Annotated in this window: 53 protein-coding genes and 3 pseudogenes; 30 read left to right on the top strand and 26 right to left on the bottom strand. The window is 70.5% G+C overall.

Annotated elements, in window-relative coordinates; translation table 11 throughout:
• Positions 1-67: 67 nt before the first annotated feature.
• Positions 68-985: an AraC family transcriptional regulator gene (locus FB157_RS44490; RefSeq protein WP_145887164.1), complete on the bottom strand. Its 918-nt coding sequence runs from the start codon at positions 983-985 to the stop codon at positions 68-70.
• Positions 986-1,129: 144 nt separating this feature from the next.
• On the opposite strand from FB157_RS44490, the gene FB157_RS44485 reads away from it, so the two are divergent.
• From FB157_RS44485 to FB157_RS44475, 3 genes are all read left to right on the top strand, one after another.
• Positions 1,130-1,447, top strand: a complete 318-nt coding sequence (locus FB157_RS44485) for a putative quinol monooxygenase (RefSeq protein ID WP_145887162.1) — start codon at positions 1,130-1,132, stop codon at positions 1,445-1,447.
• A gap of 129 nt (positions 1,448-1,576) precedes the next feature.
• Positions 1,577-2,545, top strand: a complete 969-nt coding sequence (locus FB157_RS44480) for an alpha/beta hydrolase (protein WP_145887160.1) — start codon at positions 1,577-1,579, stop codon at positions 2,543-2,545.
• A gap of 51 nt (positions 2,546-2,596) precedes the next feature.
• Entirely contained in the window at positions 2,597-3,355 is a 759-nt protein-coding gene (locus FB157_RS44475) for an SDR family NAD(P)-dependent oxidoreductase (RefSeq protein WP_145887158.1), read from the top strand.
• 134 nt (positions 3,356-3,489) lie between these two features.
• Here FB157_RS44475 and FB157_RS44470 read toward each other — a convergent pair whose 3' ends face one another.
• The 6 genes from FB157_RS44470 to FB157_RS44445 all read right to left on the bottom strand — a co-directional run bounded on the left by FB157_RS44470 (position 3,490) and on the right by FB157_RS44445 (position 8,714).
• The gene (locus FB157_RS44470; RefSeq protein ID WP_145887156.1) at positions 3,490-5,052 is read right to left on the bottom strand and encodes a carboxylesterase/lipase family protein; all 1,563 of its coding nucleotides are present in this window, start codon (positions 5,050-5,052) and stop codon (positions 3,490-3,492) included.
• A 15-nt stretch (positions 5,053-5,067) separates the two neighbouring features.
• Entirely contained in the window at positions 5,068-5,706 is a 639-nt protein-coding gene (locus FB157_RS44465; RefSeq protein ID WP_145887154.1) for a GPP34 family phosphoprotein, read from the bottom strand.
• 124 nt (positions 5,707-5,830) lie between these two features.
• Positions 5,831-6,490, bottom strand: coding sequence for a response regulator transcription factor (locus FB157_RS44460; RefSeq protein WP_145887152.1), 660 nt, complete (start codon positions 6,488-6,490; stop codon positions 5,831-5,833).
• Entirely contained in the window at positions 6,487-7,656 is a 1,170-nt protein-coding gene (locus tag FB157_RS44455) for a sensor histidine kinase (protein WP_186581957.1), read from the bottom strand. Before FB157_RS44455 ends, FB157_RS44460 begins: the two co-directional genes overlap by 4 nt.
• 134 nt (positions 7,657-7,790) lie before the next feature.
• A complete protein-coding gene (locus FB157_RS44450; RefSeq protein ID WP_145887150.1) occupies positions 7,791-7,994 on the bottom strand; it encodes a hypothetical protein in 204 nt (67 codons plus the stop codon).
• 48 nt (positions 7,995-8,042) lie between these two features.
• Positions 8,043-8,714, bottom strand: coding sequence for a hypothetical protein (locus tag FB157_RS44445; protein WP_261386968.1), 672 nt, complete (start codon positions 8,712-8,714; stop codon positions 8,043-8,045).
• Positions 8,715-9,192: 478 nt separating this feature from the next.
• Here FB157_RS44445 and FB157_RS44440 point away from each other — a divergent pair, with 478 nt between their 5' ends.
• Both FB157_RS44440 and FB157_RS44435 read left to right on the top strand, forming a co-directional pair.
• Positions 9,193-10,464 carry a cytochrome P450 gene (locus tag FB157_RS44440; RefSeq protein ID WP_145887148.1) on the top strand — a complete coding sequence of 424 codons (1,272 nt, stop codon included), beginning with the start codon at positions 9,193-9,195 and terminating at the stop codon, positions 10,462-10,464.
• Between the two features lie 457 nt (positions 10,465-10,921).
• The gene (locus FB157_RS44435; RefSeq protein WP_145887146.1) at positions 10,922-12,193 is read left to right on the top strand and encodes a hypothetical protein; all 1,272 of its coding nucleotides are present in this window, start codon (positions 10,922-10,924) and stop codon (positions 12,191-12,193) included.
• Between the two features lie 89 nt (positions 12,194-12,282).
• On the opposite strand, the gene FB157_RS44430 is transcribed toward FB157_RS44435, so the two are convergent.
• The 7 genes from FB157_RS44430 to FB157_RS44400 all read right to left on the bottom strand — a co-directional run bounded on the left by FB157_RS44430 (position 12,283) and on the right by FB157_RS44400 (position 19,063).
• Positions 12,283-12,819, bottom strand: a complete 537-nt coding sequence (locus FB157_RS44430) for a GNAT family N-acetyltransferase (protein WP_145887144.1) — start codon at positions 12,817-12,819, stop codon at positions 12,283-12,285.
• Between the two features lie 83 nt (positions 12,820-12,902).
• A complete protein-coding gene (locus tag FB157_RS44425; protein ID WP_145887142.1) occupies positions 12,903-13,265 on the bottom strand; it encodes a DUF952 domain-containing protein in 363 nt (120 codons plus the stop codon).
• Between the two features lie 387 nt (positions 13,266-13,652).
• The gene (locus FB157_RS44420) at positions 13,653-14,189 is read right to left on the bottom strand and encodes a GNAT family N-acetyltransferase (RefSeq protein ID WP_145887141.1); all 537 of its coding nucleotides are present in this window, start codon (positions 14,187-14,189) and stop codon (positions 13,653-13,655) included.
• Between the two features lie 140 nt (positions 14,190-14,329).
• Positions 14,330-15,706 (bottom strand): RodZ domain-containing protein, encoded by a 1,377-nt coding sequence (locus tag FB157_RS44415; protein ID WP_145887139.1) that lies wholly within the window; start codon positions 15,704-15,706, stop codon positions 14,330-14,332.
• Positions 15,707-15,839: 133 nt separating this feature from the next.
• The gene (locus FB157_RS44410) at positions 15,840-17,261 is read right to left on the bottom strand and encodes a DEAD/DEAH box helicase (RefSeq protein ID WP_145887137.1); all 1,422 of its coding nucleotides are present in this window, start codon (positions 17,259-17,261) and stop codon (positions 15,840-15,842) included.
• Between the two features lie 321 nt (positions 17,262-17,582).
• Positions 17,583-18,242 carry a histidine phosphatase family protein gene (locus FB157_RS44405; RefSeq protein WP_145887135.1) on the bottom strand — a complete coding sequence of 220 codons (660 nt, stop codon included), beginning with the start codon at positions 18,240-18,242 and terminating at the stop codon, positions 17,583-17,585.
• Between the two features lie 221 nt (positions 18,243-18,463).
• Positions 18,464-19,063, bottom strand: a complete 600-nt coding sequence (locus FB157_RS44400; protein ID WP_145887133.1) for a TetR/AcrR family transcriptional regulator — start codon at positions 19,061-19,063, stop codon at positions 18,464-18,466.
• 96 nt (positions 19,064-19,159) lie between these two features.
• On the opposite strand from FB157_RS44400, the gene FB157_RS44395 reads away from it, so the two are divergent.
• Positions 19,160-20,404, top strand: a complete 1,245-nt coding sequence (locus FB157_RS44395) for an NADH:flavin oxidoreductase/NADH oxidase family protein (RefSeq protein ID WP_145887131.1) — start codon at positions 19,160-19,162, stop codon at positions 20,402-20,404.
• Between the two features lie 339 nt (positions 20,405-20,743).
• Positions 20,744-21,354: pseudogene (locus FB157_RS44390) on the top strand (type 1 glutamine amidotransferase domain-containing protein); the annotation flags it as partial.
• Positions 21,355-21,520: 166 nt separating this feature from the next.
• Here the strand turns inward: FB157_RS44390 and FB157_RS44385 are convergent.
• Both FB157_RS44385 and FB157_RS44380 read right to left on the bottom strand, forming a co-directional pair.
• Positions 21,521-22,456: an NADP-dependent oxidoreductase gene (locus tag FB157_RS44385; RefSeq protein WP_145887129.1), complete on the bottom strand. Its 936-nt coding sequence runs from the start codon at positions 22,454-22,456 to the stop codon at positions 21,521-21,523.
• Positions 22,457-22,939: 483 nt separating this feature from the next.
• Positions 22,940-24,265, bottom strand: a complete 1,326-nt coding sequence (locus tag FB157_RS44380; protein WP_145887127.1) for a HAMP domain-containing sensor histidine kinase — start codon at positions 24,263-24,265, stop codon at positions 22,940-22,942.
• Positions 24,266-24,418: 153 nt separating this feature from the next.
• On the opposite strand from FB157_RS44380, the gene FB157_RS44375 reads away from it, so the two are divergent.
• The 5 genes from FB157_RS44375 to FB157_RS44355 are packed head-to-tail and all read left to right on the top strand — an operon-like array spanning position 24,419 to position 29,897.
• On the top strand, positions 24,419-25,072 hold the full coding sequence (locus tag FB157_RS44375; protein WP_145887126.1) for a hypothetical protein: 654 nt from the start codon (positions 24,419-24,421) through the stop codon (positions 25,070-25,072).
• Positions 25,073-25,077: 5 nt separating this feature from the next.
• Complete coding sequence (locus tag FB157_RS44370; RefSeq protein WP_145887124.1) at positions 25,078-25,800, top strand: ABC transporter ATP-binding protein; 723 nt, start codon at positions 25,078-25,080, stop codon at positions 25,798-25,800.
• On the top strand, positions 25,787-26,449 hold the full coding sequence (locus tag FB157_RS44365) for an ABC transporter ATP-binding protein (RefSeq protein WP_145887122.1): 663 nt from the start codon (positions 25,787-25,789) through the stop codon (positions 26,447-26,449). The genes FB157_RS44370 and FB157_RS44365 overlap by 14 nt, the downstream gene beginning before the upstream one ends.
• The gene (locus FB157_RS44360; RefSeq protein WP_145887120.1) at positions 26,446-29,097 is read left to right on the top strand and encodes an ABC transporter permease; all 2,652 of its coding nucleotides are present in this window, start codon (positions 26,446-26,448) and stop codon (positions 29,095-29,097) included. The genes FB157_RS44365 and FB157_RS44360 overlap by 4 nt, the downstream gene beginning before the upstream one ends.
• Positions 29,098-29,135: 38 nt before the next feature.
• The gene (locus FB157_RS44355; protein ID WP_145887118.1) at positions 29,136-29,897 is read left to right on the top strand and encodes a response regulator transcription factor; all 762 of its coding nucleotides are present in this window, start codon (positions 29,136-29,138) and stop codon (positions 29,895-29,897) included.
• Positions 29,898-30,123: 226 nt separating this feature from the next.
• Here FB157_RS44355 and FB157_RS44350 read toward each other — a convergent pair whose 3' ends face one another.
• The 4 genes from FB157_RS44350 to FB157_RS49155 form a co-directional block, all read right to left on the bottom strand.
• Positions 30,124-31,395 carry a hypothetical protein gene (locus FB157_RS44350; protein WP_145887116.1) on the bottom strand — a complete coding sequence of 424 codons (1,272 nt, stop codon included), beginning with the start codon at positions 31,393-31,395 and terminating at the stop codon, positions 30,124-30,126.
• Positions 31,396-31,433: 38 nt separating this feature from the next.
• Positions 31,434-32,702, bottom strand: a complete 1,269-nt coding sequence (locus tag FB157_RS44345) for a sensor histidine kinase KdpD (protein WP_145887115.1) — start codon at positions 32,700-32,702, stop codon at positions 31,434-31,436.
• The gene (locus tag FB157_RS44340; RefSeq protein ID WP_145887113.1) at positions 32,693-33,346 is read right to left on the bottom strand and encodes a response regulator transcription factor; all 654 of its coding nucleotides are present in this window, start codon (positions 33,344-33,346) and stop codon (positions 32,693-32,695) included. Before FB157_RS44340 ends, FB157_RS44345 begins: the two co-directional genes overlap by 10 nt.
• Before the next feature lie 221 nt (positions 33,347-33,567).
• Positions 33,568-34,119 (bottom strand): hypothetical protein, encoded by a 552-nt coding sequence (locus FB157_RS49155; protein ID WP_385174153.1) that lies wholly within the window; start codon positions 34,117-34,119, stop codon positions 33,568-33,570.
• On the opposite strand from FB157_RS49155, the gene FB157_RS49150 reads away from it, so the two are divergent.
• From FB157_RS49150 to FB157_RS44320, 4 genes are all read left to right on the top strand, one after another.
• Positions 34,054-34,986 carry a tyrosine-type recombinase/integrase gene (locus FB157_RS49150; RefSeq protein ID WP_315903900.1) on the top strand — a complete coding sequence of 311 codons (933 nt, stop codon included), beginning with the start codon at positions 34,054-34,056 and terminating at the stop codon, positions 34,984-34,986. The genes FB157_RS49155 and FB157_RS49150 overlap by 66 nt on opposite strands.
• A 227-nt stretch (positions 34,987-35,213) precedes the next feature.
• Positions 35,214-35,846, top strand: coding sequence for a BlaI/MecI/CopY family transcriptional regulator (locus tag FB157_RS44330; protein WP_145887109.1), 633 nt, complete (start codon positions 35,214-35,216; stop codon positions 35,844-35,846).
• Between the two features lie 20 nt (positions 35,847-35,866).
• On the top strand, positions 35,867-36,610 hold the full coding sequence (gene pyrF, locus FB157_RS44325) for an orotidine-5'-phosphate decarboxylase (RefSeq protein WP_261386966.1): 744 nt from the start codon (positions 35,867-35,869) through the stop codon (positions 36,608-36,610).
• Positions 36,611-36,748: 138 nt separating this feature from the next.
• A complete protein-coding gene (locus tag FB157_RS44320; protein WP_145887107.1) occupies positions 36,749-37,570 on the top strand; it encodes a thioesterase family protein in 822 nt (273 codons plus the stop codon).
• Positions 37,571-37,667: 97 nt separating this feature from the next.
• On the opposite strand, the pseudogene FB157_RS49145 reads toward FB157_RS44320, so the two are convergent.
• Positions 37,668-38,029: pseudogene (locus FB157_RS49145) on the bottom strand (hypothetical protein); the annotation flags it as partial.
• 308 nt (positions 38,030-38,337) lie between these two features.
• Between FB157_RS49145 and FB157_RS44310 the strand changes: the two are divergent.
• From FB157_RS44310 to FB157_RS44285, 5 genes are all read left to right on the top strand, one after another.
• Entirely contained in the window at positions 38,338-39,228 is an 891-nt protein-coding gene (locus FB157_RS44310; RefSeq protein WP_145887105.1) for an alkaline phosphatase family protein, read from the top strand.
• Between the two features lie 5 nt (positions 39,229-39,233).
• Entirely contained in the window at positions 39,234-40,508 is a 1,275-nt protein-coding gene (locus FB157_RS44305; protein ID WP_145887103.1) for an MFS transporter, read from the top strand.
• Positions 40,505-41,527, top strand: coding sequence for a TolB-like translocation protein (locus tag FB157_RS44300; RefSeq protein WP_145887101.1), 1,023 nt, complete (start codon positions 40,505-40,507; stop codon positions 41,525-41,527). The genes FB157_RS44305 and FB157_RS44300 overlap by 4 nt, the downstream gene beginning before the upstream one ends.
• Before the next feature lie 124 nt (positions 41,528-41,651).
• Positions 41,652-41,981: a class I SAM-dependent methyltransferase gene (locus FB157_RS49555; protein WP_315903897.1), complete on the top strand. Its 330-nt coding sequence runs from the start codon at positions 41,652-41,654 to the stop codon at positions 41,979-41,981.
• A 932-nt stretch (positions 41,982-42,913) separates the two neighbouring features.
• On the top strand, positions 42,914-44,026 hold the full coding sequence (locus FB157_RS44285) for a hypothetical protein (RefSeq protein WP_145887097.1): 1,113 nt from the start codon (positions 42,914-42,916) through the stop codon (positions 44,024-44,026).
• A 154-nt stretch (positions 44,027-44,180) separates the two neighbouring features.
• Here the strand turns inward: FB157_RS44285 and FB157_RS44280 are convergent, their stop codons facing one another.
• Positions 44,181-44,735 carry a hypothetical protein gene (locus FB157_RS44280; RefSeq protein ID WP_186581958.1) on the bottom strand — a complete coding sequence of 185 codons (555 nt, stop codon included), beginning with the start codon at positions 44,733-44,735 and terminating at the stop codon, positions 44,181-44,183.
• On the opposite strand from FB157_RS44280, the gene FB157_RS44275 reads away from it, so the two are divergent.
• Entirely contained in the window at positions 44,734-44,943 is a 210-nt protein-coding gene (locus tag FB157_RS44275; protein WP_222441032.1) for an Lrp/AsnC ligand binding domain-containing protein, read from the top strand. The two genes, FB157_RS44280 and FB157_RS44275, sit on opposite strands and share 2 nt — an antisense overlap.
• Before the next feature lie 297 nt (positions 44,944-45,240).
• On the opposite strand, the gene FB157_RS44270 is transcribed toward FB157_RS44275, so the two are convergent.
• Positions 45,241-45,669 carry a hypothetical protein gene (locus FB157_RS44270; protein WP_145887091.1) on the bottom strand — a complete coding sequence of 143 codons (429 nt, stop codon included), beginning with the start codon at positions 45,667-45,669 and terminating at the stop codon, positions 45,241-45,243.
• Between the two features lie 195 nt (positions 45,670-45,864).
• On the opposite strand from FB157_RS44270, the pseudogene FB157_RS49550 reads away from it, so the two are divergent.
• Positions 45,865-46,012, top strand: a pseudogene (locus tag FB157_RS49550) (IS630 family transposase); the annotation flags it as partial.
• Positions 46,013-46,181: 169 nt separating this feature from the next.
• Positions 46,182-46,754: a dihydrofolate reductase family protein gene (locus FB157_RS44260; protein WP_145887089.1), complete on the top strand. Its 573-nt coding sequence runs from the start codon at positions 46,182-46,184 to the stop codon at positions 46,752-46,754.
• Positions 46,755-46,864: 110 nt separating this feature from the next.
• Here the strand turns inward: FB157_RS44260 and FB157_RS44255 are convergent, their stop codons facing one another.
• Positions 46,865-47,659, bottom strand: coding sequence for an SDR family NAD(P)-dependent oxidoreductase (locus tag FB157_RS44255; RefSeq protein ID WP_145887087.1), 795 nt, complete (start codon positions 47,657-47,659; stop codon positions 46,865-46,867).
• A gap of 237 nt (positions 47,660-47,896) precedes the next feature.
• Positions 47,897-48,409 (bottom strand): hypothetical protein, encoded by a 513-nt coding sequence (locus tag FB157_RS44250; protein ID WP_145887085.1) that lies wholly within the window; start codon positions 48,407-48,409, stop codon positions 47,897-47,899.
• A gap of 659 nt (positions 48,410-49,068) precedes the next feature.
• Between FB157_RS44250 and FB157_RS44245 the strand changes: the two genes are divergently transcribed.
• Positions 49,069-50,295 (top strand): acyl-CoA dehydrogenase family protein, encoded by a 1,227-nt coding sequence (locus tag FB157_RS44245; protein ID WP_145887082.1) that lies wholly within the window; start codon positions 49,069-49,071, stop codon positions 50,293-50,295.
• A 5-nt stretch (positions 50,296-50,300) separates the two neighbouring features.
• A complete protein-coding gene (locus tag FB157_RS44240; protein WP_145887081.1) occupies positions 50,301-51,545 on the top strand; it encodes a CaiB/BaiF CoA-transferase family protein in 1,245 nt (414 codons plus the stop codon).
• A gap of 50 nt (positions 51,546-51,595) precedes the next feature.
• Here the strand turns inward: FB157_RS44240 and FB157_RS44235 are convergent, their stop codons facing one another.
• A complete protein-coding gene (locus tag FB157_RS44235; RefSeq protein WP_145887079.1) occupies positions 51,596-52,234 on the bottom strand; it encodes a TetR/AcrR family transcriptional regulator in 639 nt (212 codons plus the stop codon).
• Between the two features lie 68 nt (positions 52,235-52,302).
• On the opposite strand from FB157_RS44235, the gene FB157_RS44230 reads away from it, so the two are divergent.
• From FB157_RS44230 to FB157_RS49795, 4 genes are all read left to right on the top strand, one after another.
• Positions 52,303-53,907: an FAD-binding oxidoreductase gene (locus tag FB157_RS44230; RefSeq protein WP_145887077.1), complete on the top strand. Its 1,605-nt coding sequence runs from the start codon at positions 52,303-52,305 to the stop codon at positions 53,905-53,907.
• A 228-nt stretch (positions 53,908-54,135) separates the two neighbouring features.
• Positions 54,136-54,513 carry a nuclear transport factor 2 family protein gene (locus FB157_RS44225; RefSeq protein WP_145887074.1) on the top strand — a complete coding sequence of 126 codons (378 nt, stop codon included), beginning with the start codon at positions 54,136-54,138 and terminating at the stop codon, positions 54,511-54,513.
• 267 nt (positions 54,514-54,780) lie between these two features.
• Positions 54,781-55,857, top strand: coding sequence for a hypothetical protein (locus FB157_RS44220; RefSeq protein WP_145887072.1), 1,077 nt, complete (start codon positions 54,781-54,783; stop codon positions 55,855-55,857).
• 172 nt (positions 55,858-56,029) lie between these two features.
• Positions 56,030-56,326, top strand: a complete 297-nt coding sequence (locus FB157_RS49795) for a hypothetical protein (RefSeq protein WP_222441031.1) — start codon at positions 56,030-56,032, stop codon at positions 56,324-56,326.
• Positions 56,327-56,386 lie beyond the last annotated feature (60 nt).

Raw genomic sequence — 56,386 nt, 5'->3', positions numbered from 1 at the left:
GACCTGCGGACATCGTAGGGCGATCCTCGCTACCGCATGCCAGATTCTCCACCGCGGTCCAACCGGCTCAGGGAAGCACACCTGCCGGGGTACCCGCTGGCGCGCGCACGGTGCGACGCAGGCGGGCGGCGTCCTGACTGGGGGGCGCGCCGAACTGGCGGCGGTATTCACGGCTGAACTGTGACGGGTTGTCGTAGCCGACGCGCTGGCCGACTCCGGTGACGTCGCCGGGGTGGGTGGCGAGCAGCAGCCGGGCCTCCTGCAACCGGATCTGCTTCTGGAACTGGATGGGGCTCATCGCCGTCACCGCCTGGAAGTTGCGGTAGAAGGCGGAGACGCTCATGCCGGAAAGGCGCGCGACGTCCTCGACGCGGAAGGCCTGCGCGTAGTGCTCGCGGATCCAGCGCACGGCCCTGGAGATGTGGCTGAGGCTGCTGTCGGCCAGACCGAGCTCACGCACCGTCGCACCCTGCTCGCCGGTGATCAGGCGCCACAGGATCTCGCGCTTGACCAGTGGGGCCAGCACGGCCCGGTCCCGGGGCTCGTCGAGCAGGCGCAGTAGCCGGACCACCGCGTCGAGCAGCGCGGCCGAAGCGTCGCTGACAGCGATGCCTGACGGCGCGCCCCCGCCGGCCCGGGGGATGTCTGCGGGCCCGGCTTCGAGCAGCAGCTCGGCAACGGCGGACGGTTCCAGCACGAGACCGAATCCGAGCGCCGGGTGGTCGGGGTCGGCCCGGGTGAACTGACCGGTGACGGGCAGATCGACGGATGCGACCAGGTACTGCCCGGGCCCGTACTCGTAGACCCGCTCACCCAGGGCGAGCCGTTTGGCGCCCTGGGCGATGACCGCCAGCACCGTGCCGGACATCGAGGGCGTCGGCGGATCCGACCGGTCGACCTTCGAGATGAGGACACCGTCGACGGCGGTGGTCCAGTCGGGCCTGGCATGCCGGGCCAGCAGGGTGCGGAGCTCTTCCAGGTGCATGCGTCCAGTGCAGCACCATTTTGCCCCGGGACTCCCGTGACCGCGAGGATCGTGCAAGTACGAGCGAGCATCGTTCTAACGTTTTCGCAGGTCACGTCGGTTGAATGGAATCACCTCACTCCACCACCGACTAAGAGGGCTTCCATGATCGCCACATACGGCTTCAACGCCACGCTGACCGCCAGGCCCGGCATGGGCGACCGTCTGATCGACCTGCTGCTGACCGGCCTGAACGAGGGCAGCCCCGGCGCGAGCGAACACTGCGTCGTCTACCTGGTCTCCCGTTCCGCGTCCGACCCCGACGTCGTCCACGTCACCGAGGGCTGGACCAGCGAGGAGGACCACCACCGGATCTTCGCCGGTGAAGCCGCCCAGGCCATCGTGGCCCAGATCGACGGACTGCTCGCCAAGGAATCCGTGTACAGCGACTACGTGCCGGTTTGCGGCAGGGCCGCCTTCTGATCCGGCGCCGGGGCATTCCGGCGCCCAGCCACTCCAGCTCCGTGCCGTCCCGGCCCCGCCGGCTCGGCTCCCGCCGAGCGCCCCTCTACTCGCCCGGCCTCCGGCACCACCGCACGAAAGGCAGCAAACATGACCACGGCACGCCCCGGCCTGGACCCCGAACTGCGTTACCTGCTGGCCGACATGCCGCTGATGCCGCAGCTCAGCCCGGAAGTTCTCGCGCAACTGCGCCGGCTTCCGTCGACGCCCGTCGAGTCCCTCCTCGCCCATCGTCAGGTCGAGCGGCGCGAGGTCACCGTGCCCGTCGAGGACGGTACCCCGATCCTCTTGTCGGTGTTCAGCGCCATGAACACCGATCGCACCACCGCGGCACCCTGCGTCTACTGGATGCACGGGGGCGGGATGGTCATGGGCGACCGCTTCTCGCAGATCGACATCCCACTGGAGTGGCTCGACCGGTTCGGCGCGGTCGTGGTCTCCGTGGAGTACCGGCTCGCGCCGGAGGCCACCGGTACTGCCCTGGTCGACGACTGTTACCAGGGGCTGCTCTGGGTCGCCGAACACTCCGGCGAACTCGGCATCGATCCCGCCCGGATCGTCGTCGCGGGCGCCAGCGCGGGTGGCGGTCTCGCCGCCGGCGTCACCCTGCTCGCCCGCGACCTCGGCACCCCGGCGATCTCCGCGCAGATGCTGATCTGCCCCATGCTCGACCACCGCAACACCAGCGCCTCCAGCCGCCAGTTCTCGGGTGGACCCGGTGTCTGGACACGCGAGATGAACGAGTTCGGATGGCGCTGTGTCCTCGGCGATCTCACCGACGACGAGGTATCCCCGTACATCTCGCCCGCGTTGGCCGACGACCTCTCGAACCTGCCGACCACCTACGTCGACACCGGCTCCGCCGAAGTATTCCGTGACGAGGACACCGACTACGCCGGCCGCATCTGGGCGGCCGGCGGCCAGGCCGAACTCCACGTCTGGGCGGGCGGCTTCCACGGGTTCGACGCGCTGTACCCGCAGGCGCGCATCTCGGCCACGGCCCGCCGGACCCGCACCGACTGGCTCGCCCGAATCCTGCTCCCGGACTCCGCCGCGTAGCGCCGCCCACCACTCACGTACACACACATGACTGCACCCAGGAGGAACACCATGAAGGTCGCCATCGTCACGGGAGCCAGCTCCGGCATCGGGCGAAGCGCCGCGATCGAGATCGCCAAGCGTGGAACCGGCGTCATCCTGACCTACGGCAACAACCCGCAAGGAGGGCTGGAGACGGCTGCCGCCATCGAGGAGGAGGGCGGCACCGCTGTCGCGCTGCCGCTGGACGTGGGTGAGAGCGGCACCTTCGGGGCGTTCCGCGACACGGTGACCGCCGTGCTGCGCGACATCTGGCAGCGCGACACATTCGACTACCTGGTCAACAACGCCGGTTTCGCGCAGACGTCGTTGATCGAGGACACGACCGAGGAGACATTCGACAGGCTCATGCGGGTCCTGCTCAAGGGCCCGTACTTCCTGACGCAGCGGCTGCTGCCCCTGATGGCGGACGGCGGGGCCATCGTCAACACCAGCAGCAACTCGGCGGCGACGGCCGGCCTGGAGCCCGGCTACTCGGCCTACGCGTCGATGAAGGGCGGCCTGAACGTGCTGACCCGGTACATGGCCAAGGAATTCAGTACGCGAGGCATCCGCGTCAACGCTGTGTCGCCGGGGTCGACCCGCACCCGGATCGCCGACGACGCCTTCACCCGTTTCCCCGAGGTGGTTCCGGCCCTCGCCGCGAAGACCGCGCTCGGCCGTGTCGGTGAACCCGGCGACATCGGCGCGATGATCGCGGCACTGGTCTCCGACGAGAGCCGCTGGGTCACCGCCCAGATCATCGAAGTATCGGGCGGCTACAACCTGTAGGGCCCACCGGCGGACCATGCGCGGTCCTGCTCGTTCTTCTGCCCCGCCGGTCGACATCGAGCCCGGCTCACCCCACAGGTCCGTGCCGTGAGGTCCGCCATCCGGGCGGGACCTCACGGCGGTCGTCTCCACGGTCACTGGAGGGCGTTCCAGAACGCGCAGTGGTGGGTCTGCGCCGTGCGGGTGGGGATGATGTGGTCCGGCGCCAGGGACAGCGCCGTCTGCCGGGGCCAGTGCGGCAAGGACGGGCCGTTCGGGTCGGCGGTGCGGGCGAAACGGGTCCAGTAGTCGATCATGGTGTCGGCCAGCCGGTGCTGAGCCGCGGTCAGGTCGCGGGGGCGGCCGCCCAGGTCGAACAGGTAGGGCAGTTCGCTCGCGTGCGGTGCGCCGAGCGGGAACGGCGGCGTGCCCGGGGTGAGCGGCGGGGCATGCTCGTCGGCGAACTCGTAGCGCCGGACGGGTACATGGGCGGCGAGCAGGCTGCCGGTACGCGCCGTCGGGCAGGCGAAGTTCGCGTCGCCGATGACGGCGCCGAACACCGGGCCGCCGTCGGTACGGTGCACCGGGTACTCGCGGACGATCGCCTTCGCCTGCCCTGGGGAGGGGAAGAAGGTGGCTGCGACGTCGGGCCAGGTGGCGGGAGTGACGGGATGGCCGGCCTGGACGATCCCGGCGGCCCAGCCGTTGCCCTCGTCGTGGTTGTTGCCGATGAGTACGGGGACGCGGTGGAAGTGGCCGGCGGCGATCGCCGCCGCGGGGTCGCTGGGCAGCAACGGGGTGGCGTATGAGGGCTGTTGGTCGGTCTCCTGGGTCGCAAGGAGACGGGATACGTCCACGCGCCGCAGACAGGCCATCGTGTCGCGGGCGGAGCCGCAGCCCACCTTTGCCGCGAGGTCGGTTCCCGCGGTGCGCGCCGTGGACAGGGGGACGGAGGACGGAGCGAACGGACGGTCGGGGCGGCCGGTGCACGGGCCGCTCTCGATGATCGCGCGGTCGAAGAGTCCCGCGGCGGCGGGTGCGGCGAGCTGGGCGCAGACGCTGTAGCCGCCCGCCGACTCACCGGCCAGCGTCACGTTGTGCGCGTCGCCTCCGAAGGCGCCGATCTCGGCGCGGACCCAGCGCAGCGCTGCCTGCTGGTCGGCCAGGCCGAAGGTGCCGGAGCCGGGCAGCCCGCTGTGCGCGAGGAAGCCGAGAGCCCCGAGGCGGTAGTTGACTGTGACGACCACGACATCGCCGCGGACGGCCATGCGGTGGGCGTCGTACGAGCTGCCCGCGCCGGTGGTGAAGCCGCCGCCGTGCAGCCACACGATCACCGGACGGGAGCGTGCCGGTCCCGCGCCGTCGGGCGTCGTGACGTTCAGGTGGAGACAGTCCTCGTCAGAGCTTCCGCCGGGAATCTCGCCGGGCGGCTGCGGGCACGCGCCGGCGGGCCGGGTCGCGTCCCGGACCCCGGACCAGGAGTCCGCTGGGCGGGGCGGCGCCCAGCGCAGCCTGCCGACCGGGGGTGCCGCGTAGGGGATGCCCTCGAAGGTGCGGTAGCCGTCGTGGGCGACGCCCCGCACCAGGCCGTTGTGGGTGCGTACCGTCGTGGCGGCGGCCGGCGGAGCGGGCTGTGTCGGTGGCGCTGCGGACCCGGCTGTCGCGAGCACGACGGTCAGGGCGCAGCCGAGGGTGGTCAGGGCGCGGTGCGTGTTCATCGATTCCCCGTTCGGTCAGCTGCCGCCCATGCCGCCCTGCGCGGCGATCATGGTGGTCGGCAGCGCGCGTACAGCTTTCTCCAGGCCCGGCCCGAAGGCGGCGAGAGTCCCCGTGCAGGCGTCCACGCGGGCCCGGAAGCTCTTGTGGTCCTGCCAGGAGACGACCGACAGGACGCGGCCCGCGTCAGCCAGCGCGAGCAGCGCGGCGTCGGCGGCGGGGATCTCCTGCACCGGACCGTCCCCGTGCAGCGTCGCGGACACACGGGCGTGCACGGCGGCGGGAACGCCGCGGTCCGTCACGGTGAGCCGTCGTGTGCCGTAGCGGGTACGGGGTGCCTTCACGGTCAGCAGTCCCGCCGCGGCGAGCCGGTCCTCCACCTCCCTCAGGGTCCGCTTGCGGTGGCGGCGCACGAGGCGCTTCCAGCCGTGCCCGGCGGCGGCATCGCGCAGAACGCCGTCCAGGACGGGGTCGCCGGTCGGGTGGGTGCCGGACACGGTGACCGTGCCGCCGTCCTCGACCAGCCGGCCGCGCAACGCGAGGTCGACCAGGGCGGCGGCACGGACCAGCAGCTCAGTGCGGGGACGGTCGTAGGGGCCTTCGGCCGCGTCGTCGTGGGCGAGCAGATACATGAGGCAGGCGAGGTCGTCGTTCACACCTCGACGCTATGGCCGGCCGCCCCGGCCGCGGATCGGCCATGGGTGTGGTCCGGCACTGGGAACGCAGGAGGATCGCGGCCCGGCCTCCTCCTTGAGGAGGAGGCGGAGGAGGAGGCGGCCGTCAGGGGCGGCGCGGTTGTACGAGGCCGTGGTCGTAGGCGGCGACGACGGCCTGGACGCGGTCACGCAGGCCGAGTTTGCGCAGCACCGCGGTGACGTGGTTCTTGACGGTGGCCTCCGACAGGCGCAGCCGCTCGGCGATCTCCGCGTTCGACAGCGCCTGCCCGATCAAGGTGAGCACCTCCCGCTCGCGGCCGGAGAGGCTCTGCAGGGAGGGCGGCGGTGCCGGGTCGGGTGTGGTGCGAAGGAACCGGTCGAGGACGCGGCTCAGCACCGTCGGCGCCAGCAGCGCGTCGCCGCGCGCGGTGAGGCGAATCGCGTCGACGAGTTCGGCGGGCCGGATGTCCTTCAGCAGGAAGCCGCTCGCCCCGGCCCGCAGGGCGGCGACGACGTGCGTGTCCACGTCCCAGGTGGTCAGCACGAGCACCCGGGCCGGGCTGCCGCACTCCGCGATCCGCCGGGTCGCCTCGATACCGTCCACGACAGGCATGCGTACGTCCATCAGCACTACGTCGGGCGCCAGTTCCCGCGTCAGCCGCACCGCCTCCTGGCCGTCGGACGCCTCACCGACGACCTCGAGGTCGTCCCGGGCGTCGATGATCATTCGGAATCCGGTACGGACCAGGGTCTGGTCGTCGGCCACCACCACCCGCAGTGTCATGACGTGCGCTCCACCGGCAGGTGCGCAGCCACCTCGAACCCGCCTCCGGGCAGCGGACCGGCATGCAGACTGCCACCCACGAGCCGTGCACGTTCCTTCATCCCCACCAGCCCGCGTCCCGCTCCCGCCGCGGCCGAACGGTTCTGCGACGTACGCCCGTTGTCGACCACCGTGACCTTCACGCACTCCTCCTCGACCGTCACGCGCACCCCCACCTCGTCGGCGCCGGCAGCGTGGCGCAGCGTGTTGGTGAGGGCCTCCTGGACGATCCGGTACGCCGCCAGGTCCACCCCGGCCGCCAGCCCGTCGACGGCGCCCTCGCGGTGCACGTGCACGGTCATCCCGGTCGCACGCACCGTGTCGGCCAGCTCGTCCAGACGAGAGAGCGACGGCCCCGGCGCCCGCCGCTCCCCGGCCCCGCCCTCCCCCGCGTCGAGCTGGAACGCACGTAGCAGCAGGCGCAGTTCACCGAGCGCCGAACGGGCGCCCGACTCAATGGCCCGCAGCGCCTCACGGGCCTGCTCGGGCCGTTCGGTGAACACGTCGTCAGCGGCACCCGCCTGAATGACCATCACCGACAAGGTGTGCGCCACGACGTCGTGCACCTCGCGCGCGATCCGCGCGCGCTCCTCAACCACAGCCCGGCGCATCTCCGCCCTCGTCCGTGCCTGATGCGCCCTGCGCCACTGCCCCGCGGTCCACGCCAGGACCACCGTCAGCAGATAGACCGCCAGACCCGTGGGGCCACCCGCCCCGAACGCGAGCGGTGCCGGCAGGCACATAGCCGCGAGCGCCCACGCCGACACCCGCCGCGGCCTGGTGGCCGACAGCACACACAAGGTGACCTGCGCCGCGAGCAACGCCCCCGTCAAGGTCACCGCGGGCAGCAGCGCCCACACCACGAGCCCCGTCGCCGCATTCGCGGCCAGCACGGGGACCGGAGCGCGCACCTGCCATCTCAGGGCACAGGCCTGCGCGAGCACCAGGGTCATGGACACGGGCAGCCGCCGGCCGTGCTCCGCTCCGGCGACAAGTACCGAGGTGCCGAGGACGGCGAGCACCAGACAGGCCGACCCCCACCACAGCGCCCGGGCCACCCGCGGCGACAGCTCGCCCCGCGCTTCCCCGGCGAATGCGTCGTCCGGCTGACTGCTGCTGCGGTCCACGCCCCGACCCTACCCAGCGGCGCGGGCCGGGCCGCTCAGGACACCACCACGTACACGACGGCCGTGCGTGTCCGAGGCCGCCCCGCCAACACCTGCCGGGCGGCCTCAGGACGGCAACTGCCGAAGGCGCGGCGTCACGCGGGCGCCGGGGCCTCCTTGGGGTTCGGGTCGTACATGTTCGCGCCCTCTTCGGTCTTCGTGCAGCAGAAGACCGAAGAGGCCGGCGAGGGCGGCCGACGAGCGGGCCGCGCGTCCGATGGCGCCCAGCACGCCGTGGACGAGTACTCGAACAGCATGAGGAGTCTCGACGCGGTCGGGTCCTGGAACGTTCCCCGCATCAATGGCACCCCCACTTCGCCGGGCAGGGTGCGGGCATGTTTCCCGCGTCACGCTGACGCGGGCGTACCGCGGGTTCGTGCCTGTACGACGGCGTCGTGGAGGGCCTCGGGGTCGTCCGCGTGGAGCCTGATCACGTTGACGAGGCGGGGCGTGCCGAAGAACTTCGGTGCGTTGACCGGTGTGGTCAGTTCAAGGGTGATGGAAGTCTGCGAGGCGATGGGGAGGTTCAGTTGGCCGTCCGTCTTCTCGTGGGTGAAGAGCGCCTCGCGGCGGACGGCGGCGATGTGTTCGATGGGGACGTGGATGTCGACGTTGGCTGCCTGCCGAACACGCAGGGTTCCCTCGGCGAGGACGTGCGGTCGGGTGACGGTTGCGGCCTGCATGCCGAAGACGAACAGGACGGTGTAGACGTCCACGACCAGGAGGATGGAGTGGATGACGGGCCGGTCGGAGAGGAGGCAGGACACGGCGACGGTCTCGACGATGCACGCGAAGGCGCAGCCGTACATCGTGAGGGCCTGGTCACGGCCGTGGGTGAAGACCGCGTCGGCGCCGTCGACGCCGTGCGGCCGGCGGGCGACCCATCGGATCAGGCTTTCCATGACGCGCCCCTCGTGCGCCAGGATCCGCAGGAGTGGTCCGGGTACGACCCTCGCGAGCACTTCCCGTGCGGGGGCGTTGAAGGAGGGCCGGGTCGTCGGGGGCTTGGAAGTGGTCATGCCGTTCCCGCCTGTCGTTGCTTCACGAGTTCGAGCGCGCCTTTGACAGCCGCAGCCTGAGCCGGTGCCGGATCCGCGAGGAAGGCGTCCGTGACAGCCGGCGTGGTCGTCAGCGACGTACGCCGCCCCGTCGTCGGACAGCCGGACCGCCGGCTCCGCGGTGGCTCGGGTCGCCTGCGGGTCGTCCGGGTGCACGCCGGCGAGGGCGGCGAGTTCGCCGATTCGCATGACCTCAGTGAAAACCGTGACGCTACGACAAGGTCAAGGACGGCCTGAGCGGCAGTCGGCACACCCGACCCGCCCGCAGTGGGAAGGTCCCAGGCAGGTCGAGGCTGGAGCCGTCCGTCCCCGGCTTCGGAAGTCAGCGGGCTGGACGGACCAGGCCCTCGGCCGGGGCGTCGGCGGAACGGACTTGTACAACCGGCCTTCGACACCGCACTGTTGCCCGGTATTCGTCCATACCGTCAGGAGTCCCGGCTTGTCCTCCCACACCCCCGCTCCCGTGCCCGCCCACGTCGTCGACCCCGCCGGCGGCTGCCCGCACGCCCTGAACGCCGACCTGCGGGCCCGGGGGCCCGTTGCGGACATCGTCCTGCCCGGCGGGGTGCCCGCGGCCGTCGTCCTGGGGCACGACGCGCTCAAGGAGTTCCTCGCCCACCCCGACGTGGCCAAGGACGCCCGCCACTGCCCGGCCCTGAACGACGGCACGATCCCCGCGGACTGGCCGCTACGGGTCTTCGCCAACGCCCAAGGCATGCACACCGCCGACGGCGCCGACCACCGCCGGCTGCGCTCCCTCGTCGGCAGCGCCTTCACCGCCCGCCAGGTCGAGCGCCTGCGGCCGCGCATCGAGGAGCTGACAGCCGGACTCCTCGACGACCTCGGCCGAGCCGCCGCCGAGGACCCGGACGGCATCGCGGACCTGCGCACGCACTTCGCGCTCCCGCTCCCGATGAGCGTCATCTGCGAGCTGCTCGGCGTGGACCCCGAGCACCGCGACCGGCTGCACGACCTCACCTACACGGTGATCATCGCCACCGACACCACCCCCGCGGAGGTGATGGCCGCCGTACGCGAGCTGGTCGAGCTGCTCGGCACCATCGCTGCCGCCCGCCGGGCCTCCCCCGGCGACGACCTCACCAGCGCCCTGATAGCCGCCCGCGAGGACGGCGGCGACCGGCTCAGTGAGGCCGAACTCATCGGCACGATGCGCCTGATGCTGGTCGCCGGCCACGAGACCACCCTCAACCTGATCAGCAATGCCGTACGGGCACTGTGCACCCACCGCGACCAGTTGGCGCTGGTCCTGGACGGCAAGGCCACCTGGTCGGACGTGGTGGACGAGACGCTGCGCTGGGACGGCCCGGTCAGCTGGTTCCCCTTCCGCTACCCCACGCGCGACCTGGCCCTCGGCGGCACCGTGATCCCGAAGGGCACCCCGGTCCTGGCCGGCTACACCGCCGCCGGGCGCGACAAGGACTTCCACGGCCCGGACGCCGACCGCTTCGACGTCACCCGGCCCGGCGCGGCCCGGCATCTCTCCTTCGGCCAGGGCGTGCACTACTGCGTAGGCGCACCGCTCGCCCGCCTCGAGGCCACGATCGCCCTGGAACGGCTCTTCACCCGCTTCCCTGACCTCGACCTCGCCGTCCCCGAGGCCGAACTGCCCCGCCAGCGCAGCTTCATCGGCAACAGCGTCGAAGCGCTCCCGGTGCGCCCGGGCCGGCTCTCAGACGCGCGTTCCCACTGACCCCTGCCGGCCCGCGGCGGGCGGGGACAGTTCTGTGCTGAGCCGGTCCAGCGTCGGGATACATGCCGCTCCAGGTCTGGAAGTTGTGGCCGCCGGCTGGCGGATGAGGCTCCTGACACGGACCCCGCTGCCCGCCGCGGCCGGGACGAACGCCTCCCATCGCTGCGGCGGGCTGTCCCGGCCCTGCGCGGAGTCGGGCAGGTGGTATCGGCCCGGACGAGCAGGGGAACGACCGCGCCGCCTGCCAGCCCGACCACTGGACGACATTCTGACTGCACCTTCTCCGGCCGCCGAGACGCGCAGCGAGGTCTGCGTAGACAGCGAGCGATGCGGCCTGCGGGCGTGGCTGAATCTTTGCCTGTTCGTCATCTCCAGGCCGCCGTTGATGTCATGTCGCGCTCCCTGGGGATCCAGTTCACTGGAGCGCCCCCCTCAACCGGACCTGAAAGAGGGACGCATGTCGAGACGCATGCTGAAGCACGGGCTTGTCCCGCTCGTCGCCATCGGCCTTGCCTCTTCCGTAATGTCGACCACCACGGCATCGGCGGCCGGCACGCCACTGACGCTAGCCGTGTTCGGCGACTCGCCCTACGGCAAGTCGGCGTACGCGCCCGCGGGGCAGTCCGCGGACATCTCGCAGTTCCAGAAGACCCCGGCATTCATCAGCACCATCAACAGTGACCCGACGATCAGCGGCGCCATACACGTGGGCGACATCCACTCGGGCAAGGAGTTCTGCACCGACGCCTACGACGCCTCGATCGCCTCCGTGTGGCGGAACTTCAGCAAGCCGCTCGTGTACACGCCGGGCGACAACGAATGGGCCGACTGCCACAAGGCGTCGAGTCTGGCCTCGCCTGGTCAGGGCGGCGGCTTCTACGACTCGTCCTCCGGTGCGATCAACTACATCGGCACGAGTGGCCTGTCGACCGACACGGCAGACTGTGTCAGCTACCACTGCGGCAACCCGCTCGACAACCTCGCCAAGGTCCGGCAGGACTTCTTCGCGCAGCCCGGTCACACCCTCGGCAGCGGGACACTGAAGGTGGTGTCCCAGGCCACCGCCTACGACCCGAGCCACCCGGGGGACGCACAGTACGTCGAGAACGTGAGGTGGGCACAGCACGACATCGTCTTCGTCACCATCAATGTGCCGGGCGGCTCGAACAACGACTCCGACCCTTGGTACAAGGTGCCGAACGCGACTCAGGCGCAGACCGACGAGCGTGACAACCGCACCGCCGCCGACGTCCGCTGGCTCGATGCCGCCTTCGCCGAGGCGCGGGCCCAGCACGCCAAGGGCGTGGTGATCACGGCGCAGGCCGACATGTGGGACCTCGACGGCAAGACCAAGGACCGCCTGACGAACTACGAGCCGATCATCAGCGAGGTCGCGGCGAGGACGACCAGGTTCGGCCGTCCGGTGCTGATGCTCAACGGCGACTCGCACCTGTACCGCTCGGACAACCCGCTGTCGCCGACGGCGACGTGCACCGGCGAGACGGACCCGGCCACCGGCGGCAGCGTGTGCGCCCACGACCCGGACAACAACGCGTGGAACGAGCACCCGTACTACGACGTCCCGAACTTCCACCGGATCGTCGTACACGGCAGCACCACCCCGCTGGAATGGCTGAAGCTGACCGTGGACCCGAACGCCAACCACCCCGTCACTGACACGGCGTACGGCCCGTTCAGCTGGCAGCGGATGCCACAGCCACAGCTGTAATGCCTTGAGCACACACGACCGGCCACGGTGCCCCATGTGGGCTCCTGGCCGGTCGCGTCCCCGGTGTTCTTGAAGGCTGAAGCAGCCCGTCACATGGGGAGCGAGAACAGGCGTACTGGCCCTGAGGGCCAGCGGGCGTCGTCGTGCAGGGGCGTCACCATGGTCCGCAGCGGCATGGGCACCAGGCGGGCTCCGGGTTGTTCGACGAGTACGTCGTTGTCGAGCGGGTGCCATCCGAGGCGCTGGTAGAGCGATACGAGGGGAGGCCGGCAGAACAGGAGTGCGTGCTGAGGACCCATCGTGCGGGCGTGCTCCAGTGCGGCTGCGACGACGAGCCGCGCCAGCCCCTGACCTTGCATGCCGGGTGCGACGGCCACACCGCCGAGGCCCATCACCTCTGTCTCGGCGTCACCGATCGCGACGGGCAGCCGCAGCAGGCCGGTGTGTGCCACGAGGCGGCCGTCATGCCTGATGCCGAAGTGCACTTCTTTCGGCAGCCAGGTCAGACCGGTCCAGGCGACACCGAAGGGATCATCGCCGCTTCCGAGGATCTCTTCCTGGTCCGCCTTCGTGTACTGGGCAAGCCGCACCACAGTCGGTGCCCCAGCGGATCGGTTCTCAGACATTCCCACATGATGATCTCTACGCCGAGCACTGGCCAAACCATTCTCCAGCCGATCCGAGCCGTCCAGAGCCGGGAAGCTCAGTGTCAACTCACATCCCGCAGTCCTGTCGCCCGGCCGTCAGCGTCCCACTCGACCTCCAGGACACGCTCGACGGCGTCGCGGTTGAGCGGGCCGAACACATGCGGGAACAGGACACCGTCGGCAGTCCCGGGCGGCGGGGCGGGATCCGCGGCCTCGAAAACACACTTCGCGGTGAGGCGGCCCTCGTCGAGGAGCAGAGCCAGCAACGGCCTCGGCGCATCCCGATAGAAGGCGTTGACGACGGCCAGCGTGGTCGCCTCGTCGGGGGCGCAGTGGACGAATCCGTCCTCGGCGAGCGAACCGGGTGTGTACGGCTGGTCAGGCTGCGCGGTCCAGTCATCCAGTGGAACAACGTGATAGATCATGACCTGGTTATACAACCTGCATGGTGAGGTCTGCCGTATCGCCCGTGTCATCGGCCCGGCCGCTGTCGACCGCCGCGACCCGTAAGGGCCCGATGAGCCCCGCGAAGCGTCGCATGGCGTGCGGCTCGCCGGCCGGGGCGGCCCCTTCAGGCCCTGCTAGAGCTCGACCAGATGTGGTCTGACCAGCAGCAAGGTCGCCGGGCGGTCGCTCACCTTCCCAGACGGCCAGGCTTCGAGTGGCCTATTCCTGGGTGTCCTCAGTCATGACGGAACAGTGCCACGCTGCCCTCCCCGGGCAGTGATGCGCCCAGGCAGGGCGCAGGCAACCGTACGAGGAGCCGAGGCGACCCGAGATCACCGTACTTCGCCGGCCGTTCCGTCACGAACTCAACCCGGCGTGACCGGGGACCTCATGCCGAGCCACTGCTCGGCGCCCCATGCCTCGAACCGCTCTACCTCGGTGAACCCCAGCTTCGCCGCAAGGCGCATCGAGCCGACGTTGGCGGTCTGAGTGGTGAGCACCACCGGCTCGCCGGGAAGGGCGTCGGCGAGCCAGCCGAGTGCCGCCGCGCACGCCTCGGTGGCGTACCCGGATCCCCATGCCCGCGGCAGGAACAAGTAGCCGAGATCGGCCTTCCCCACGGCAGCCGGGCGACGATGCCCGGTTGCTCTCCTGAGCAGGATATGGCCGATCATCGCCCCGTCGAGTTCGACGACGAAACTTCCGGGCCACCGCTCGGGCACCTCAGGTGTCTCGCGCTCGAGCTCGTCACGGGAGCGGGGACCGCCGAGGTAGGTGTGCACCTCTGATGAGGCGAGCAGTTCGATGAACGCCGCACGATCCCGCGATTCGGGCTCTCGGAGCACGAGCCGCTCGGTCCTGAGCGGCTCAGGCGGCCAAGCCACGAGTTCCAGATCTTCCATCCGCGCACGCTAACAGACGGTCAAACCCACCGAACGGGAAACACTTGGCTTCCCCGCCCGCGGAGGGCAGTCTCGCGGCCGACCCGATACCGCCACATCACCCCCTCGAACTGCTGCCGTTGCCGCACCGGATAGGTGCCCTAGTCGCCTCTGGTGTAGGTGAGACGTTCGACCTGGCCGGACGGGAAGTCGTCCGAGACCGCCTTGCCGTTGACGACAAGCTGGACGGCGGAGGCATCGCCAAGGATCAGGTTGATCTGGTCCTTGTCCGTGAGGGTCTTGGTCTCGCCGTTGTCCAGCAGCCCGTCGAACAGCACGAGGCCGTTGTGGCCCTTCGCCGAGATCCAGCTCCGGCTGCTCTTGGCGGTCACCACGACGGTGACCCGGTCCTTGGGGGCTTCGCTCACCCGGGACGATGGGGGCGTGGACGGCGGAGCGGAAGCCTGCGACGTGGCCCGCCGGGAATCCGAAGCGGCGACGGAGGGTCCGCCGCGCTTGTCGTCGTCCCCTTGCCATGTGAAGGCGAGGATGACGCCCACAAGCGCGCTCGCCACGGCCGCGGCCACGATCAGCAGGGTGGTTGCGCGGGGCCTGCGCGAGGGTGCGGCCGGGGCAGGCCGGAGAGGTTCGTCGACGCGGCCGGGATCGGCGGGAGGAACGACCGGGGCCGGCGGCGCGGCGCGCGGCCGGTCAGGGGTCCCGAGCGCGATCGTGTTCGGGTCCGGGTCCGGCATGAGCGAGCTCAGGAGCGCCTCGGGCGTGGGACGGTCGGCCGGATCCTTGGACAGGCAGGCGGCGACCAGCGGCCGCAACTCCCCCGGCAGTGCGGAGAGATCCGCGGGCTCGTGCACCGACCGGTACATCAGCCCCATGGGCGTTCCGGTGCCGAACGCCCTGCCTCCGGCCGCCGCGACGAGCACGGCCCCGAGCGCGAACACATCGGCGGCACCGCCGACTTCGTCGCCCTGCGCCTGCTCGGGCGCGAGGTATCCGGGAGTGCCGAAGGCCGCCCCGGTGGCGGTCAGCCGGGTGGACTCCACGGCCCTCGCGATGCCGAAGTCGAGGACGCGTGGGCCGTCGTCGGCCATGATGATGTTGCCCGGCTTCAGATCCCGGTGTACCAGCCCGCAGGCGTGGACGGCTTGGAGCGCCTCGGCCAGCGCTGCCCCGAGTGCCGTCAACTGCCCTTCGTCCATGGGTCCTTGACGCTCGATCAGTTCGGCGAGCGTGGGGCCGGGGATGTACGCGGTGGCCAGCCAGGGCGTCTCCGCCTCGGGATCGGCGTCCACGACCGGAGCCGTGTGGAAACCGCCGACTCTGCGGGCGGCCTCGACCTCTGCGCGGAACCGCTGACGGAAGTGCGGGTCGGCCGCCAGTTCGGGGCGGGCCACCTTGACCGCGACGGCCCGACCGCTCCGTGACCGGGCGAGGTAGACCGTCCCCATGCCGCCCGCACCCAGCTCTCGCTCGACGGTGTAGACACCGATCCGCCGTGGCAGATCCGCGCTGTTCTCCATCGCCTGCAGGCCTCCCCCTGCGCACGGTCACCCGTACGTGACGCCGTCCGGTGCACCCCGGCCGATCTCCGGTCCCGCGTATCCGTCCAGCAGCGTAGACGAAGACACCGCCCGGCAGTCCGGGAAGCCGTGTTCAGCCGCCGCGCCGCACCCGGGCCGCCGCGCGGGCATCCGCGAGCCTGCGGGCCTCGCTGCTCTTGCGGGACGGCCTGCCACCGGAGCCGCCCTTCGCGTCCTTGGTGGTGCCCAGGCCGCGAAACGGGGCGTTGTGGTTCTTGGGGCGCGGTACGGACGGCCCGCCGTCGAGAGGCTTTCCGGAGGCAGCCCTGGCGCCGGTGATCCGGCTCAGTTCCGCTTCGCCGGACCGCACTTTGGTGACCTTGGGGGCGACGCCGGCGTCCGCCATGACCTGGCTCGTCTCGCGGCGCTGTCCCGACAGGACGAGTGTCACGGCGGTGCCGGAGCGGCCGGCCCTGGCAGTGCGGCCCGCGCGGTGCAGATAGTCCTTCGGGTCGGTGGCCGGGTCGACGTTGACCACGAGGTCGAGGTCGTCGACGTGCAGGCCGCGTGCGGCGACGTTCGTCGCCACCAGCGCGGTGACCTCCCCGTTCTTGAACTGGGCCAGGGTCCGGGTGCGCTGTGGCTGGGACTTCCCGCTGTGCAGGGCGGCGGCGGCCACGCCGTTGGCCCGCAGATGCCGTGTGAGCTGGTCGACGCCGTGCTTGGTGTCCAGGAACAGCAGAACGCGGCCGTCCCGGGCTGCGATCTCCGTGGTCACGGCGTACCGGTCCGGGCCGTGCACGACGAGGACGTGGTGCTCGATCGCCGAGACCGCGCTGGACGAGGGGTCCACGGAGTGCACGGCGGGGTTGCGCAGGTAGCGCTGCACCAGCTGGTCGACGTCGCGGTCGAGGGTGGCGGAGAACAACATCCGCTGCCCGTCAGGGCGCACCTGGTCCAGGATCTCGGTGACCTGCGGCAGGAACCCCATGTCACACATCTGGTCGGCCTCGTCCAGGACCGTGATGCGCACCCGTCCCAGTCGGCATCCCTTGCGGTCGATGAGGTCGTGCAGCCGGCCGGGCGTGGCGACGACGATCTCGGCGCCGTCCCGCAGCACGGCGGCCTGCCGTCCGATGGACACCCCGCCCACCACGGTCGCGATCCGCAGCCGCAGCGCCTCGGCGTACGGGGTGAGCGCCTCACCGACCTGCTGCGCCAGCTCCCGGGTGGGCACCAGAACGAGCGCCAGCGGCTCCTTGGGCTGCGCGCGCCGCCCGGCCGTCCGGGCCAGCATCCCCAGGCCGAAGGCGAGCGTCTTGCCGGATCCGGTGCGACCCCGGCCCAGGACGTCCCGCCCCGCGAGCGCGTTGGGCAGTGCCGCCGCCTGGATGGGGAAGGGCACCGTCACACCGTGCTCGTCGAGCGCCCGCAGCATCTCGGCCGGCAGCCCCAGCTCCGCGAAGGACGCTGCCGGGGGCGGCGCCGCGATGGCACCCCCCGCCTCGGACACATCGTCCTGCTGCCGGGCATCGGCACGTGCTGATTCACTCACAGAAAGCCTTCCTCCGAAGGGACCGTACCGAGGAAGGCGCGGCGGGGACGCGGCCACCAGCCAGGGACACCGAACCGGGCACCGACACAGCGACGCTGCAAAAGTTGCAGGGTAGCACGGGGTAACCGTCCGGGCCTGCCTCGGCCGCACCCCCTCGTAGGCGCGCAGCAAGACGGAGAGCGCGTCGCGAGCCGACGCCGGTCGGTTGTCCAGGTGCCCGATGCCGTGCTCAAGCCGCTACCTCCGGCCTGTTCGATGCTTCTGCCAGGCCGGCTCGCCCCTCCGCGGGAGCCGGCCCCGTGGAAGCGCCGCCGGACGCCCTCAGCGGTAGCTGAGCAATCCGCGCCGGTCCCCCGTGAAGTGGGCGTGGTCGTTGAAGGTGAGGAGGCTGGTTCCGGAGCGGCCGACGGCGAGGGTGGTGACGGCGGCGTTGACCGTGACGCGGTTGAGTGCCACGACTGCTGCGGGCGGCAGCGACAGCAGGACGCCGCAGAGCGCGGCAAGGACACCGCCCGAGGTGACGACGACCGCGTCGCGGCCTTGGCCGAGGCTGGTGGACAGCTCGTTCAGCGCGACCTCGATCCCCTTCCGGAAGGCGGTCCATCCGTCGGGAGCGGTCTCCTCGGCGTCCTCGATCCACGCTCCCAGCGCTCGGTCGAGCAGCCCCTGCAGGGCCTGGGAGTCCGCCTGGTCGTCCGGGGCCGGGTCGGTGTAGCGGGCCAGCAGGGCGACGTGGTCGTACTCGTTCCAGCGTGGGTCCTCGCGCACGGGGGACGTGAATCCGGCCGCTGCCGCCAGCAGTCGGGCGGTATCGCGCTGGCGGGTGAGAGTGCCGGTCATGAGGTGCGGGTCGCGCAGGCCGCGGCGGGCGAGTTCCTGGCCGACAGCGGTGGCCTGTTCGCGGCCCAGGGCGGACAGGGCGTCGTAGTCCTTCGCTCCGAAGGACGCCTGTCCGTGCCGGACCAGGGAGATCAAGGGCATGTCGGTGTCTCTCGCGTCAGCTGCCGGATCTGCGGATCGTCGGCCGGCATCGGTGGTCGAGGTGGTTGACCGCCGGCCAGAGGTGGCGGAAGGCGGGGTTGCGGGTCCGGCCGTGGTGGCAGCGGTTGTGGATCTGCCGTGCGTTCACCGCGAGTGCGCCACTGCGCCGGAGAGCTTCCCGACGTGGGCTCAACGCCGAAATGGAGCCGTACGGTCTTCCGCTAGGCCCTCGCCCGCGACAGCGCCGCAGGGGCGGTGAACAGGGCGCGGACGGCGGCGCGGACCTGGTCGGCGACCACGTCGGGGGTGGAGGTGTCGAGCTTGCCGTCGAGGTGCAGGAACGCCAGACCGTGCACGAGGGCCCATACCGTGGTCGACAGCGCCTCCGCGTCGGCACCGGGGAAGGCGCCGCGGACGATCCCGCGGACGTATTCCGAGATCGCGGTGGTCGCGGCAACCCGTTCCTCGCTGTTCGGATCGCAGGGCTCCGCGAACATCACCCGGAACAGCGCCGGGCGTTCGAGCGCGAAGCGGACGTAGGCGACGGCGACCGCCGCGAGCTCGTCGGGAGTCGTGGGTGAGGGATGCGCCGCGGCCAGATGTTCGGCGAGTTCGCGGTAGCCCTGCGCGGCGACCGCGGAGACGAGCGCGTCACGGTCCGCGTAGTGGCGATAGGGAGCCGTCGCCGACACGCCGGCCCGCCGCGCCACCGCCCGCAGGGACAGCCCGGCGCTGCCGTCCTCCTCCAGAAGTTCCCGCGCGGCACGCAGACAGGCGGCGCGCAGATCGCCGTGGTGATAGGTGCCGCCCGCTTGCGGCATAGGTCACACTCCCTCATGTTTACGCCGCTTACATCGCCGACGTAATGTGAACGCTGCACACATCGTAGGCGATTGAGATATGAGAGGGGAACTCGGATGACCAGCGAGCTGTTCTCGCCCCTGTCCCTGCGCTCCGGACCGGTACTCAACAACCGGATCGCGAAGGCGGCCATGGAGGAGAACATGGCCGGCGACGGCCAGCTCCCGGACAAGGAACTTTTCGGTCTGTACCGGCGCTGGGCCGCCGGCGGGACCGGACTGCTGATCACCGGCAACGTCATGGTCCACGCCGAGGCACTGACCGGCCCTGCCGGCGTGGTGCTCGACGAGGCCGCTCCACTGGAGCCCTTCATCGAGTGGGCCAAGGCCGGCAAGTCCGGCGGCGGGGCGATCTGGATGCAGATCAACCACCCCGGCCGCCAGATCGGATCCGACATGCCCGGAGTCGTGTGGGGCCCGTCCGCGGTCGCCGTCGACCTCGGCAGGCACAGCAGCCGCTTCGGCCGCCCCGTCGCCATGACGCCCGAGCAGATCCAGGCCACCGTGACCCGGTACGCCGTCACGGCCCAGCGCGCCGAACAGGCGGGCTTCGACGGCGTGGAGGTCCACGCCGCACACGGCTACCTGCTGTCGCAGTTCCTGTCCCCCCTGGTCAACAAGCGCACCGACCAGTGGGGCGGATCGCTGGAGAACCGGGCCCGGATGCTGCTCGACGTCGTCCGCGCCGTACGCGCCGCCGTCTCCCCGACCTTCGCGGTCGCGGTGAAGCTCAACTCCGCCGACTTCCAGCGTGGCGGGTTCGACGCCGACGACGCACGCCAGGTGATCGAGATGCTCGCACCGCTCGGCGTCGATCTGGTCGAACTGTCGGGCGGCAGCTATGAGAGCCCGGCGATGTCGGGACGCCCCGCCGACGCGCGTACCCAGGCCCGCGAGGCGTACTTCCTCGACCTGGCGAAAGACCTGGTCAAGACGAGCCCGCTGCCGCTGATGCTCACCGGCGGCATCACCCGGCGCCACACCGCGGAGCGGGTCCTCGACAGCGGTGTGGCGATCATCGGGATGGGCACTGCCCTCGCCGTCACCCCGGACCTGCCCGACCGCTGGCGCCGGGGCCGCGAGGCCGACGAGCAGCTGCGGCCGGTCACCTGGTCCGACAAGGCCCTCGCCTCCGCTGCCGGCATGGCACAGGTCCGCCACCAGATGCGCCGCATCGCCCGGGGAAGCCACCCCACACCCAACACCCACCCGGCACTCGCCCTCATCTCCGAACGGCGAAAGCAGCGACGGGCCCTGCGCCGCTACCGCACCTGGCTGACCGCATCACAGGGCGCCGCGTAAGCGCGCCGGTGGAAGGTCCCCAGGTGCTCGTCGCTCTCCGCGACCGCCTGGGGCCCCTCCGGTCGATCGCCACGCTGCTCGTCACGCTGACCGGTGGCAGCGCTCCCTCATCACCACCCGGGCATGCTGCTCCGGGAGCGATGGCGACCGGCAGGACGAGGCTTGGCCGGCATCCCCCCACTGAGCGCCTGGCAGGCCGGCACCTGGCCGGCCCTCTGTACGGCCGGACGGCGACCGCCTTGAGGACCTTCGGCGCGCCGGTCAGGAGGGTGGCCCAGGTTGCCGGGCTGATGCTCGCCGGCGGGGTGAAGCCCTGGATGCGCTGATGAGGAACTGGCCATGCCGCACAAGATCTTCAGCGAAGCAGGGGCGGACATCACGATCGCCACCCCGGGCGGCAAGGCCCCGACACTGGACCGGCTCAGCATGTCCCGCACCGCCGGCCTCCCGTCCAAGCTGCGCGAGGTCGCCAGGTACCTGGACTCCATCCAGAGCCCGCTGAACAGCCCCGAGGCACTGGAGAACATCGACCCGGACCAGTTCGACGCAGTGTTCTACCCAGGTGGACACGGCCCGATGGAGGATCTCGCGGACGACCCGGTCTCCGGCGCACTGCTCACCCGGATGCTCCACTCCGGCAAGCCGTTGGCACTCCTGTGCCACGCGCCGGCCGCCACGCTTGCGGCCAAGAACGAGGACGGCATATGGCCGTTCGCCGGATACCGGATGACGGGCCTCTCCAACGCCGAGGAAAAGCTCAACGGCTTCGGCCGCAAGGCTCCCTGGTTCCTCGAGGACCGCCTGCGCGAGGGCGGCGCTGATTACGTCAAGGCACGCCTGCCCCCTACTCCCGTTCGTGGTGGTCGACCGGCAATCTGTACACGGGCCAGAACCCCACGTCCTCCGAGCGACTCGCCAAGCGACTGGTGGCCGATCTGGCTGATCGGGCGCGCTGGTTCGGGCGGAAGGACTGGCGTCCGCGCAAGCCGCGCGCCTCTCGCACCCGTGAAGGCGAGCCGTTCGAACGTGTCGTCACGCCGGCCGTTTCGTCCTCCCGAACCGCCACATCGCCGTGCGCATTGACGTTGCGCGCGTTCGGGGATGCCTGCTCGACGGTCACCTCGGCAGCCGCGGCCAGGGCCGGAGCACGATCTTGCCATGGGTGTGCTGCTGTTCCAGCTCGCGGAAGGCGTCTCGCACCTGTTCCAGCGGGTAGGTGCGGGCGATCGGCACCTCGAGCTGCCCACGCGCGGCAAGCCGGGCCAACTCGCCGAGCACGACCGCACACGCCGCCGCACCTTCTCCGTAGGTCCGCGCGCCGACCTCGGCCGCGGCCTGCCAATCGCGGATCGTGTTGATTCGCTCGGGCCGCACGCCCAGCTCCACTGCCAGTGCCACGTAACCGTCGCCGAAGGTGTCGATGAACGCGTCGACCCTCCCGCCGGACGCCTGACGGATCCGCTCGGCCACACCTGGCCCGTACTCGACCGGGAGGACACCGCGATCCTTCAACCAGGCGTGGTTCCGCTCGCTCGCCAGCCCGATCACCGTGGCGCCGCGCCGCCGCGCGAGCTGCACGGCAAGCGACCCGACGCCGCCCGCCGCACCGGAGACGACGACCGTGTCGTCCGGGCCGGGGTCCACCGCGAACACCGTGGCGTAGGCAGTCGTGCCGGCCACGTACAGCGCCCCGGCCACCTCCCAGGCCAACCCCGCCGGACGGGATACCAGGTTCACGTCGTCGACCACGACGAACTGCGCATGGCTGGCCCGCCTGTGCGTGAAGCCCAGAACCTCGTCGCCCACCGCGAAACCCCGGACGTGCGGGCCGGCCTCCACCACGACGCCGGCCAGATCGCTGCCCTGCCCCGAGGGAAACGCCGCCGGCCAGCGTTCGTGCAGCGCACCCGTGCGGATGTGCGCCTCGCCGGGCTGGATCCCGGCCGCACGGACCTCCACCAGCACCTGCCCAGGACCGGGGACCGGCCGCTCCACCTCCTCCACCCGCAGCACATCGATCCCGCCGTATTCGTGGAACCGCACCGCCTGCATCGCGTGATCACCGCACTTTCTCGTCGGGACAAGGCTTGGACGGCCGCGCGTCAGAGGCGCCGACGCGAACCGTGCCACCGCGTTCAAAGATCAAGCGCGAATCCGTATTCCCAGTTCCCAGGAGCGACCGACGGCGATGCCGTCCGCGTTCAGGACTCGCCTGTGGCCCGACTCGCACCGTGCGACTCGGGCCCCGGGGGGCGTACCGGGTGACGGAGGCTCTCGGACTGGTGGTCGTTCACCAGACGACGGTGAGGTGGGTGGGGCCGTGGACGCCCGTATTGGCGATCCCCTGCGTGGGAGTGGCCGGGGCGATGGGAGTGAGGGCGGGGCAGGGCACGGCTGCGGGCTGTCACGCCCGGCGGTGTCGCAGGTCCCCCGTCTGTGCGGTGGCCGTCGTGGATCCGGGCCCATCGGACCGGCTCGACACGAGGGCAGGCGAACGAGCCACACCCCGGAGCCGAGCATGTCGGAGTGAGGCATTCATCTGCAGGCCGGTGCGTTGTCTTCGGAGCCGGCCCCGCGGACCGGGACGAGGAGGGTGAACGTGGCCGGAGCCCTTCTGGTGAGGGAGAGTCGGCCGCCGATGGAGTGGGCCAGTTCGGAAGCGAGGGCGAGGCCGATGCCCGTCCCGTGGCCGCCGCCGGTGTGTCCACGGTCGAACAGCTGCGCTGGCTCGCCCTCCGCGGCTCCCTCGTCGCTCACGTCGAAGGCGAAGGCGTCGTTCAGGTCCCGCACCACCAGTCGTGCGGTTCCGCGTCCGTGCACCCGTGCATTGTCCAGCAGGACGCCGAGCACCTCCGAAACGGGGCCGCCGGGGACCAGGACGTCCGCGGGTGCGTCATGTGTGCCGCACTCCAGACGTCTGCCGTCGGCGGCGAACAGGCCGTGCCAGTGCTCCTGCGTCTCCTGAAGGAGGTGTGCCACCGCGATGTCCCCGGTGGCCGGGCGGGGCCGGTCCGGGGAGCGGGACAGGCGCAGCACTTCCTCCACGGTGTGGTGGAGTCGATGGGTGGTGGCCAGTGCCTCGGTCAGCACGGGGCGTAGACGGGCGTCGTCGTCCTGGGCGAGACCCGATTCCAGGGCGAGTTGCAGGCCGGTGAGCGGAGTGCGCAACTGGTGCGAGGCGTTGGCGGCGAAATCCCGTTCCCGGCGGAGGAGTTCGGACAGGCTGTGCAGCATGGTGTTGTGTGTGCGGGCCACCTGATCGATCTCGGCGATGTTGCTGGGGGCCGCCCGCGCGTTCAGGTTCCCTTCGGCGACGGCCCGACAGTGTCGGGAGAGGTCCTCCAACGGGGCGGCCAGCGCCCGAGCCTGCCGACGGGCGACCAGCACCGCGATGGTCAACGCGACTACGGTCACGCTCAGTAGGACGGCCCACGCGGCCAGGACCCGGTCGCGTACGGCGCCGGCGGGGGAGGACGCGCGGACCACGCCGATCACGTGCTCGGCGTGGGAGACCGGTACGGCGGCGACCAGGTCGCCGCCCGACCGCCCCCGGACCACCTCTCCGCCGAAGGCGCGGTGGACCGGCGCGTCCGCCGTCCGGGGGCCGCTGCCCGCACGTTTGGCCTGCTGCGGGTCGTACAGGCCCAGATGCCCCCCTGCCGGCGCCCTGGGCAGTTCCACGGGATCACCGGTCGCATAGTCCGGGCTCACCCGTACGGCCGCGGCGAGGGCCGCGCGTTCCAGGGTGTCCCGCTGCCCGGCGTACAGGGAGGACCTGATGGCCAGGGCCAGGGGAACGGCGAGCAGGACCACGGCGACCAACGCGGCGGTGAGGGCGACTCGCACCACGCGCTGTCTCATGCCCTCATCATGCGGCGGCTCGGCCGGGCGCGCGGGGCGAGGCGCACGCTTTTGCCGTTGTCTAACCCTCGGCGAGCAGGGCGTTAATCGGCCGCTTCCTAGCGTGGGTGCCATGACGGTCCGGTCCGGGGGATTCCTTGGAGGGCAGTGGTGATGGCAGCACACGCACGGACCTCCGCGGCAGTCGGGATGGTGCTCGTCGCGGCGGTGACCGCGGGCTGTTCCGGTTCCGGCTCGCACTCCGGTTCCGGTTCGACGTCATCACCGCCGACTTCCTCGGCGCGCGTCGGAAACGGGCAGAACAACCCGGCACCCGCTCCCACCGAGTCCAATCCGCCCGGCGACATCCCCGACAACCAGGTGTACGTCGCCTACCGGCCGACAGGCGGGTCCTTCACCGGTTTCACGGTGAAGGTGCCTGAGGGCTGGGCCCGTACCGAGCAGGGCGGCAGCACGGTGTTCACCGACAAGTTGAACACCGTGAGGATCACGGCCGTCTCGGCGTCCGCCGCGCCCACGGTCGACTCGGTCACCAAGACGGTCGTCCCCAAGCTGCGCTCCCAGGTGCCGAAGTTCGCCGCGCCGAAGGTGTCGGAGGTCTCCCGGCACGCCGGCCGTGTCGTCCGGCTGACCTATCAGGGCGACTCGGCGAAGGACCCGGTCACCGGCAAGGTGGTGCGCGACGCGTTCGAGCGGTACGCCTTCTACAAGTCGGGCCACGAGGTGGATCTGACCCTGTCCGGCCCGGTCAACGCCGACAACGTCGACCCGTGGCGCATCGTCAGCGACTCCTTCGCCTGGCGGTGAGCACCATGGCGTCCGAGCCGGTGCTGGCTGCCCGTGAGCTGTACCGCTTCTATCGCGCCGGCGAGGAGGAGACGCTCGCGCTGCTCGGGGTGTCGGTGCAGGTCGGTCGGGGCGAGACGGTGGCGGTCGTGGGACCGTCGGGATCCGGCAAGTCGACCCTCCTGGCGTGCCTGGCCGGGCTCGACGAGCCCTCCGGCGGCGAGGTCCGCGTGGACGGCGTACGGATCAGCCACCGGCCCGAGACCGAGCGGGCCCGGCTGCGCGCCCGGCACGTCGGCGTGCTGCTGCAGACCCGCAATCTCCTGTCCCATTTGAGCGTGCGGGACAACGTCCGCCTGCCGCAGCGCGCCGCGGCCCGCAAACCCGTCACCTCGGCCAGGGAGCTGTTGACCCAGGTGGGCCTCGGCGAACGGACGCATGCGCTGCCCCGGCAGCTGTCCGGTGGCGAGCTGGCCCGGGCCGGGCTGGCCGTGGCGCTGGCCAACGCGCCCGCTGTCCTGCTGGCCGACGAGCCGACCGGCGAACTCGACGGAGAGACCGAGCGGGCGGTCCTCGCGATGCTGCGGGAGCGGGCCGCGCAGGGGTGCGCGGTGCTGATCGTGACGCACAGCGCGGAAGTCGTCCGGAGCGCGGACCGGGTGATCGCACTGGAGGACGGCAGGGCCACCGACGCCTCGGCCCGGACTGCCCGTTCCGCGTCGCAGGAGGTGCCCGATGTCACGGGATGAAGTGCTCGTGACCTGCGCTGACGCGGCGCTCACCTTCGGCCGGGGCACACGGGCGGTCGTGGCCGTACACGGCGCCAACCTCGAGATCGGGTCCGGCGATCGGCTCGCCGTCGTCGGCCCCTCCGGGTCGGGCAAGAGTTCGCTGCTGCACCTGTTGGCCGGGCTCGAACAGGCCACCAGCGGCACCGTGCGGCGGGCCACCTTTCTGGGGCCGTACGACATCGGCCTGGTCTTCCAGGGCGAGAGCCTGATCCCGGCCCTGAACGTGGTCGAGAACACCGCTCTCCCGCTGGTCCTCGCCGCCCGCCCGGAAAGCGAGGCCCAGCGGGCCGCCCTCGCGGCGCTCACACTGGTCGACGCGGCCGACCTGGCAGACCGGCTGCCCGAGGAGATCTCCGGTGGTCAGGCCCAGCGGGTGGCCGTCGCCCGGGTGCTGGCCCAGTCCCCGCGCCTGATCCTCGCCGACGAGCCCACCGGCCGCCTCGACCACGCCACCGGCGGCCGTGTCCTCGACGCCCTCCTCACCGCCGCCGACCACACCGGCGCGGCCCTCGTCGTCACCACCCACGATCCCGCCGTCGCCGCCCGCCTCACCACCCGGCGCGCCATGCGCGACGGCCGGCTGCTCGCACCCGAGGAGGTGCCATGATCGGCTCGTGGACGGTCGGCCTGGCCCGCCACCGCACCGGACGTCTGCTGGCTGCGCTGGCCGGGATCGCTCTCGCGGTCGCCCTGGTCGCCGCGCTGGGCTCATTCCTCACGGCGTCGAAGGCGACCATGACCCAGCGTGCCGTGCGCTCGGTCGCCGTCGACTGGCAGGTCCAGGTACAGCCCGGCGCCGATCCCGGCGCGGTGATGTCCCTGGTCCGCAAGGCGCCGGAAACCCGCGCCGCCCTGCCCGTCGGCTTCGCCCGCACCACCGGCTTCTCTGCCCGCGTTCAGGGCAGCACCCAGACCACCGGTCCCGGTATGGCCCTCGGCCTGCCCGACGGCTACCGCCCCCTCTTCCCCGACGCGATCCGCACTCTGTCCGGCTCTCCGAGCGGCGTCCTGCTGGCCCAGCAGACCGCCTCCAACCTGCACGCTGCTCCCGGCGACACCATCGGCATCGACCTTCCCGGCATCGGGCCGAGGCAGGTGAAGGTGGACGGCGTCGTCGACCTGCCCCAGGCCGACTCCCTCTTCCAGACCGTCGGCGCACCCAGCCAGTCCCAGCCGACCGCGCCTCCGGACAACGTCGTCCTGCTGCCCGCCGCCAGGTTCGCCGCGCTGACCCGGGGTGCCTCTGCGGTCACGACCCAGATCCACGTGGCCCGCGACGACGCCCGCCTGCCCTCCGACCCGGCCGCCGCCTTCACCGCGGTCACCCGCGCCGCCCACAACCTGGAGGCCCGCTCCGCGGGCGCCGCACTGGTCGGCAACAACGTCGGCGCCGCCCTCGACTCCGCCCGCCAGGATGCCCTGTACGCCCAGATCCTCTTCCTCTTCCTCGGCGTCCCCGGCGCGGTCCTGGCCGCCGCCCTGACCGCCGCGGTCGCCTCCGCCGGCGGCGAGCGGCGCCGCCAGGAGCAGGGCCTGCTACGGCTGCGCGGCCTGCGCCCCCGCCAGATCGCCGCCCTCGCCGGGTTGGAAGCGGCGCTGATCGGTCTCGCCGGCGGCCTGGCCGGACTGGGCGTCGCCGCACTGACCGGCCGCTTCGCCTTCGGTGCCGCCTCCTTCGGAGCGGGCGCGGGCACCTGGGCCGCCTGGTACGGCACTGCATTCGTCCTCGGCGCCGCCGTCGCCGCGGGAGCCGTCCTCGTCCCGGCCCTGCGTGACCTGCACACGGTGACCGTCGCGGAAACCCGCAAGGAGTCCGGCGCCCGCAGCACCCGGAACCCGTGGTGGATGCGGTACGGCCTGGACTTCGCCCTCCTGATCGGCTCCTGGCTGGTCTTCCGCGCCTCCTCCGGCAACCAGTACGCGTTGGTCCTCGCCCCGGAGGGCGTGCCCAGCATCTCCGTGTCGTACTGGGCCTTCCTCGGCCCTGCCCTGCTGTGGATCGGCGCCGCCCTGCTGCTGTGGCGGCTCACCCTCCTCGCCCTCACCCACGGCCGCCCCGCCCTGGCCCGGCTGGCCCGCCCGCTGACCGCCACCCTCGCCGGCACCACCGCCGCCGCCCTCTCCCGGCGCCGCCGCCCCCTGGCCCGCTCGGTCGTGCTGCTCGCCCTCGCCGTGTCCTTCGCGCTCTCCACCGCTGTCTTCAACGCCACATACCGCCAGCAGGCCGAGGCCGACGCCCGCCTGACCAACGGCGCCGACGTCACCGTCACCGAACCACCCGGTGCCCGTGTCCCACCCGGCGCCGGATCCGCCCTGAAGATCTCCGGCGTACGGCACGTCGAACCCCTCCAGCACCGCTTCGCCTACGTCGGCTCCGATCTCCAGGACCTCTACGGCGTCCGCCCGGACACCATCGCCCGCGCCACCTCCCTCCAGGACGCCTACTTCGCCGGGGGCACGGCCCGGCAACTCATGCGGCGCCTCGCCGAACGGCCCGACAACCTGCTGGTCAGCGTCGAGACCGTCAACGACTTCCAGCTCTCCCCCGGCGACACCGTCAACCTGCGCATCCAGGACGCCCGCACCAAGACCCTGCGCACGGTCCCCTTCCACTACGCGGGCATCGCCAAGGAGTTCCCCACGGCACCGAAGGACAGCTTCTTCGTCGCCAACGCCTCCTACATCGCCAAGGCGACCGGCAGCGACGCGGTCGGCGCCTTCCTCCTCGACACCGGCGGCACCCACCAGAAGCAGATCGCCACGCGCCTGCGCTCGCAGCTCGGTACCAGCGCCACCGTCAGCGACCTCACCCAGACCCGCGGCACCGTCGGCACCAGCCTGACCTCCGTCGACCTGGCCGGACTCACCCGCATCGAGCTTGCCTTCGCGGTCCTGCTGGCCGCCGGAGCCGGGGGACTGGTCCTCGCCCTCGGGCTCGCCGAACGCCGCCGGACCTTCGCCATCGCCACCGTCCTCGGCGCACGCACACGCCAGCTGCGCGGCATGGTCCTCACCGAGGCCCTCCTGCTGGCCGCAGGCGGCCTGACCGGGGGTGCCGTCATCGGGTGGGCGCTGTCGGAGATGCTGGTCAAGGTACTCACCGGCGTGTTCGACCCGCCACCCGACGCCCTGGCGGTGCCCGGCGTCTACCTGACCCTGACCGGACTGGCCGCCTTGATCGCCGTACTGGCCGCAGCCCTGAACGGCATCCGCGGTGCCCGGCGCCCCGCGGTGGAGGAACTCCGCGACCTGTGAGCCCGCCTGCAGGGGAGCGACCTGTCTACTCTGTTGCCATGGGCACGCCTGCCGCACCGGACCGCAGCCGCCTGCACATCCTGGTCGTCGAGGACGACGACACCATCGGACGCCACCTGGAAACCGGCCTCCGCGTCAACGGCTACGCCCCCACCTGGAGCCGCACCGGCGCCTCGGCCCTGGCGGAGACGGACCGCACTGCGTACGACGCAGTTCTCCTGGACCTCGGCCTGCCCGACCTCGACGGACTGGACCTCGCCCGCACCCTGCGCGCCTGCCTCCCCGACGTGCTGATCGTGATCCTCACCGCCCGTACCGACGACATCGACGTCATCGCCGGCCTGGACGCAGGTGCCGACGACTACCTGGTCAAACCCTTCAGCCTCACCGTCCTGCTGGCCCGTCTCCGCGCTCACCTGCGCCGCCGGAGCATCACGCCGCAGCCGCAGCCCCCACTACGGCTCGGCGACCTGGTCATCGACACCACGGCACGCCGCTGCACCCTCCACGACACGGAGATCTCCTTGCGGCCGAAGGAATTCGACCTCCTCGCCCTGCTCGCCAGGAACCCCGGCACCGCCGTCTCGCGAGAAACGCTGATGGCACAGGTGTGGGACGAGAACTGGTTCGGCCCCACCAAGACCCTGGACGTCACCATGGCCGGCCTGCGCCGACGTCTCACCCAGGCCGCCGAGGAGTCCGGCCGCCCTTGCCGGTTGCCTCACATCACCACGCTCCGAGGGCATGGCTACCGCCTCGAGCGCTGCGGCTGGAGCGATGGGGCCGGTACGAAGAGTTGACCGGCCCTCGCCTGTTCGCGCAGTAGGGTCTGCACCCATTCGGCCGACGCCATCCGGTCAGCGACCGCCCCACGAGAGTCTGCGGACATGCCCGGGCTGCCGCAGGCGGCCCTGGCCGAATTGCGGTCCGCAGCTCGCGCGTGTGCCGAGGAAGCGCGGTTCTCCGCGCCGCCTCGGCACACTGAGCCCGTCGGCCGGGTGGGTCGGCCGGGCGCTGTGCGGTCTGTCAGCCCATGTCTGTCAGGAGGGCGTTCAGTTCCTTCTCCTGCTGCGCAGGCGACATCGGCGGGTTCGAGTGATCAATACCGAACGTCTTGAGCATCTTGTCCATCTGGGCGTCGATGGAGGTCCAGCCGGTCTGGTCCAGCGGCTGCAGCGACGCCTGGTCGGCGTCCCACAGGTCGCGCAGCGACTGGGCGGCCGCGTGCGCGCCCGTCGCGTTACCCGAGCGTGCGTCCTTGAGCGAGGTGGAGGCGAGGGTCTTCAGCGCGGCGACCTTGGCGGGCGGGAACTTCTTCACCGCCTGGCCGGGAGCCATCTGGACGGCGGAGGTGTTGTCTTCCTCCGGCGCCGGGCCGACGTGCGGCTGGCCGTGGGCCCAGACCAGCAGGCCCGCGGTGGCGACGGCCAGCAGTCCGAAGCCGGCCAGCGCGGTGCGCTCCTTGCGCGGGTTGCTGGTGGCCGGTGAGGCGTGGGTCGCCTCGTGGGTCTCGGTCACGTCCGAGCGCGTCACCGTCAGGTACACCACCGTCGCCAGGATCAGGCCGAGGAAGATCAGGCTGGTGGTGAACGTGCCCAGCGCGAGACCGGTCGGTTCGCCCGGCTGGGCGACCTTGGGGGAGGCGAGCCAGTCGCCGATGTTCGCGCCCAGCGGGCGGGTCAGGATGTAGGCGAGCCAGAAGGACAGCACCGGGTTCGCGCCGAACTTCCACAACAGCGTGATCGCCGCGATGAGACCGAGCGGCAGCAACACGGAGACGCCCGGGCTCCAGCCGGTCAGCTCCAGAGTCCAGTCGCCGGTCGCGGTGCCGAGCGCGAAGGTGACGAGAACGGCGAGCCAGTAGAACGACTCACGTGGCAGCGTCGTGACCGAGTGGATCGACAGCGTGCGCTCGCGCACCCACCACACGCCGAAGACCACCGCGAGCAGCACCGAGAAGACCGCGGAACTGATCCACAGCGGCACGTTCAGCTGGTCGGTCAGGATGTCGGTGTACAAGGTGCCCGTGACGCTGACAACGACGACGGTCAGCCAGTAGGGGAACGGAACGTACCGCTTCAGCCGCAGCTGGACGGCCAGGACCAGCACGAACACCGCGGTGAAGATCCAGGCCGTGTTCACCAGGCCGACGCCCAGCTTCATGTTGATCCAGTCGGCGAAGCTCTCACCGACGGTCGTGCACAGGACCTTGATCACCCAGAACCAGAGGGTGACCTCGGGGACCTTGTTGAGCATGAGGCGCCCGCTGCGCGTGCGTGCTTCCGTTGTCGTTGTCATGCGGGGAGGTTTACGCGGGGAAGCTGCACGTAACCTGACTACGTGGTTGCACGGGCGGCCGGGAGTGTCACCTCGACGTGACCGCGGCCGTCCGCGATCGCGCGGACCTCCGCACCGGCCGAGGCGGCGATGCGCCGGACCACCGGCAGCCCCAGCCCGTACCCGTCGCCGCCGGTCACACCCGCTTCGAAGACCCGGTCCACGTCCGCGGGATCGAATCCGGGGCCGTCGTCCAGGACATCGACCACGATGGCCTCGCCCTGGTTGCGCGCGGTGATCCACACACGCGACCGCGCATGCCGCAGGCCGTTCTCCAGGAGGGGCGACAGCAGCGACACGGCGACGTCGGCCGCCACGGCGACCTCGACCTTCGGGGGAAAGGCGACCTCGACCGCGCGGCCGGCGATCGCCTGCCGCGCGGCGGAGCGCAGATCGCATCGGGTCCCCTTGTCCGTCCGTGCGCGCGCGGCGCGCAGGATCGTCGTGATCGCCGCATCGAGGCGGTCGACCTCGCTCAGCACCGCCTCCGGCGGCACTGGCTCGCCGGACAGCTGTGCCAGCTGCGCCTCGGCCCGCAGGACCGTGAGCGGTGTCCGCAGCTCGTGGGCGATCTCATCGGTGAGCCGGCGCTCGTCCGCCAGCGCGTTGTCGACGCGCTCCAGGAGATGGTCCAGGGTCAGCCCCAGTTCCCCGAACTCGTCGCGGGGGATCCCGAGGTTGAAGCGGCGCCCGGGTTCGTGATGGCCCCATTCGTCGGCGAGGGCGGCCATCTCGTGCACGACCCGCAGCGCGCGCCGCACCACGATGTGTGCGACACCGCCGGCGAGGAGGATCGTGAGGCCGCCCAGTATCAGGGTCAAGGTCAGGCTGCGCTGTTCGGATGTCTCGTAGGGCGTGAGGTCCACCCGGACGATCACCATGACGTGGTGGCCGTCGATCGGGACCTTCCGCGCATACAGGAGGTAATCGCCGACCGACGCGGTCTGCGATCGCCCCGCGTCCGCCAGCTCCTCGACGCGATCGACCAGGCTCGGCGGCACGTTCCCGTCGAGCAGGCGGCCGTCGGCATACACCCAGGCGACCTCGTCCAGCGCCTCGCTGCTGTTCTCCGTCAGTACGACACGGCCGCCTTTGGCGGTGACGTTCGCCGCGACCGCCTCGGCGCGAGTACGTGCCAGATCGTGCGCGTCGGCGTCCGTCACCCGGCTCAGCAGCACGTGCGAGACCACGACCAGGACCGCGACCACGGCGGTGGCGATCAGCACGGTGAGTGCGACGACCCGCTTACGGAATCCCGTCACTGCCATCGGTAGCCCACGCCGCGGACGGTCGCCAGACGCTCGGCCACACCCAGCGGGCCGAGCTTGGCCCGCAGCCGGCGCACATAGGAGTCGAGGGTGTTGTCGCTGACCTGCGCCCCGTGCGGCCAGCCGGCAGCGATGAGGGCATGGCGGCGTACCGCGTCGCCCTGCGAGGCGATCAGGCGGCCCAGCAGCCGGAACTCGGTCGGGGTCAGGCTCATGCTCACCGAATCGTAGGTCACCACGTGCTTCGCCGGATCGAGGAAGACCTCGCGCGGTGCGGGCGCCACGGTGGCCCGGCGCAGCAGCGCCCGGACGCGGACCAGCAGTTCCGGAATGTCGAAGGGTTTGGTCATGTAGTCGTCGGCGCCGGCCTCGAAGCCGCCCACCTTGTGATGCAGGCCGTCCAAGGCGGTGAGCATCAACACCGGCGCGTCGACGCCGCGAGCCCGCAGGGCCAGGCAGACGTCGCGGCCGTCGGCGTCCGGGAGTCCGAGATCCAGGACGACCAGGTGGGGCGCCGGTGCGAGCTGCCGCAGCAGGCTGTCGGCCGTGGCGGCGACGGAGACGGTGTGGCCGTCGTGCTCCAGGGCGCGCTTGAGCACGCCCCGGACCGCCGCGTCGTCTTCGCACACCATGATGAAAGCCACGAGCTGACCCTAGATACTCCCGTCCCAGTTCTCCATCTTCCCTGGTCAGCCGCCTGATGGTCGGGAGCAGGCCGCTGTTGACTGCCTCACGTGCGGGCCAGCCCGCGTCGAACCATACGGTCGCAGCCATCGATGCCTGTCGCATCCTTTGAACAGGCTGCGACAGCTTGCGCGCACCGGTGTCCTGCGGTTCCCGGCGTCGGGCCGGGGACCGCGATGTTCTAGGCAATAGAACGCAACACCGTAGAAGGCCCGACCCGTACGACTCGGTTGGCGGCTGTCTTCTGGAGCAGGCCGTAGGCGAGCACCGGGAGCAGTAGGTGTGGTTTGTCCGGGAGCACGGCGGTGATCAGTACGGCGCCGGCGCCGCTGTTGTTCATGCCGCAGGCGAGGGTGAGCGAGCAAGCGGCGGGCGGGTCCAGCCGCAGCAGCCGCGCCGCGCAGCGGCCGAGCACGAACGACAGCAGGCATACCAGTGCCGCCACGACCAGCGCGGCGCCCAGCAGCAGTGGGCGTGGCCGAGCGACGAAGGAGCCGAGGGCGCCGCTGGCGTTGACGTACGTCAGGACCAGCGAGCCGGCCAGGGCCGCAGGCACGACTGCGCCCAGCGCCCGGCCGCGCAACGACGCGGGCAGGGCGAGCCGGACCAGGATGCCCGCCGCGCAGGGCAGCACCACACCGACGAAGGTGAAGCCACCGCCCGCAGTGTGGACACTCGCGGCGAGCGAGCCGGCGTAGCCGCCACTGAGCAGCGGAGACAGCAGCTCGATCACCAGCGGTGTGGTGACCTGGATGCTGGTCTCATCACCGTCGCCAAGCAACTCGTCGTGGACGGCTGGGAGGTGTACGAGGACGACCCCAAGTCCGACGCCGGCGCACGCACCATCGCGCTCGACTCCGACACGGTCCAGGCCCTCAAGCGGTACCGCGCCCAACAGGACAAGGACCGCGAGGAGAGGGGCAGCGCTGGGGTGGAGACCGGCCGCGTCTTCACCAAGGAGAACGGCGAGATGCTCCACCCCGCCAACGTCACCCGGAGGTTCGTCGAGCTGTACGAGGAGATCGGCCTCCCGCCGGTCCGGCTCCACGACCTCCGCCACGGCGCCGCGGCTCTCGCCCACGCGGCCGGGGCCGACCTGAAGGACATCCAGGAGATGCTCGGCCACTCCTCGATCACCATCACGGCCGACACGTACATGAGCCTGCTTCCCGAGGCGGATCTGGCCGACAACCCTCCAGAACTCCGATGGAAAGTGCCGAGGCAGCGATCAGCACGAACACGACCGAGTTCCACGCACCGCTGTGCTCCCGTTCCCACACACGGAAGGCGACCAGTAGGACAACTAGGCCGAACAGGGGAAGCTGGACACGCGGGATCACGCCGGCTCGTCGAGCAAGGCGTCCCTCCCTGTGCCCATCTCCACGCACCGGGCCCCTCCCTCTTCACTGGGCTGCTGTCCCGGTGTTCCGGCGGACACGGCGGCAACACCAACTGTCGCCCATTCAACCGGAACGGGAGCCGGGGAGGCTCCCCAACCCGGCAAACCATCCAGGTCAAAGCGCTGGCAACTCGTGTACTTCCGCGGGAAGGAACAGTGCCAGACGCGGCTCGCGCACGCTCACCGTCGCTCAGCACCTGAGTGCCGTCTGTGGTGCGCATCCACGAATGACCATGCGTTGGAGCCACTCCCGCCGCAGATCCCACACCAGAACCCCGACTCCGGAAGGCGTCGCTCGGACAGCAGAAACAGGGCTTCCGGCCCGTATCATCGCTGCACCATGCGCGCTGCGGCCCGGAAGGTCTTCTCTGACCCGCCGCAACGACCTGTGAGGGGCTTCGGCCCGGCCACGAACCGAGGAGAGAAAGATGTCCGAAGGCACGGCTACCGCGACAGAGTTGACTTCGCAGTACATGAGCCAAGTTGCCGGCGACCTCGAACACAACATCAAGGAGCAGGAACGGATTTCGGCACAGCTCACCGAGCTGCAGGGGCAGTTGGCAACACTTCAGCACGACCACGCAGTGCTGGTCAGCATCCAACAGGCCCTCGGTGTGCAGGCAGCAGTCCCTGAGCCCGCCGGCGCCGACAGCGCCTCCGTGCCTTCCCCCAGGAAGAAGAGCACGCCCGCGCCTGGCACTCGTCGGCCGGCAAAGGCGGCCCCCACGCAAGAACCCAGGGCCAAGAAGCAGCCCGGCACCAAGACCGCGACCAAGAAGGCGGCAGCGAAGAGCGCGCGGCCCACCCTGGTCAACCTCATCCACCGCCACCTCACCGAGCAGAGCGAACCGCGCTCCGCGGCTGAGGTCGCCGAGGCACTCGACCACGCGCACCCCGACCGCACCATCGCGACCAATGTCGTGCGCACCACTCTCGAGAACCTCGTGGCCAAGAGCCTGGTCCAGCGGACCAAGCAGGGCAGCTCTGTCTTCTACACCGCTGTTGGCGCGCCGGAACCGGCGACACCCACCGGCGAGGCCCAGCCCGAAACCGCCGGATAGACCCTGGGCACAGATGGTTCATGTGGGGAAATCACAATGGCGGCATGGAACCAACCAGTCAGATCATCGTCGCCTTGGACTACGACAATCGCGCGGCCGCTCAGGACATCGTCGACGAGCTGGGCGACAGGTGCCACTTCTACAAGGTCGGACTGGAGCTCCTGACAGCAGCTGGGCCTGAGTTCATCAAGCACCTCGTCGCCCGGGGTAAAGAAGTGTTCCTGGACCTCAAGCTCTTCGAGATCCCGAACTCCGTTGCCGGTGCCGTGCGTGCGGCAGGAGCCCTCGGCGTCTCCATGGTGACCGTGCACAGCATGGGAGGCACGGGCATCATGGCTGCCGCTGTCGATGCGGCCCGCGACTTCCCGGCGCTGCGCGTCCTCGCACTGACCGTCGTCACCAGCATGACCGACTCCGATCTCGTCGACATCGGTATCGGTGACGGTGACGGTGAAGGTGACGGTGTCTCCACTGAGAGCCAGGTACTCCGGTTGGCCCGCCTGGCGGAGCAGGCCGGCTGCCACGGCGTGATCGCGTCGCCGCAGGAGGTCCAGGCCCTGCGGGGACGACTGGGTGGCGATGCCTTGGTCGTCACCCCTGGGGTTGCCTTGCCCGGTGACTCTCCCGGTGAGCACGCCCGCCCCGGCACGCCACGGGCTGCCATCGCTGCGGGAGCCTCACATGTCGTCATAGGACGGGCAGTCACACGCGCCATGGACCCGGTATCCGCATTCCTCCGTGTCTACGGCGACCTCCAGCTGTAGCGGAGCCGCTCCTTCTCGGCCCTCCACATTGCATGTAGTGTGCACTTTCTCACGTGGCGAGACGACCAGATGTACGTAGCGTCCTGGACGGCTGACGTGACGACAGCTCCGGCTGCCCACTCGCATCCCGCTACCCGAATGGAGAAGCGACCCTTGCCCAGCTCCACCGCACCCCGGGGCAGCTACTTCGAACCCGTCGACGACCGCCGCTACAAGCCGACGACGCACGCGAGTGGGGCCTGGGACCCGGACGAGCAGCACTTCAGCCCGCTGGGCGGGCTCGTCGTCCACGCCATCGAGCGGCAGCGGGCCACCGGTCCGGACAACGGCCTGACCCTTTCCCGGATCAGCTACGACATCCTCGGCCGCCTCTCCCTCGACGAGTGCGAGATCGAGGTGGAGACCCTCCGCCCGGGCCGGACCATCGAACTACTCGAGGCAGTCGTCCGGATCGCCGGCCGCCCGGTCGTCCGGGCGCGCGCCTGGTTCCTGGCCGACGTCGACACCACCGCGGTCGCCGGCGGCCCCGACGACCGCCTCACACCACCGGAGTCACTCGCCCCGTGGCCGATGTCCGACGCCTGGCCCGGCGGCTACATCGCCTCCCTGGACGTCCGCCCGGCCAGCCCGCCCCTGCCGGGCCGTACGACCGCATGGGTCTCCACGCCCCTCGATCTGGTCGCCGGCGTTCAGGTCAGCACGCTCGCGTCATATCTCGCCCTGGTCGACACCGCCAACGGCATCGCCGTCCGGCAGCCTCCCACGGAATGGATGTTCCCCAACGTCGACCTGACCGTCCACCTGCACCGCCAACCACGTGGAACGTGGACCGGGCTGGACACCACCGTCGCCTTCGGCCCCACCGGTCAGGGCCTCACCAGCACGGTCCTGCACGACACGGACGGCCCGGTCGGCCACGCCCAGCAGATCCTCACCGTCCGCCCCCTGCCGAAAGCGTGACGAGCCCCGGCATCGGGGCGTGGTGGACGACCGACAAGGCCGGTTGGAACGGAGGTCCAGTCCGAGGACCCGGCTTGCGGGCAGGTCGAAATGGTTGCCGCTCGCGAGCGGTGGCGTCGGAGGCGGTGAGCAGGACTCGTGTGATCCCCACCCCGGCTCCCATGGCACGCTCGAACATGCCCGTCGCCTCAGACAGCACGCTCACGGTGTTCGTACAGATCAGGCGCCGGCAGCCGCGCCGGGCGAAGTTCGCCCACACGGCAGTCAGATTGCACTCGGTGATCTCCTCGCGGTGAGGATCTCCCTCTGGTGCCGGATGCACCTGCCCCATGAAGTCGCCCTCGACAATCGCGTGACGGACCGCCGCGGCTCGCAGCAGCGCCGAAACCTCCCACCACCCACCGTCGTCTTGCCAACACCGGCTCGTCCTCCGATGAGCAGCACCTCCGCGTGATTCATGGAAGGCAGCGTGCCAGCGGGTGACTGCCTCACGCGATCGGTATCGATCCGTTCGCATGATGGAGACCCAGGGCGTTCCGGGGCGCGTGGGGACGGGGACGCAACAAGGTGCGGGTGGGCCGACCGTCTCCATCGGGGACCGTCGATCCCGTGACCGGCGGCTTTTTCTGGGCGTGACCTGTGCGTTGCGTGACCTTTGCCCCGCGGGGCCTACCGTTCGTCTGCCCTTCACCCGGTTCCAGCCCGGTGCTTCTAGGGTTACGGCGCCGCTCCCCCTAACGTCCGTCACTTCTGTCCGGAGGACAGTCATGACCGTCGTCAAGGCTCCCCAGCACGGCCGACGCCCCCTTGCCGCACTCGCCGGGGCTTTCGCTCTGACCGCCACGTCGATCGGCCTGTGGGCCGCCACGGCCTCCACCGCTCAGGCCGCAGCTCTCCCGACCCCCGACCACGTGGTGGTCGTGGTGATGGAGAACCACGCCTACTCGCAGGTGATCGGCAGTTCCAGCGCCCCGTACATCAACAACACCCTCAAGGCGGGTGGCGCCAACCTCACACAGTCCTACGGCCTCACCCACCCCAGTGAGCCGAACTACTACATGCTCTTCTCGGGCTCCGACCAGGGCCGCACCGACGACAGCTGCGTCACCGTCGGCTCCATCTCCGCACCCAACCTCGCCTCCGAGCTGATCGCCGCGGGTCAGACCTGGAAGAGCTACAACGAGTCGCTGCCCAGTCAGGGTTCGACGGTCTGCAGCAGCGGCAACTACGCGCAGAAGCACAACCCGTGGTTCGGCTTCTCCAACGTGCCGACGAACACCGCGATGACCATGGCGCAGTTCCCGACCGACTACACGACCCTGCCCAAGGTCTCCTTCGTCGTCCCGAACCTGTGCAGTGACATGCACGACTGCTCGGTCTCCACCGGCGACACCTGGATCCAGAACAACCTGGGCGCCTACGCCACCTGGGCCCAGACCCACAACAGCATCCTCGCCGTCACCTTCGACGAGGACAACAAGCTGTCCGGCAACCGCATCCCCACGGTCCTGTACGGGCAGCACGTCGCCCCCGGCAGCTCCAGCGCCACCACCTACAACCACTACAACGTACTGCGCACCGTGGAGGACCTGGCCGGTCTGACCACGCACGCGGGCAACGCCGCCTCGGCTGCCGACATCACCGGCATCTGGAACTGACGCCGGTGTATCTCGCGGACTCCCGCAGCACCAAGCCCGCCGTCGCCTCGGACACCCGTCCGGGGCGGCGGCCGGCCGCCGTGCCCGGCACCGTGCTGGCCCTGGGTGCGGTCAGCCTGATCACGGACATCTCGTCGGAGATGGTCACCGCAGTCCTGCCGCTCTACGTGGTCGTGGGCCTCGGCCTGTCGCCACTCGGGTTCGGGCTGCTCGACGGCATCAACAACGGCGTCGGGGCCCTGGTCCGGCTGGCCGGCGGCCACCTCGCCGACCGGGGAGGCCGTCGGCACAAGGTTGTGGCGGGCCTCGGCTACGGCCTGTCCGCGGTGTGCAAGCCGCTGCTGCTGATAACGCACACGCTCCCCGTGATCAGTGCCGTGCTCGCGGTCGACCGCACCGGCAAAGGGCTGCGCACCGCCCCTCGGGACGCGATGATCTCGCTGGCCACCGAACCCGGGCACCGGGGACGGGCGTTCGGGATACACCGCGCCATGGACACCACCGGTGCGCTGCTCGGCCCGCTCGTCGCCTTCGCCGTGCTGCGGGCCACCGTCGACGGCTACGACGCGGTCTTCGCGGTCAGCGGCTGCGTCGCCGCACTGGGAGTCCTGGTGCTGGTGCTCTTCGTGCCCCGCCGCATCCGTCCCACCGGTGCCGGTGCCGTACAGCTGCCCGAATCGGCCCGGCCGGTGCTACGCGACGCACTCGGGCTGCTGCGCCGCCCCGAGCTGCGCCGGCTCACCGTGTGCGCGACCCTGCTCGGCCTGACCACCGTCAGCGACTCCTTCCTCTATCTACTGCTCCAGCGCGAAGGGGACCTGCCCGCCCATCTGTTCCCACTGCTGCCGCTGGGCACCGCCGCCGTCTTCCTGCTGCTCGCCGTCCCGCTCGGCGCACTCGCCGACCGCATCAGCCGCCGTCGGCTCTTCCTGGGCGGCCACGGCGTCCTGCTGCTCGGCTACGGCTTGGTGCTCTGCCCCTGGCACGGAATACCGGCCGTGGTCGCCGTCCTCGTGCTCCACGGCACCTTCTACGCCGCCACCGACGGAGTCCTCGCGGCCGCCACCGCCGACGTCGTGCCGGTACAGCACCAAGGTGCCGGGCAGGCACTGGTGGGCTCCGGCCAGGCGCTGGCCCGGTTCACCTGCTCGCTCGTCTTCGGCGCGGTCTGGAGCCTGTGGGGCGGGCGCACCGCACTCGCCGTCACGGCCGCCGCACTGGCGATCAGCGCCCTCACAGCCTCGTTCGTCCTTCGTCCCGCCGATGAGGTGTCGACATGACCCGAACCGCCCGTCTGGTGATCCTGCTGGTGGCCGTCCTGCTGCTCGGCAGCGTCGGCACGGCGGCGGTGCTCTACGCCGCCCACCGGTCGGGCATGCGTGACCAGCAGCAGGCGAACGGTCCGACCGTGCGGCCCGGACCCGTCTCGCTCCGGCCGACGGCCGATCGTCGGCTGCTGGTGCGCAACCTGGCCTGGGGCCCGCACCGCGACGAGATCTCCACCGTGCCCGTCGACGATCCGCAGGGCCCGCGCACCGCATCGGGCGTCAAGTGTCTGCGTTTCCACGCGGCGGCCGGTACCGGCATCTGCCTGCAGGCTGTGCACGGCACGCTCCAGGACGCCTACCGGGCGGTGGTACTCGACTCGCACCTGCACGAGCTGCACCACTTCCCGGCAGCAGGCATCCCCACCCGGGCCCGGGTCTCACCCTCCGGTCACCTGGTGGCCTGGACGGTCTTCGTCAGCGGCGACTCCTACGCCGGCACCGACTTCTCCACCCGCACTGCCATCGTCGACACCCGAACCTGGGCGATCGACGACAACCTGGAATCCTTCCGCATCACCAAGGACGGCCGTCCCTACCGCTCCGCTGACATCAACATCTGGGGTGTCACCTTCGCCGACGACACCCGTTTCTACGCCACCCTGGCGACCGGCGGCCGGACCTATCTGGTCCGCGGCGATGTCGCCGCACGCACCCTCACCACCCTGCACCGCAACGTTGAATGCCCTTCGCTCTCCCCCGACGCCAGCCGGATCGCCTACAAGAAGCGCGTCAAGGGAGCCTCGCCCGACGCGCCTTGGCGGCTGTACGTCCTCGACCTGCGGACGATGAAGGAGACCCCGACCGCCGAACAGCGCAACATCGACGACCAGGCTCTGTGGGCCGACGGCTCCACCCTCGTCTACGCCCTTCCCGGCGACTACGGTTCAGACCTGTGGACCGTCCCCGCCGACGGCACCGGTACGGCCCGTCGGCTGATGACTTCCGCTGTCGCTCCCTCCTATCTGGGATGACGGGCCGGCAGCCCCTTGAGCAGGCCGTCCTCCCGCGAAGGAGGTCCGCTGTCGAAATCCCTCTCCGTCAGCTCGCGCACCCGCCGCAATGCCCTCTGGGCCACGACCCGGGAAGATGGACGGCGTGGGCGAGGAGCACTTCGCTGTGTGGGCGTCCGGGACCGCCTGTGAGCGGTACATGGGGCGCTTGAGCCGTGTCGTCGCGAAGGAGTTCGTCGCGTGGCCCGACTGCCCGGCCGGTCTGCGCCGGCTCGACGTGGGATGCGGCACCGGTGTGCTGTCGGCAGTGGCGAGCGCCCTGTGCCGGCCCCGCACGGTGCTGGGACTCGACCGGTCGGAGGCTTTCGTGAGCACGACCAGGGCCATCCCTTCCGCTCCGGCGAGCTTTCTGGTGGGCGACGCGATGGCCGTGCCCGTGCGCGATGCGACGTGGCGGTCAGCGGTCCGACCCTGAACTTCCTGCCCGACCAGGCCAGGGCAGTGGCCGAGATGGCCAGGGCCGTCCGATCGGACGGCCTGGTCGCAGCCTACGTGTGGGATTACGCCGGGGAGATGGGCTTTCTGCGCCGGTTCTGGGACGCGGCCACCGAGGTGGATCCCTCCGCTGCCGCGCTGGACGAGGGCCGTCGGTTCTCCTTCTGCCGACCGGAGCCGCTGTGTGCGGGGTGGGGGGGACGCGGGCCTCGTCGACTTGGCCGTCACCTCGATCGAGGTGCCTACCGTCTTCACCGGATTCGCCGATCTCTGGGAGCCGTTCCTGGCAGGACAAGGCCCCGCCCCGGGTCACGTGGCAGCTCTTTCGCCGGGCTGCCGTGACAGGCTGCGGGACGCACTCGACGCGGCTGTGCCCAGAAGAGGGGACGGATCCATCGCGCTCACCGCCCGGGCCTGGGCGGTACGTGGGCGCACACCCGGAGTGCCGCCTCGCACAGCGGCTGGGGTGGGATGGTGACCGGTGCACGATGGGCTGGTACGGCCTGCTCAGCCCGGGCTCGATGACCGCGGGCGGCGACGACGCTCCAGGTCCCCTGTGCAACGTACTGGGCATCGAAGTACCCGTCATCGGCGCCCTGTACAGCCCTTACGAGCACATCGGTCTCGCTGCCGCGGTCTGCGGTGCCGGCACCCTCGGTAACCTGGGTACGACAGTGCGCCCGGTCACCGGCCCGCGGTCCAGGCGTGGCCCTTATGCGGGAGCTCACCGACCGCCAGCGGTCAGCCACACGCTCCGCCCGCCCGCACCCGCACCCGCACCCGCACCCGCACCCGCACCCGGTCGAGCGTCTCCCCCGGCGAGGGTGCAGTGCGTGCGCGCGTCGATAGGCTCCGCACGGGAGTTGGATTCGTGATTGCCGTCCGCCGATCAAGCCGCGATGATCTTCACTCGTGACACACATCCTGGGCCCACTGCTCATCGTTCTGGTCATCGCCCTGATACGGGGTTCTCGCGGGAGAACCACCAGACCTTCCCCGGCCAAGGCCCCTCCCGTCCGACGGGCACCGGTATCGTTCGATGCCGCCGCGTACGGGCTCGCTCCCCTCGAAACGCTCGACCCGCGCCGTGCCGGCCCGCCGTCGCCCGTCCGCGTCCGCAAGGAGTCGCAGGCGCTGGCGGACGCCGCGTGGGGCGGCGACTGGCGGTCCGCTGCAGCCCACATCGAGGCGGCCGGAAACGACTGGGACGAGCACTGGTCGCGCTTCGAGCTGCTGCGGGCTGTCGCGCACGAGGACGACGCGTGGCTGACGGCCTGGCGCGAGGCCGACCCGGGCAACTGCGACGCGGCGGCCCTGGAGGCGGACATGCTGGTGCACCGCGCCTGGACGATCCGGGGCCGGGGGTACGCCGACGAAGTGCCGGCCGAGAACATGGCCAAGTTCCGCGCACTGCTGCCAGCGGCGATCGAGGCGGCACAGCGCGCCTCGCTCCTGGCCCCCCAGAACCCGGCACCGTGGGTGGTCATGGTGACGGCGGCGCGTGGTGCACGGTACAAGCCCGACCGCTTCCAACCCCTGTGGGACGGCCTCATGGCCAGCGCTCCGCACCACTACGAGGGCCACTGGCAGGGCATGCAGTACTGGTGCGCCAAGTGGTACGGCTCCAACAAGCAGATGATGGCGTTCGCCGAACGAGCCATGGACAACGCCCCGGCAGGCAGCCCACTCGCAGGCATCTACCTCCATGCGCTGAACGAGCTGGAGGAACGCCGCGCCGCGCTCCCGTCCGGTGCCGGAGCGAAGAAGCGACTCACGGCCGTCATCGACGCGTTGGCGACAGTCCCGGCGGACGACGACAGGCTCCCCGTACTCCGGCATCTGCTGGCCTACCACCTCGGCAAGGCCGGGATGTACGAGGCGGCGCTGGAACAGTTCCGGCTCATCGGCCCTTGGTGCGGCGCCCAGGTGTGGTCCAAGGACGGCGAACCGACCGAGGTGTTCCACGCAGCCCGCGCCACCGCAGTGGAGAAGTCGAAAGCCAAACCGCTCCCCCCGCACAAGTGACATCGGCGCCCACATCGCCGCCAGGAACGACGTCGCCCAGGAACGACGCGGCGGGCCCGGTCCGACCACAGCTACGGCACCGGACCGCGGAGAAGCCCGCGAGCAGTAACGGCAGCGGCCGTACGAAGGCGGTCTGCTGCCGACGGCCGGGGGCCTAATTCCCCCTCACGGAAGCGGCAAGGGCCGTATGGATCACCAGCAGGAAGGCAAGGGTGCCCGGTGCGGCGGTCAGTGCGGCGCGCATCATCGCGACGACGGACTCCGCGCCGGTCGAACTGGGGGTCGAGGGAGCGATCACGGCCAGCAGTACCGGTAGCGAGGCGAGGATGCCGCCCGTGAAGGAAGCGAGATCGTCAGCGGCGTTCACCGCGAGCAGGACCGTCGTGGCCGACACCGCCATCCTCACCGGGATCTCCCAGCCCCGGGCGCGGTCCGGCGGCCGGTCCGGGAACGCCGGCGCGGACCGGGTCCGCAGACCGGCGAGGGTCACGACCAGGGCCAGGGCCGCTGTGAGCCAGATGTTTACGCACACCGCCGCGACCAGACCGGCTCCGGCCGCACAGGCCAGAGCCACCGTCAGCGTGGGCGCCGGACGCAGGGCGGGCGCGAGTCGACCGTAGGTGAGGCAGAAGGTCACGACTACCAGTTGTGCCGCGATGTTGCCGCGCGCGGCGTGCGCGGCAACATCACTCCCGCCGTCCAGCCACATGAGCGCCAGAAACGGCCCCGACGTCGTCGGCGCGATGCGACTGACCGGGGACTACGACTACCAGGTGCGCATGGCCTGCACCCACGCCCGCGATTTCGAAACGGTCATCGACCGGCTCAAGTCCGATTTCGGGGTGAGGGAGTTGCGCAGCCGCCGACTTCTCCTGCACGAGGTGCCACTGGGGCCGGACCGCGTTCTCGAGCCCTGACGCCCGGCACGTCAGCTCTGCGGGATCAACGTGGGAGGACCCGGCATCGTGGTCGTGGCGGAGAACGCCTCGGGCCGGTGCAGGCTTGGATCACGCAGGTGGCGTAGTGGGTAGTGGGGGTACTTGGCGCGTCAGGCGGCATCCACCGCGCCGTTCGTTTCCTCGTCCGTGTGGGCGAGCCCCGCGTTCTTCGATACGCCGTCGGCCTCGGTACGGCTCAACCTGCTCGACCACGCCGCCCGCCTCCGCACCCCGTCCCGTGCCGACCGGCCCGCCGCGCGGCTGCTTTTCGGTACTTCAGGGGGTGATGCAGACAACGAAGGCATTGACGAACCGAGTCACACTGTCCGTGTTCTTCACGCCGATGACCCAGCCTCCACTGCCACCGTAGGAACCGGTGAAGAACGGGTCGCCACCGTTCTGGCTGGCGCCGCCGATGGCGCCCCCTCCGCCGGTGCTCACCATCCCTGCCGGACAGGACACACTGGCCGTTCTGTACTGGCCTGGCGGCACCTCCACGTCCGTGCCCCAGTAGCGTCCGACGGACGCACGCGCCGCACGGGCCGTCCCGTGCTTGCCGCCGTCGCCGTCCCGGGCGGCTGCGAGCGTGGCCCCGCTCGCGGCAAGGACGGCCGCGGTCACCAGGACAGAAATCGCCAAACGCTTCATGTCGACCTCGCGTGTTCCGTAAATGTCGTATCCGCCGTATTCCCTGACCGCCCGCAAGGTTTCGCGGCGTCACCGGGCCAGCCCAAGCAGAACCGATTCCCCGTCGAGCGGAAGAGTGATGCGTTCGGGGGCGGGCAGGAAAAACGTCCGTCTGACGCGCGCGCCGCGCGGGCCGGCATACCGGGACTCATGAGCGTGCCTGCGACGGCGGCAAACCCGGATGCCGACGAGGACACCCACCGTCCGGGACCCTTCCAGCGCACCAAATCCTGGAAGGAGCCCCTGGAATCCCGGGCGCGACGCGCGGCTCGACCGGATCGAGCATGTGCTGGAGCGCTTCCCCTACCGGGTGTTCGCGTTCGACGAGTTCGGGCCGCTCGGCATCCGGCCGGCCGCAGGGCGCTGTCCACGCTCTGTCCTCACATGTCGCCGACGGCGACCGACAACTTTGACTGCCTTGACAACTTTTCTTGTCGGTACGAGGCTATGACAGCACCTTCCACCACGAACTCGGTCGGAGCATGCCCCGAGCAGTCCGAGAACGCACACCAGACATCAAGGAATGACCGATGCGTACCCTGATCAGCACAGCCTTCATCTCGCTCGACGGCGTCGTGGAGGCCCCCGGCGGCGAGCCCGGCTACCGGAACTCCGGTTGGACCTTCAAGAACGTCGACTTCGTCCCCGAGGCATTCGAGATCAAGGGACGGGAGCAGCAGGAGGCCGCTGCTGTCCTGATGGGCCGGGTCAGCTACGAGGCATTTAGCCCGGTGTGGCCGGACATGAAGGAATTCGACCGCTACAAGACGATGCCGAAGTACGTCGTCTCCACCACACTGGCCCAGGACGACCTGGTCTCCAACTGGGGCGAGACCACCATCCTGCGCTCACTGGACCAGGTCGCCGCCCTGAAGGAGACCGAGGGTGGCCCGATCATCGTCCACGGCAGCGCCTCCCTGAACCGCAGCCTCTCGGACGCCGGCCTGATCGACCGCTACCACCTGCTCGTCTTCCCTCTGCTGCTCGGCGCCGGCAAGCGCCTGTTCAGCGCCACGGACAAGGACGCCCAGAAGCTGAAGCTGGTCGAGCACGACGTCTACGCCAACGGCCTTCAGAAGCAGGTCTTCGACGTCGTCCGCTGACCAGGCTCGATCGCGGGCAGGCTCAGACCGAGGGCATCGCGCCTCCCAGCCCGGGCGAGCCGGAGTAGGCGGACGATGGCTTCACCGGCAGCTACAAGCAACAAGAGAGATCACAGCGTCTTGACCTGGCCACCGTCGATGGTGAACTCGCCTCCGGTGATGTTGCCGGCGAGCGGCGAGGCGAGGAAGAGAGCCAGATCGGCGACTTCGTGAGCTTCGGTGACCCGTCCGGTGGAGATGCCCATGCTCTGGGGCACGACCAGATCGATGGCTTCCTGTGCGGTGGTGCCGGCCTGGGCCGCCGTCGCGTCGGCGAAGCCTCCCGGAGCGGTCCAGAAGGGCGTGCGGACCGGTCCTGGAGCGATCGCGTTGACCCGGATGCCCCGCGGCGCGAACTCCTCGGACAGTGACTTGGTCAGGCTGGTGAGTGCGGCCTTGGCCGCGGAGTAGTCCACGACCATGGGGAATGGCAGGCGCGCGTTGATGGAGCTGATGTTGATGATGGCCCCCTCGCCCGCGTCCAGCAGGTGAGGAAGCGCCGCGCGGCTGGCCCGGACCGCGCTGAACAGGGTCACGTTGAAGATCCGTTGCCACTCGGCGTCGTCGATGTCCAGGAAGCTCGGACGGGAAGTCGCGGTACCCAGATTGTTGACCAGGATGTCGACCCTGCCGTACTCGTCCGCCGCGAGCCTGACCAGCGTGTCCGGTCCGTCCGGGGTGGACAGGTCGACCCGGACTGCGGTGACACCGTGGTTCTCGTGGAGCTCTTCGAGCTCGGGGGTGACGCTCCGGCTTCCGGCGACGACATGCGCACCTTCACGGGCGAACGCATCGGCGATGGCGAGGCCGATGCCCTTGCTCGCCCCGGTGACGACAGCGACCTTGTTCTTGAGCTGGAGGTCCATGGGGATCCTTTTCTGTGTTGATCACCGCATATGTCGAGAGTACGTGGAACCGGCGCTGTCGGCTCAGGCGAGCGGCCTCCCTCGCTTGCGCGGGTTCCCGCACCCGCCAGCCGCACGGGTTGGCCCGCGGAACGGTACTCAACCGCACTCGGCCACTCGCCTCGCCCTGGACGCAGACGGGGCACAGCATCAGTCACGCCCCGGAGCCGGCTCCGGGGCGAGGTGAGGTGGCGGTGATCAACTATCGAGGAGGATGCCGAGCAGCACGATGACGGGAAGCCCGACGACCATCAGAATCACCGGGGCCCAGTGCCTCCACGTGAGCCCCTCCTCACGGCGAATCGACGTTGTCCGTGCTGGCGCGGTGATGAGGGCCCGGCGAACGCGCGGGACCTCGCCCCGTCGGGAAGGCTGGACCCGTTGGGGACGCCGGCCATGCTGCGCAGACTCGCGTCGGCGCCGCTGCTCGGCCTCGCTCTGGAGCCTCTCCGCGCGCTCCCGCACGGACTGCCCGGCTTGCGCGGCGGCGACGGCCCGCGCCCTCTCAGGCCAGTCGTCGTACGAGTCCTCGACGTCCTCACTCGGCTCGGTGAACTGGTCGTACATGGCATCGTTGCGGCGCCTCTGAAAATCCAGGTCCGCTTGGTAGGCGAGAGCCTCACCCAGCTCTTCCGGCCCCATGCCGTGGGCGAAGTCGTGCACGCCTCCCCAGCCGGGGTGACCTTCCGAGTACATGTCACGAGGGTCCATGGACCGTCCTTACATCCGCAGGGTCCCAGTTACTCGGACCCGCTGTCGCGCGGTCAAGCGGATGTTGGGTGAGTACGGTCAACGACGTACGGGGCGAGGGGCTCCTCTGCGTTGGCCGCTCACGCCGCCCGAGGAGGCGATGTCTCCGTACGACTCAGCGCACCCCGGTCAGGTCCCGCTTCGCCCAAGGGAGCATCCGGGTCCGGCTCACCTTGGGAGCGGGGGCCTTGGACAGCTCCCCGCTCGACCCGGGCGGCTTCCTGATACTCCCGCTCGGCGAAGGCCAACTGGACCTTCACCAGGCCCTGGACTGGTTTCCGCATCGCCGGGGACCGCAGAGGCCGCCGTTCACCACGGGGCCGCACGAGACCGTCCGGAAGTCCGCCAGGACCTCCGGGTCGAAGACGGCGAGACCCCTCCACGAGAGCACCTCCGGCAGGCACGGCTCGTAGCCGTTCGAGACGAGGCACAGGGAGGAGCCGGCGGCGACGAGCCACTCGGGTGGTCCGAGGCGACACAGCACCTCTTGCCGGTGCGGGTCCGGGGGGCGGCTCCTGTATCCGCGTTTAATCGCGCCCGGGAACCGAAACCGCGGGCGCCGGGAGCGCCGACGGGCGTGGATCTCCGGGACACGCCCACAGCGCTTGAGGGAGATCGCAATGAGCGATACGAGGGCCTTGCCGACACCGTCCGGTCCCTACCTGGACAAAGGGCTGATGCCCGCCGACTTCTACGCCTACGAGGAGCTGCTGTCGGACAGCGAGCGGGGGAAGATCGAGTCCGTCCGCGAGTTCCTCCGCACGCAGGTCGACCCGATCGTCGGCGACTACTGGGCCCAGGCCGAGTTCCCTTTCCATCTGGTCGAGGGCTTCGGAAGGCTCGGTCTCCTGAACTGGGCCGACCCGGACTCGCAGGAATCCAGGCCGAGCAACCTCTTCGCGGGTTTCATGGCGTTGGAGCTCGCACATGCCGACGCGTCGGTGGCGACGTTCTTCGGCGTGCACACGGGCCTGGCCATGGGCACCATCCTCACCTGCGGTTCCGAGGAGCAGAAGCGGCGTTGGCTGCCGGAGATGAGTCGCTTCGAGAAGATCGGCGCCTTCGGGTTGACCGAGCCGCACGGCGGCTCCGATGTGGCCGGCGGTCTGGAGACGACCGCGCGCCGCGACGGCGACGCATGGATCCTCGACGGCGCGAAGCGGTGGATCGGCAACGCGACGTTCGCCGACCTGGTCGTCATCTGGGCCCGCGACGCCGAGACCCGTCATGTGCTGGGCTTCGTCGTGGAGAAGGACACTCCCGGGTTCACCGCGACGAAGATCGAGAGGAAGATGGCGCTGCGGATCGTGCAGAACGCCGACATCGTGCTCGACGGCTGCCGTGTACCGGAAGCCAATCGGCTGCAGAACGCGAACTCGTTCAAGGACACCGCAAAGATCCTGCGCCAGACCCGCAGCGGTGTGGCGTGGCAGGCGGTGGGCGTGATGTTCGCCGCCTACGAGATCGCTCTGCGGTACGCGAAGGAGCGGGAACAGTTCGGGCGCGCGATCGGGAGCTTCCAGCTCGTGCAGGACCTGCTGGTGAGAATGCTCGGCAACGCCACGGCATCGTGCGGGATGATGACGCGTCTGGCCCAGTTGCAGGACGCCGGGGTGTACCGCGACGAGCAGTCCGCCCTGGCCAAGGCCCATTGCACAGCACGGATGCGCGAGACCGTGGGATGGGCGCGCGAACTGCTGGCAGGCAACGGCATCCTCCTTGACTACAACATCGGCCGCTTCGTCGCCGATGCCGAGGCCATCTACTCGTACGAGGGCACGCGGGAGATCCAGACGCTCATCGTCGGCCGCGCCGTCACCGACGGCCTGAGCGCGTTCGTGAGGTGACGGCGATGACCACCGAATCCGTCTTCACCGGCCTGAAGGTCCTCGACGTGTCGAGCTTCATCGCCGCACCGGCCGCGGCCACCGTGCTCTCCGACTTCGGAGCGGACGTCATCAAGATCGAGCCGCCGGGCGCTGGGGACCCCCAGCGGCGGTTGAGTTCCGTGCCGCCAAGTCCCCGTGCGCAGGCCAATTACAGCTGGCACCTTGCCAATCGCAACAAGCGCGGCATGGTGATCGACTTGAAGTCACCGGCGGCCACCGAAGTCCTCAAGCGCCTAGTCGAGTGGGCCGACGTGGTGATCACCAACTTCCCGCACGGCGCACGGGAAAGGCTGCACCTCGGCTACGACGAGGTGGCGGGCTGGAATCCAAGGGTCATCTACGCCGACATCACCGGCTTCGGGGACACCGGCCCCGACGCCGGGCAGCCCGGTTTCGACCTGACCGCCACCTGGTCGCGCAGCGGGCTGCTGGCCTCCACCCGGGACGCGGGAGCCCCGCCGACGGTGCCGGTCTGGGGCAGCGGCGACTACCTCTCGGCGATCGCCATCTACGCGGCGATCGTGACCGCCCTGTACCGCCGGGAACGGACGGGGCAAGGAGCCAGTGTCGGGACGTCGCTGCTCGCCATGGGCGTCTGGGCCACAGGAACACTCGTGGCCGGCGCGCTCGCCGACGGCACACCGTTCGAGCTGCATGACCGGAAAGCGCCGGCGAACCCGCTGATCAACCCCTACCGGACCGCGGACGACGAGTGGTTCATGCTGGTCGCCTCACGCTCGCACTGGCCGGGACTGACACGGGCCATCGGGCACCCCGAACTGCTCGAGGATCCCCGTTTCGCGGACGTCGAGGGCTTCGTCAAGAACTCCGCCGCGCTGAGCGATCTGCTCGACTCCGAGTTCCGCTCGCAGCCCTTCGCCCACTGGAAGGACGCCCTGGGCAGTGAACGCATCACCTACAGCCTCATTCAGACGCCGGAGGAGGCCGCGCGGGACCCGCAGCTGCGCGCGAACGACATCGTGGTGCCGCTGGAAGGGGTCAGCGGGTTGGCGGAAACCGTCAGCAGTCCGGTGAACCTACGAGGGGTGCCGAAGATGCCCGCGAAGCGAGCGCCCGATCTGGGCGAGCACAACGACGAGATCCTCGCCGAGCTGGGATTCGGCCCCACCGAGATCGCCGAGCTGCGCGCCGAGGGAGCGATCCCCGGCACGACGGAAGCGGAGACGCCGCGTGAGCACGGCGTCTGAAGTGTCCGACCTATGCCACCCATGGACAGGGGTCAGAGTGTCGCTCCGGCTCACGCGGTCTCATCGCCGGCGGCGAGGATCGTGCGGCCGGCCGCGAAGAGCCGTGCACAGCGTTGTGTCATGGCTTCCGGTGACTGGTCGGGGTGGTTGACCCACCAGCGGACCAGGGCGGTGCACAGGCCACGCCAGGCGTATTTGAGGGCGTCGGCGTCGAGCGGGTCGCTGGATCCGGCCGCTTGCAGGAGGTCGGCGGTGCCGGTCGCGGCGAGGTCGTCGATGGCGCTGCGGTAGTGCGCCGCGCGTCGGGCGGCGTCGCTTTCGGGCGGCAGTGTGGCGTCGTAGAGGACGAACCAAGCCTCGCGCTGTCCGTCCAGGGCCGTGAACAGGGCGCGCAGCACGCGCAGGGAGGTGGGCGGAGCGTCCGAGGCCTGCTCGGCCATGGCGGCGCGGATGGCGCCCAGGAGCCGGTCGCCCACCGGGTTCAGGCAGGCGAGGTAGAGGTCCTGCTTGCTGCCGAAGTAGTGGTGCAGCAGTGGCTTCGTGACGCCCACTCGGGCAGCGACGGCGGCAACGGTGGTGGCCTCGTAGCCGTGGCGGCCGAACTCATCGGTGGCCGCGGCCAGGACCTGTCGTTCGCGCGCGGCCCTGGGCACGCCCTTGGTGCCGGCTCTGGAGGGGAGCGTTGTCATGATCGCAATATTACCCTAGGGTAATTTTCCGTTGGGTAAATTATCTGGACCTCGCTGGGAGCACACGCATGCCCGCCACCCCGTCCCGCCCCGGCACCGCCCGCACTCGCTCCTGGTGGGGCTGGGGCCACGCCGACGCCCACCCCGACGACGCCGAATGCATTGCAATGGGCGCCCTGCTGCCGGGCACACTCGCCCGCCCGCTGCCGATACCCCAGGTCACCGACCTGCCCATCACCCGTCCCGCCGCCACACCTCCGCCCGCACTGGCGCACCTGGTCACCGACGATCCCGAGGTGCGCGCCGCCCACGCCATGGGCAAGGCCTACCGCGACGTCATCCGGGCCCTGCGCGGCCGGCCCGGCAGGATCCCCGACCTGGTCGCCCGACCGACCGCCGGCCAGGAGATCGCCGACCTGCTCGACTGGGCCGGCGAGCACGGCGTGGCCGTCATCCCCTTCGGCGGCGGCTCCTCGGTCGTCGGCGGCGTGGAGTACCGCGGCGACACCCACCGTGCCGTCCTCTCACTCGACCTCACCTCCATGGACCGGGTCCTGGAGATCGACGCCGCCAGCCGCTCAGCCCGCATCCAGGCCGGCGCGCTCGGCCCCGTACTGGAAGACCAGTTGCGGCCCCATGGCCTCACCCTGCGCCACTTCCCGCAGAGTTTCGAGTTCTCCACCCTCGGCGGCTGGCTGGCCACCCGCGCCGGTGGCCACTACGCCACCGGCCACACCCACATCGACGACTTCGTGCAGTCCCTGCACGTCGTCACACCCGCCGGCGCCGGAACGTCCTGGCGTCTGCCCGCATCCGGCGCAGGCCCCTCCCCCGACCGGCTGTTCCTCGGCTCCGAGGGCGCCCTCGGCGTCATCACCGAGGCCTGGATGCGCCTGCAGGAACGCCCACGGCACAAGGCCTCGACGTCCGTGACCTTCACCGACTTCCACCAGGCACTCGACGCGGTACGCGCCATCGCCCAGTCCGACCTCGCCCCGGCCAACTGCCGCCTCCTCGACCCCGGCGAGGCACTGCTCTCCGGCGCCTCCCACGACGGCTCCTCCGTCCTGATCCTCGGCTTCGAATCCGCCACCACCCGCGTCGACGGCCGTCTCACCGACGCCCTGGACCTGACCCGCGCCCACGGCGGCCACGCCGGGACACCGACCACGAACCGGGACGCCCCGGCCGACACGGCCGTGACCGCCTGGCGCTCCGCGTTCCTGCGCATGCCCTACCTACGCGACGGCCTGGCCCGCATGGGCGCCGTCATCGAGACCTTCGAAACCGCCGCCACCTGGGACAAGATCCCCGCCCTCATCGACGCCGTCCGCACCCAGGTCGGCGCCGCCGCCCTCAAAGCAACCGGACATCCAGCCACCGTCAACTGCCGCCTCACCCACGTCTACCCCGACGGCGCCGCCCCCTACTTCACCGTCGCCGTCGCCGGCCGACCCGGCGACGAACTCGAGATCTGGGACGACATCAAAGCCGCCGCGAACGACGTCCTCCACCGCCACCACGCAACCATCACCCACCACCACGCCACCGGCCGCGACCACCGTCCCGCCTACGACCGCCAACGCCCAGAACCCTTCGCTCTCGCGCTGCGCGCGACCAAGGACGCCCTGGACCCCCGTCGCATCCTCAACCCAGGCGTCCTCATCGACTGACAACACACCCACCCTCAGCGCCGCCCACGGCCCAGGCCCCAAAACCAAACGGCCCATCCGCAGGTGCGTGCGACACCAGGGCTGCATGCGGCCCTTCGTCAGCTTCCAGCCCGCCTGGCGAGCGTATGACGCCAGGGTCGAGTGACGCCGACCGCCGGGGAGCAAAGTGCGGATCCTGGCTCGACCCTTGGACGAACGCCTGTCAGTGGGGGCTGTCAGGATGCGGCCATGGATGCTTCGAAGGTCGTTCATGCACTGTGGGAGCGCATGCAGGCCCGGGACTGGGCCGGGTTGCGTGAGTTGCTGGCCGAGGACCTGGTGGTGGAGTGGCCGGTCAGCGGCGAACGGATCGAAGGGCCGGCCCACTACGTCCGTATCAACGCCGAGTATCCGGAGGGGTGGTCAATCCGGGTGCTGCGAGTCGTCGCCGAGGGCGACCAGGTGGTCTCCGAGGTGGAGGTTCCGCACGAAACGATGGGCGTGCATCGGGTGGCGTCCTTCTGGACGGTGCGGGACGGAAGGGTCATGGCCGGCCGGGAGTATTGGAGCGAGCTGGGCTCCGATCCGGCCCCGGAGTGGCGGGCCGGCCTGGTTCAGCCGTTGTGAGGGAGCTGGCCGACGCCCGGGCACGTGCGGTTGGCGCAGAAGTCGTCCTCGTCCTCGCGCCGACGGCCTGGGAACTGTCCGCGATGGACGAGAACAAAACTCCTTCAGCCGGACCACGGAAGCTGGTGGCCTCTTGCACGGCCCGAACCGTCGGTCCAACGCCCCTGGAGGTTGTCTCATGTGGTGTGCGTTGGACTTGACCGGCTGAGCACCGACGCCGGTTGAGGCGGCAGGGGACTGTCGGTGGCTGGTGGCAGGATCACCGGCATGATCTTCGTACGTACGACTCCGCCGCGGCCTGTGGATGTGACCGCGGTCTTTCCCGAGCTGGCGCCGTTGGCGCGGCCTGCGATTCGTCTGCACCCCCGCCCGGGGTCGCCTTCGGTCAGGGAGAGTTCGGTCGGGGGGCCGTTGCTGTGGCCGGCCGAGGAGCCGTGGCCGCACTGCGAAAGCTCGCACCTGCACGTGGACAGTGGGTTCCGCCAGTCACCGGCCGAAGTGCGGCTCATGAGGCGCATGCGGGTCCGGTGGCACGGTGATCACGGGGGTCCTGGGACAACACCCGAGGAGGAGGCGATCAAGGAGCGGAACGCCGCGATGCTCGCGGAGCGACTCGCCGCAGGCCCTCCGTGGCCCGCGGACTGCCCGGTCCCCATGTTGCCCGTGGCCCAGCTGTATCTGCGCGACATACCCCTGTTGCGGCCGCCCGGCCAGGCCGATCTGCTCCAGATCCTCTGGTGCCCCTACGACCACGATCCGGATTACAAGCCGTCGACCGCACTGTTCTGGCGGACCGCCGCCGCAGTCGTCGACATCCTCGCCACACCGCCCGAGCCGTACGAGGTGAACTACGAGGGCTATGTGCCCGAGCCGTGCGTGCTGGCACCGGAAGCGATCACCGAGTACCCCGACAGCCTCGATCTGAGCCCGCAGATGCGGCTGATGGTGGAGGACTGGAGCAGATGGCAGGCAGCCGGCGCCGACGTGGACAGCTCCTACGCGGACTGTCCGCGGGACTTCTATGACATCCATCTGGCGGACGCGCCCGGATGGAAGGTCGGCGGCTGGCCTCCATGGGGCCGGACCGACCCCAACCCCCGATACTGCACTGTCTGTGATGTGCAGATGGTCCCGCTGCTGACCATCGCCTCCGGCGAATGGGACGGCGGCGAGGGACACAGCTGGGCACCTCACGAAGACCAGGCCGCCGCCAACACCGTCGGTCATTGCTGTGGCCAGTGCCCCTCGCAGCCGACCAAGGTCGAAGTCGGCAGCACCGACAGCATGCAGATCTACGTCTGCCCGACCTCCCCCGAGCATCCGCACACCGATCTGATCCAGTGAGCCGTCGGGCCTGTCGCGCACCCTCCCGCAGCCGGTGACAGAAGTGCCGCCGAACCGGGGTGTGTGACAGGCCGCTTGCCTCACCGGTGCCGGCCCCGGGCTGCTTCGACCGATCCCACTCACCACGTCATCCGGCTGCGCCTGCGACTACTACGAGCCTCGGCACAGCGGCATGATGCTCGTCGTGGGTGCCGATCTGCCGAAGCGTCTGCTTCCTGATGCACTCTGGGAACTGGTCTGGTGGACCGCGCCGTGCGACGAACCGGCCGTGTCGGGCAGCAAGCTGCACATGTTGTCCGAATCCCAGGGCATCCCGCTTGCAGTCGCCGTGTCCGGCGCGAACCTGCATGACAGCCAGGTGTTCAAGCCGCTCATCCTGGCGATACCCGCCATCCGTTCGCGGCGCGGGCCACGCCGACGGCGACCGGTGCTATTACTGAGGTTGAACTCGGGTTGTCGTTGGTGCTGACAGAGCTTGATCCTCGCGGTACGCCGTTGTCATGAGGTACGCGCAGGGCGGAGGTCTGTC

Origin of the sequence: Streptomyces sp. BK340 (assembly GCF_007827595.1) — a bacterium.
GTDB lineage: Bacteria > Actinomycetota > Actinomycetes > Streptomycetales > Streptomycetaceae > Streptomyces.
This window is presented reverse-complemented; position numbering and strand designations above follow the sequence as displayed.

Coding starts and splice junctions, on each gene's coding strand:
- FB157_RS44490 (WP_145887164.1), bottom strand. CDS start 985: ATGCACCTGGAAGAGCTCCGCACCCTGCTGGCCCGGCATGCCAGGCCC.
- FB157_RS44485 (WP_145887162.1), top strand. CDS start 1,130: ATGATCGCCACATACGGCTTCAACGCCACGCTGACCGCCAGGCCCGGC.
- FB157_RS44480 (WP_145887160.1), top strand. CDS start 1,577: ATGACCACGGCACGCCCCGGCCTGGACCCCGAACTGCGTTACCTGCTG.
- FB157_RS44475 (WP_145887158.1), top strand. CDS start 2,597: ATGAAGGTCGCCATCGTCACGGGAGCCAGCTCCGGCATCGGGCGAAGC.
- FB157_RS44470 (WP_145887156.1), bottom strand. CDS start 5,052: ATGAACACGCACCGCGCCCTGACCACCCTCGGCTGCGCCCTGACCGTC.
- FB157_RS44460 (WP_145887152.1), bottom strand. CDS start 6,490: ATGACACTGCGGGTGGTGGTGGCCGACGACCAGACCCTGGTCCGTACC.
- FB157_RS44450 (WP_145887150.1), bottom strand. CDS start 7,994: ATGCGGGGAACGTTCCAGGACCCGACCGCGTCGAGACTCCTCATGCTG.
- FB157_RS44445 (WP_261386968.1), bottom strand. CDS start 8,714: ATGACCACTTCCAAGCCCCCGACGACCCGGCCCTCCTTCAACGCCCCC.
- FB157_RS44435 (WP_145887146.1), top strand. CDS start 10,922: ATGTCGAGACGCATGCTGAAGCACGGGCTTGTCCCGCTCGTCGCCATC.
- FB157_RS44430 (WP_145887144.1), bottom strand. CDS start 12,819: ATGTCTGAGAACCGATCCGCTGGGGCACCGACTGTGGTGCGGCTTGCC.
- FB157_RS44425 (WP_145887142.1), bottom strand. CDS start 13,265: ATGATCTATCACGTTGTTCCACTGGATGACTGGACCGCGCAGCCTGAC.
- FB157_RS44420 (WP_145887141.1), bottom strand. CDS start 14,189: ATGGAAGATCTGGAACTCGTGGCTTGGCCGCCTGAGCCGCTCAGGACC.
- FB157_RS44415 (WP_145887139.1), bottom strand. CDS start 15,706: ATGGAGAACAGCGCGGATCTGCCACGGCGGATCGGTGTCTACACCGTC.
- FB157_RS44405 (WP_145887135.1), bottom strand. CDS start 18,242: ATGCCCTTGATCTCCCTGGTCCGGCACGGACAGGCGTCCTTCGGAGCG.
- FB157_RS44400 (WP_145887133.1), bottom strand. CDS start 19,063: ATGCCGCAAGCGGGCGGCACCTATCACCACGGCGATCTGCGCGCCGCC.
- FB157_RS44395 (WP_145887131.1), top strand. CDS start 19,160: ATGACCAGCGAGCTGTTCTCGCCCCTGTCCCTGCGCTCCGGACCGGTA.
- FB157_RS44385 (WP_145887129.1), bottom strand. CDS start 22,456: ATGCAGGCGGTGCGGTTCCACGAATACGGCGGGATCGATGTGCTGCGG.
- FB157_RS44380 (WP_145887127.1), bottom strand. CDS start 24,265: ATGAGACAGCGCGTGGTGCGAGTCGCCCTCACCGCCGCGTTGGTCGCC.
- FB157_RS44375 (WP_145887126.1), top strand. CDS start 24,419: ATGGCAGCACACGCACGGACCTCCGCGGCAGTCGGGATGGTGCTCGTC.
- FB157_RS44370 (WP_145887124.1), top strand. CDS start 25,078: ATGGCGTCCGAGCCGGTGCTGGCTGCCCGTGAGCTGTACCGCTTCTAT.
- FB157_RS44365 (WP_145887122.1), top strand. CDS start 25,787: ATGTCACGGGATGAAGTGCTCGTGACCTGCGCTGACGCGGCGCTCACC.
- FB157_RS44360 (WP_145887120.1), top strand. CDS start 26,446: ATGATCGGCTCGTGGACGGTCGGCCTGGCCCGCCACCGCACCGGACGT.
- FB157_RS44355 (WP_145887118.1), top strand. CDS start 29,136: ATGGGCACGCCTGCCGCACCGGACCGCAGCCGCCTGCACATCCTGGTC.
- FB157_RS44350 (WP_145887116.1), bottom strand. CDS start 31,395: ATGACAACGACAACGGAAGCACGCACGCGCAGCGGGCGCCTCATGCTC.
- FB157_RS44345 (WP_145887115.1), bottom strand. CDS start 32,702: ATGGCAGTGACGGGATTCCGTAAGCGGGTCGTCGCACTCACCGTGCTG.
- FB157_RS44330 (WP_145887109.1), top strand. CDS start 35,214: ATGTCCGAAGGCACGGCTACCGCGACAGAGTTGACTTCGCAGTACATG.
- pyrF (WP_261386966.1), top strand. CDS start 35,867: ATGTGGGGAAATCACAATGGCGGCATGGAACCAACCAGTCAGATCATC.
- FB157_RS44320 (WP_145887107.1), top strand. CDS start 36,749: ATGGAGAAGCGACCCTTGCCCAGCTCCACCGCACCCCGGGGCAGCTAC.
- FB157_RS44310 (WP_145887105.1), top strand. CDS start 38,338: ATGACCGTCGTCAAGGCTCCCCAGCACGGCCGACGCCCCCTTGCCGCA.
- FB157_RS44300 (WP_145887101.1), top strand. CDS start 40,505: ATGACCCGAACCGCCCGTCTGGTGATCCTGCTGGTGGCCGTCCTGCTG.
- FB157_RS44275 (WP_222441032.1), top strand. CDS start 44,734: ATGAGCGCCAGAAACGGCCCCGACGTCGTCGGCGCGATGCGACTGACC.
- FB157_RS44280 (WP_186581958.1), bottom strand. CDS start 44,735: ATGTGGCTGGACGGCGGGAGTGATGTTGCCGCGCACGCCGCGCGCGGC.
- FB157_RS44260 (WP_145887089.1), top strand. CDS start 46,182: ATGCGTACCCTGATCAGCACAGCCTTCATCTCGCTCGACGGCGTCGTG.
- FB157_RS44255 (WP_145887087.1), bottom strand. CDS start 47,659: ATGGACCTCCAGCTCAAGAACAAGGTCGCTGTCGTCACCGGGGCGAGC.
- FB157_RS44250 (WP_145887085.1), bottom strand. CDS start 48,409: ATGGACCCTCGTGACATGTACTCGGAAGGTCACCCCGGCTGGGGAGGC.
- FB157_RS44245 (WP_145887082.1), top strand. CDS start 49,069: ATGAGCGATACGAGGGCCTTGCCGACACCGTCCGGTCCCTACCTGGAC.
- FB157_RS44240 (WP_145887081.1), top strand. CDS start 50,301: ATGACCACCGAATCCGTCTTCACCGGCCTGAAGGTCCTCGACGTGTCG.
- FB157_RS44235 (WP_145887079.1), bottom strand. CDS start 52,234: ATGACAACGCTCCCCTCCAGAGCCGGCACCAAGGGCGTGCCCAGGGCC.
- FB157_RS44230 (WP_145887077.1), top strand. CDS start 52,303: ATGCCCGCCACCCCGTCCCGCCCCGGCACCGCCCGCACTCGCTCCTGG.
- FB157_RS44225 (WP_145887074.1), top strand. CDS start 54,136: ATGGATGCTTCGAAGGTCGTTCATGCACTGTGGGAGCGCATGCAGGCC.
- FB157_RS44220 (WP_145887072.1), top strand. CDS start 54,781: ATGATCTTCGTACGTACGACTCCGCCGCGGCCTGTGGATGTGACCGCG.
- FB157_RS49795 (WP_222441031.1), top strand. CDS start 56,030: ATGATGCTCGTCGTGGGTGCCGATCTGCCGAAGCGTCTGCTTCCTGAT.